Below are 55,507 nucleotides of genomic sequence, written 5' to 3'. Positions count from 1 at the left end.
CCGGCGAACATGACGTACATGCCGGCGAGCAGGGCCAGGTCGTACAGCGACGCCGTGCCCGCGTCCTCGCCGAAGTACGCGCTCTCACCCCACAGGTCGAGCAGCGGCCGGTACTGCTCGAACGCGGCCTGCGAGCCGCTGTAGAGGATGGACGAGCCGGGCTGCCCGATCATGTGCGGCACGGCCATGATGCCGCCGTCGAGGTAGACCACGCCGTGCGCCGCGGCCCACCCGGCGATCTCCCGCGACTGCTCCGGCGTGGTCGTGGTGACGTTGACCAGCGTCCGGCCGGTGAGCAGGTCGGCCACCGGGTCCAGCACCTGGTGGACGGAGGCGGCGTCGAGGAGGCAGGCGACCACGACGTCGGCCGCGGTCACGGCGTCGGCCGCGGAGTCGGCGGCCGTGGCGCCGAGCTCGACCAGGGCGTCGGCCTTGCCGGGTGAGCGGTTCCAGACGGTGGTGGGGTGCCCGGCCCGCACCAGGGCCGCGGCGAGGGCGGCGCCCATCGCGCCGAGCCCGAGGACGGTGACCTTCGTGTTCGTCATGCCTTGATCGTCACCCGAACCGGTACTGTCGTACCAGTACGGACTTTATTGTGCGGTACCCACCTTTTGGTAAGCACCCGGGAGGGTCGATGGCGGCTCGGCGTGGTCCCTACTTCTGCGGCATGGACGCCGCGATGGACGTGGTGTCGGGCAAGTGGAAGTCGCTGATCCTGTGGGAACTGGCCGAGCACGGCGTGCGGCGGTTCGCCCAGCTGCGCCGCGGCCTGCCGGGCGTGAGCGAGAAGATGCTCGTCCAGCAGTTGCGCGAGCTGGAGGAGGACGGCCTGGTGCACCGCGAGGTGTTCCCCGAGGTGCCGCCGCGGGTGGAGTACACGCTGACCGAGCACGGGGTGTCGCTGAACGAAGCGCTCGCCGCACTGGGCGAGTGGGGTGCCGAGCGGATGCGGCGCATCGGCGCGGAGAAGGTGGTCTACGCGTCCTGACCGGGCACCCGCCGGGCCGGCTCCGGCCGGCGGAACAGCGTGCCGAGCAGGCGCAGGGCGTCCCGGTCGCCCGAGGCCGCGGCCGCGCCGGACGTGATCTTGTCCGCCAGGCTCGACCGGCCGCCGGCCAGGTCGGCGAAGACGTCCTCGCTCGTCTCGACCACCGCGTCGGGGCGCGGGTCGGGACCGTGGCCCGCGTCGACCGTGCCGTCGTCCACCCGCACGTGGAACACCTCGTCGCCGACCCGGAACTCGTAGGTCGCCCGCACGCCCGCCGCGGCGCCCGGGTCGAAGAACGCCTCCATCGCCAGCACCGTCCAGCCCGGGTGGAACGCCTCGCCCTCCCGCCGTCCGTCCATGGCCCACTTGGCGCCCCACCGGGCCAGGGCGAGGACCGCGGGCCCGAGTTCCGACCGGCCCCGGTGAGGGCGTAGGCGGGGGGTGCGGGCGCCAGGAAGTACCACCGGGAGGTCCGGATCAGGCGTTCGCCCCCGGCTGCCAGAGCACGTCGCCGTCCGGGTTCGCCACCCTGGCCAGGATGAACAGCAGGTCGGACAGCCGGTTCAGGTACTTCGCGGTCAGCGTGTTCGTCCGCTCCGCCTCGACCTCGATCAACGCCCACGCCGACCGCTCCGCCCGTCGGGCGATGGTGCGGGCCTGGTGCAGCAACGCCGCGCCCGGTGTGCCACCGTTGAGGATGAACGACTCCAACTTGCCCAACCGGGAGTTGAACGCATCGCACCACGACTCCAGCCGGTCCACGTAGGCCTGGGTGACCCGCAGCGGCGGGTACTTGGGGTCGGGCACGACGGGCGCGCACAGATCCGCGCCGACGTCGAACAGGTCGTTCTGGACCTGCCGGACCACGTCGGCGACGTCGGTCTCCAGCGCGCCCAGCGCCAGGGCGACGCCCAGGGCGGCGTTGGTCTCGTCCACGTCGGCGTACGCCGTGATGCGGGGCGAGGTCTTGGGCACCCGGGAGAAGTCGCCGAGGCCGGTGGTCCCGTCGTCGCCGACGCGGGTGTAGATCTTCGTCAGGTGCACGGCCATGTCCAGCACTGTAGACACCGCAGTGGCCCACCACGGACGGGCTCGATTCAGACCGTACGTAGGATTGCCGCACAACGAGCAAGGAGTTCCTTACGTGAGTGAGCACTTCCGGGTTCAGGGCGGTGCGCGGCTCGTCGGCGAGGTCGCCGTCGTCGGCGCGAAGAACAGCGTGCTCAAGCTGATGGCGGCGGCACTGCTGGCCGAGGGCACTACCACCATCACCAACTGCCCGGAGATCCTGGACGTGCCGCTGATGGCGGACGTCCTGCGCAGCCTGGGCTGCGAGGTGGTGCTGGACGGCTCGGTCGTCACGATCACCACGCCGAAGGAGCTGAACCACCGCGCCGACTCCGAGGCGATGGGCAAGCTGCGCGCGTCCGTGTGCGTGCTCGGTCCGCTGGTGGGCCGGTGCAAGCGGGCCGTCGTCGCGCTGCCCGGTGGTGACGCGATCGGCAACCGGCCGCTGGACATGCACCAGAACGGGCTGCGCAAGCTCGGCGCGCACAGCGAGATCGAGCACGGCTGCGTGATCGCCGAGGCCGAGGGCCTGCACGGCGCCCAGATCTGGCTCGACTTCCCCAGCGTGGGCGCGACGGAGAACATCCTGATGGCGGCGGTGCTGGCCAACGGCACCACGGTCATCGACAACGCCGCCCGCGAGCCGGAGATCGTGGACATCTGCGTGATGCTCCAGCAGATGGGCGCGAAGATCGAGGGCGCGGGCACGTCCACGCTCACCGTGCACGGCGTGGAGTCGCTGCAGCCGACCGAGCACCGGGTGATCGGCGACCGGATCGTCGGCGCCACGTGGGCGTTCGCCGCGGCCATGACCCGCGGTGACATCACCGTGCGCGGCGTGGACCCGCACCACCTCGACCTGGTGCTGGAGAAGCTGCGGATGGCCGGTGCGGAGGTCAGCGTGCTGGAGGACGGGTTCCGCGTGGTGCAGACCGACCGGCCCCGGTCGGTGGACTTCGTGACGCTGCCCTACCCCGGTTTCGCCACCGACCTGCAGCCGTTCGCGATCGCGCTGTCGAGCGTGTCGGACGGTACGTCGATGATCACCGAGAACCTGTTCGAGGCGCGGTTCCGGTTCATCGAGGAGATGGTGCGGCTGGGTGCGGACGCGCGCACCGACGGCCACCACGCGGTGGTGCGCGGCGTGGAGCAGCTGTCCAGCGCGCCGGTGTGGGCGTCGGACATCCGGGCCGGTGCCGGGTTGGTGCTGGCCGGGTTGTGCGCGGACGGCGCGACCGAGGTGTACGAGATCTTCCACATCGAGCGCGGCTACCCGGGGTTCGTGGAGAACCTGCGCAAGCTCGGCGCGACGGTGGAGCGGGTCAGCGCCTGACGGTCAGGTGGTGCGCAGGAGGAGCTTGGCGTCCGGCGCGTCGGCGGGGAACACCATCAGCCGGTGCAGGCCGTCGCGCCGGACGACGGTGACCTTGATGCGTGCCGCCCGCAAGCGTTTGGCGAGCACGTCCGCGGCTTCGGGGGTGGGCACGGCGGTGACTTCGGTGAGCAGGCCGAAGTCGTCGCCGGTGTAGTCGGGCACGGCCCGTCGGTCGATGCCGAACGCCCAGAACAGCACGAGGGCCAGCACGCCGAAGACGATGACCAGCAGCAGGAACGTGGTGAGCGCGGTCACGCCGCCCATCCTCCCGCAGCTTCGATTCAGTGAGCAACGGCACGCGCGAGCCGTGTTACTGGTCAGTACGCTACCTCCAACGACGACGTAGGAGGTTGCCGCCGTGCCTTACCCGGCAGACCGAGAGCGCGACCGCCCCTGGGTGATGCGGACCTACGCCGGTCACTCCAGCGCCGCCGCCTCCAACGCGCTGTACCGCCGCAACCTGGCCAAGGGCCAGACGGGTCTTTCGGTCGCGTTCGACCTGCCCACGCAGACCGGCTACGACCCGGACGACGAGCTGGCCAGGGGTGAGGTCGGCAAGGTCGGCGTGCCGATCAGCCACATCGGCGACATGCGGCAGCTGTTCGACGGGATCCCGCTGGCCGAGGCGAACACGTCGATGACCATCAACGCGACGGCCATGTGGCTGCTCGCGCTGTACGTGAGCGTGGCCGAGGAGCAGGGTGCGGACCGCGCCACCCTCGCGGGCACCACGCAGAACGACATCATCAAGGAGTACCTGTCCCGCGGCACGTACGTGTTCCCGCCCGGACCCAGCCTGAGGCTGATCACCGACATGGTCGCGTGGACCGTGTCGAACGTGCCGAGGTGGAACCCGATCAACATCTGCTCGTACCACCTGCAGGAGGCGGGCGCGACGCCGGTGCAGGAGATCGCGTACTCGATGTCCACCGCGATCGCCGTGCTGGACTCGGTGTTCGACTCCGGCCAGGTGCCCGAGGAACGGCGGGGCGAGGTCGTCGCGCGCATGTCCTTCTTCGTCAACGCCGGTGTGCGGTTCGTCGAGGAGATGTGCAAGATGCGGGCGTTCGTCCGGCTGTGGGACGAGATCACCCGTGACCGGTACGGCATCGCGGACCCCAAGCACCGGCGGTTCCGGTACGGGGTGCAGGTGAACTCGCTCGGGCTGACCGAGGCGCAGCCGGAGAACAACGTGCAGCGGATCGTGCTGGAGATGCTGGCCGTGACGCTGTCGCGGGACGCGCGGGCGCGGGCGATCCAGCTGCCGGCGTGGAACGAGGCGCTGGGACTGCCCCGGCCGTGGGACCAGCAGTGGGCGCTGCGGATGCAGCAGGTGCTGGCCTACGAGACCGATCTGCTGGAGTACCAGGACATCTTCGACGGCTCGCACGTCGTCGCGGCCAAGGTGGACGAACTCGTCGAAGGCGCGCGGGCGGAGATCGACCGGGTGCAGGCGATGGGCGGCGCGGTCGCGGCGGTCGAGTCCGGGTACATGAAGTCGGCGCTGGTGTCGTCGTTGGCGGAACGGCGTCGGCGGGTCGAGTCCGGTGAGGACGTGGTGGTCGGCGTGAACAAGTTCGCCACCACCGAGCCGTCGCCGTTGCAGGCCGAGGGCGCGAACGCGATCGAGCAGATCGACCCGGTGGTGGAGGAGCGGGCGGTCGAGGCGATCAAGGCGTGGCGGGCCTCGCGGGACGACGCGCTGGTGAAGTCCACTGTGGATGACCTGCGGGCGGCGGCGAAGACCGGTGCCAACCTGGTCGAGGCGACGATCGCCTGTGCGCGGGCCGGTGTGACGACGGGTGAGTGGTCGCAGGCGTTGCGCGAGACGTTCGGCGAGTACCGCGCGCCGACCGGGGTCTCGGCGGCGTCGGCGTCCGGTGAGGCCGGTGCGGAGATCGGCCGCGTGCGCGAGCGGGTGCGGGCGACGGGCGAGGAGTTGGGGGAGCGGCTGCGGATCCTGGTCGGCAAGCCGGGGTTGGACGGGCACTCGAACGGCGCGGAGCAGGTGGCCGTGCGGGCGCGGGACGTCGGCTTCGAGGTCGTGTACCAGGGCATCCGGCTCACGCCCGCGCAGATCGTGGCTGCCGCCGTGCAGGAGGACGTGCACGTGGTGGGCCTGTCGATCCTGTCCGGCTCGCACCTGGAGGTCGTGCCCGCGGTGGTCGACGGCCTGCGCGCGGCGGGCGCGGGTGACGTGCCGGTCGTCGTCGGTGGGATCGTCCCGCCCGACGACGCCGACAAGCTGCGCGAACGCGGTGTGGCCCGGGTGTTCACGCCGAAGGACTACGAGCTGACGCAGATCATGGACGAGATCGTGACCGTGGTCCGCGAGGGGAACGGCCTCTAGAGCACGTCGTCGGTCGACACGATCTCGGCGAACCCGCCGCCGCGCAGGTTGGTGGCGGTGGCTCGGGAGAGCTGGTCGGCCGTCAGGTCCTCCAGGTCGAACGTGAACGTGGCGTCGAGCACGACCCGCACGCGGTAGCCGAGGTTGCCGCCGACGCGGGCGGTCGTCTCGACGCACATGTTCGTCTGCACGCCGGCGAGCACGACGTCCGTGATGCCGCGCGCCCTCAGCCACCCGTCCAGGTCGACCTCGCCGTGGAACGCGGAGTTGACGTTCTTCGCGAAGACGAGGTCGGGTTCGGCGCGGTCCAACTCGGGCTTGAACCGGTTGCCGTCCTGGCCGGGGCGCAGCGGCGAGCCGGGCGTGGTCGAGTCGTGGCGGACGAGCACCAGCGGGCCCGTCCAGGCGTCGAGGAGGCGGGCGATGTTGGCCTCCGCGTCGGGGTTGTTGCGCTTGCCCCAATAGGGGTCGTCGAAGCCGCGCTGCACGTCGATGAGGATCAAGGCGGTGTCGGTCATGGCACCGAGTCTGCGGTCGTCGATGAGGTCGGAGTGAGTGGCAGAACCGGCGCGTTGGGGTACTTTCCTGCCATGCGCACGGTGGGTGTCCTGGTGTTGCCGGGCAGTCGCATGTTCGACATCTCGATGGTGAGCGAGGTGTGGGGGGTGGACCGGCGGGACAGCGGGGTCGGGCCGTTCGCGCTGCGGCTGTGCGCTCCCGGGCGGGCGGCGACGTCCGTGCGGCCGGTGGGTGTCATCCCGGCGACGCACGGGCTGTCCGGCCTGCGCGACTGCGACCTGGTGGTGGTACCCGGTCGGGCGGATCCGCTGGCTCCGGTGCCCGAGGCGGCGGTGCGCGCGCTGCGGTCGTTCTCCGGGACGGTGGCGGCGTTGTGCTCGGGCGCGTTCACGCTGGCGGCGGCGGGGATGCTGGACGGGCGTGAGGCGACCACCCACTGGCGGCTGCTGGACGCGCTGGAGGCCGCCGCACCCCGGGTCCGCGTGGTGCGGGACGTGCTGTTCACCGATGGTGACGTTCTCACGTCGGCCGGTGTGGTCGGCGGGCTCGACCTGTGCCTGCACCTGGTGCGCCGGGCGCACGGCGCCGACGTGGCCGCCGCCCTGGCCCGCCGCCTGGTGATGCCACCGACCCGCGAAGGCGGCCAACGCCAGTACGTCGACCCGCCCTTGCCGCCACGTCCCGACCGCGCCGGTATCGCGTCCACAGTGGACTGGGCGGTGGGCCGCCTCGGTGAGCCCGTCGGTGTCGCCGAGATGGCCGCGCACGCCGGGATGAGCGAGCGCACCTTCCACCGCGCCTTCCTGGCGGCGACCGGCAACACCCCCGGGCGTTGGCTCCAGGTGCAACGGGTCCAGCTGGCCCAACGCCTGCTGGAGACCACGGACCTGCCGGTCCACCGGGTGGCCGAACGCGCGGGCCTGGGCACCGCACCCAACCTCCGCCGCCGGCTGCGCGCGGAAGTGGGCGTGACACCGGACGCCTACCGCCGCACGTTCCGCGTGCCCGACCTGGTCAGTGCGTTGTCACGGGGATGATGGTGCTGTCCTCCTCGAACACCACCACCCTGGCGCCCAACGGCTTGCTCAGCGTCACGGGGTAGTACTGGGACCGGTAGATCGCGGCACGCGCGCAGTTGCCGACGGTGCCGACCGTCCGCACGCCGATCACCACGGACGTCTCGGTCTCGGTCACGACGGGTTCCTTGGTGGAAGGCGGGTCACCCTGGCAGGGCGCGGGGGGCGCGCCCAGCTCCACTTCCAGCCGCACCCCGTCCGACGTCCGGGCGTGGTGGCTGCCGTTGATCTCCTCGCCCCGCTTCCAGAACGCGTCGGGCGTGACCGCGGGCCACGCGTACACGCTGCCGTACACGGACCGGAACCGCCACGCCGGCAGCTCCAGCCGGCCGCGGTCGGTGTTGAACTCCGCCGTGCCCAGCTCGGCGCTCACCAGCTCCAGCTCGCCGCCGGGCAGCCCGGCCACCGCGTCGCGCACGCTGATCAGCGGCAACGTCGCCGGGCCGTCGGGCAGCACCACCGACGCCGGGCCGGGCGTCGGCGGCTCCACGCCGGTGAACCGGTAGCCGGCGGCCAGCTTCTCCTCCTCCAGGCCCATCCACTCCACGGTCAGCAGCCTCGGCTGGAACAGCACGATCGGGCGGGGGACGGCGGTCACCGGGAAGTCCACGCCGGCGGGTGCGACCGCGGCCGGGAGGTCCGATCCGATCGCGAGGTCCGGTGACGTCGTCCGGTCGACACCTGCGCAGCCGGCAGCCACCAGGCCGAGGGCCACCGCTAACAGTGGGAGTCTCATGCACCCAGGACGGTGGTGGACCGGCAAGCGGTTGCACGGCCGGTTACCGTCGCAACATGGCCGAATACGAGCACATCCGCGTCGAACGCACGGCTGACCTCGTGCGGATCACCATGGACCGCGCCGCCCGGCGCAACTCGTTGTCCGCCGAGCACCTGGCGGAGCTGCTGACCGCGTTCCGCGAGGTGGCCGCGTCGGACGCGGTGGGCGTGGTGCTCGCGGGCGAGGGGCCGGTGTTCTCCGCCGGGCACGACTTCGCCGACGTTGCGGCCCGCGACCTGGAGGGCGTGCGCGACCTGCTCACGCTGTGCACGGACGTGATGCGCACGATCGAGTCCGTGCCGCAGGTCGTGATCGCGCGCGTGCACGGCCTGGCCACGGCGGCGGGCTGCCAGCTCGTGGCCTCGTGCGACCTGGCCGTGGCCGCCGAGGAGGCCGGGTTCGCCCTGCCCGGCGGCAAGGGCGGCTGGTTCTGCCACACCCCGGCGGTGCCCGTGGCCAGGGCGATCGGCCGCAAGCGGTTGATGGAGATGGCGTTGACCGGCGACACCGTGGACGCGCGCACCGCCGAGCAGTGGGGCCTGGTGAACCGGGTCGTGCCGCTCGCCGAGCTGGACGACGCCGTGGACGAGCTGATGCGCCGGGCCACCCGCGGCAGCCGGGCCAGCAAGGCGCTGGGCAAGCAGACGATCTACGCCCAGCTCGACCGGCCGGAGGCCGACGCCTACGCCATCGCGCTGGAGGTGATGGCGGCGGCGTCGCAGACGCCGGCGGCCAAGGAGGGCATGTCGTCGTTCCTGGAGAAGCGCCCGGCCGCCTGGACCGACTAACGCGCGAGCCCGAGCACGAGGGAAGCGGCGGCGAGGGCGAGGAACGCGCCGGGGAAGGCGATGTTGTGCCACACCCCGGCCCGCACGTGGGCGACGACCGCGCCCACGAAGAACGCCACCAGCCCGATCGCCGCCGCCACCCCGACGACGGGCACGCCGAGCAGGCCGAGCAGCAGCCCCACCGCGCCCGCGCCCTTCAACAGACCCAGCACGGGCAGCCAAGCCGGCGGCACGTGGACCTCGGCCGAGTTCGCCAGGACGAACTCGGCCTTCAGCAGGTCGGCGACGGCGATACCGGCGTTGGCCAGGATCGCGAGGACGGTGACGACGACGTGAGCGGTGGACATGAGCCCCTCCGTGAGCAGACAACCTGTCTGCCCACCCCGACGCGCGGGCGCCGCCGAAGGTGACCGGCTACCCCACCCGCTTGTAGAACAACGTCGTGGGCCGCAGCACGCCGCCCGGGTCGGCGGCGTAGTCCGGGATGACGCCGACCTCCGTCCACCCGGCCCGCCGGTAGAGCCGCTCGGCCGCCGACCCCGTCTGCGTGTCCAGCACGAGCAGCGTCGCGCCCCGCTCGGCGGCACCCCGCTCGGCCACGTCCAGCAGCGCACGCCCCAGCCCGGCACCACGCGCGTCGCGGTGCACGATCAGCTTGGTCACCTCGGCGCGGTGCGTGCCGTTGGCCGTGTCGGTGAACCGCACCTGCACGGTGCCCAGCACCCGCCCACCGTCGCGGGCCACCCACAGCGCCAGCACGCCGTCCGCCACCGCCGCGGCCCTGGCCCGCCACCACTCGCCCGCCCGCTCGCGCGACAGCGGCTCGACGAAGCCGACCGACGCGCCGCCCGCCACGGCGTCGACCAGCAGGTCGGCCAACCCGTCGGCGCACGCCGTCAGCTCGGCGGAGGTCAACTCCACGACCTCGGTGGTCACGGCTGCGCGTGCTCGTGCAGCAGGAGCAGGGTGTAGGCGGCGATCGACTGGGCGTCGGTGATGTCGCCGCGCGCGATCATCGCCTCGAACTCCGCGCGCGGAAACCACGCCGAGCGCATGTCCTGCTCCTCGTGCTCCCGCTCGTGGAACCCCTCGCGCAGCTCGGTGGCCAGGAACACCCGCCCGCGCTGGCTGGACATGCCCGGAGCCACGTCGAGCAGGCCCAGCTGCACCAGCTTGCCCGCCCGCAGCCCCGTCTCCTCCCGCAGCTCGCGCTCGGCCAGCACCAGCGGGTCCTCGTCCGCCCGTTCGGGCGCGGTGCCCTGCGGGAACTCCCAGCGTCGCATGCCGAGCGGGTAGCGGAACTGCTCGACCAGCCGCAGCCGCTCGCCGTCCATGGGGATCACCAGCGCGAAGTCCGGCTTGTCCACCACGCCGTAGATCCCGGTGGTCCCGTCCGCCCGCCCGATGGCGTCCTCCCGGACCACCATCCACTGGTTCGCGTACACCTCACGCGATCCGAGGGTTTCCACGATCACTCTCCCTGTGCCGAATGCCGGGCCAGTTCCGACCGGCGCCGCGGTGACACGTCGGCCGACGGTACCTGTCGGTGGATCGGGCCTCGCACCCCGTAGCCTGTCGGCCGTGCGCCTCGTCATCGCTCGCTGCCAGGTCGACTACGTCGGACGCCTCACCGCCCATCTGCCGATGGCCCAGCGGCTGCTGCTGATCAAGGCGGACGGCTCGGTGTCGATCCACTCCGACGACCGCGCGTACAAGCCGCTGAACTGGATGAGCCCGCCGTGCTGGCTGATCGAGGACCCGGACATGTGGGTCGTGCAGAACAAGGCCGGCGAGAAGCTGATCATCACCCTGGCAGAGGTGCTGCACGACTCCAAGCACGAGCTCGGCCCGGAGCCCGGCCTGGTCAAGGACGGCGTCGAAGCGGACCTGCAGAAGCTGCTGGCCGAGCACGTCATCACGCTCGGCGAGGGCTGGACCCTCGTCCGCCGCGAGTTCCCCACCCCGATCGGCCCGGTCGACCTGATGTGCCGCGACGCGTCGGGCGTCTCCGTGGCGGTCGAGATCAAGCGCCGCGGCGAGATCGACGGCGTCGAGCAGCTGACCCGCTACCTGGAACTGCTCAACCGCGACCCGCTGCTGGCACCGGTGAAGGGCGTGTTCGCCGCCCAGCAGATCAAACCGCAGGCCCGCACCCTCGCCGAGGACCGCGGCATCCGCTGCGTCGTGCTGGACTACGACGCGCTGCGCGGCATCGAGTCCGACGAGTTCCGCCTGTTCTGACCTCTCGAGTTGACCTTTCGTCGCATCCGGTTACGCTGATCGACGCATTCCCGGTGCGAAGTCCCGCGACGGTTGCCACTGCACGGCACAGCGGTACGTCTGGTCCTCGGGAGCCATCAACGTCACGTGCCTAAGGTACGGGAGACGGGTGCTTCGGCGTGCCTTCCGCCTCCTTCCCGCTCTCGGTCTCGGTCACGTAGGTGATGGTTCCGTCTCGACGAGAGGTTGAGCGTTGACCAGGCCGCCAGTCGATCCACATCCCTGTGACCACTGCGGGTCGGAAACCCGAAATCCGCGCTTCTGCAGCAACTCCTGTCACCTCAAGGGGACCCAGGAGGTGCGTTCGGCGCGCTTGCGCAAACCGCGTCCGCCTTGTCCTCAGTGTGGCATCGGCTCTGTTGTGCGAGGTGCGAAAACCTGTAGCCGGGCCTGCTCGGACGAAATGCGCCGACGCAAGCCTGATCCCTGTCGCCGCTGTGGATCGCAGGAGCGGTTCGGGCGTCGCAGGAACGGTCCCTACTGCACCTGGGAGTGTTTCAACGAGGACCGTTACGAACGGACCGGTTCGTTCGCCACATGGCTCGCTAAGTGGACATCCGGGTTGATCACCGGCACCGGCGAGGACGGACGGCCGGATCACCGGGTTCGTCAGGCCCTCGTCTTCCTGCGTGGTCAGCGGTGCGAGGAGTGCGGGTGGAACCAGGTGAACCCGGTCAGCGGTCGAGTTCCGCTGCACGTCGATCACATCACCGGGGACCGCAGCCGGAACCGGCCGGACGAGGTGCGTCTGCTCTGTCCGAACTGCCACTCTTTGACGCCCAACTACCAGCACCTCAACAACCCCGGTGTTGCGCCGATACGGTCACGGCCGAGCCGGAGGTACCGGGAGACATGGCTGAGCTCCGCACCGGAGGCGCGCCGAGTGGCGGTCGGGACCGGCACACGTTCGGAGGCCTCACCGACCAAGCTTTCCGGATGATCCCGCTGTTGGAGAGCGGTCGGGACGCCGGTTGGCCGTTCTAGTGCTCCGAAGGGCGCCGCTGGTCCGTGTTGTGCGGGCCGGCGGCGCCGCGGTCGACTCCGCAATTCCCGGGTGAGCGGTAAGCCGTTCGGGCGCGTGGCAGGTCGGATTTCGCGATATACGCTGACTTCCCCCGTCGACGGGCCTGGAGGCGCGTGGTGCGAAGACCTCGAAGACGAAGATCCGGTCCACTGGTCCCGTTGCTGTTCCTGGCGGTGGCGGGTTGCGCGCAGCAGGCGCCCGCGCCGCCGCCACCCGTGATCGCGGCGATGAGCTCCACCGCCGCACCCTCTCCCGCCGCGCACCTCGCGGCGCAGCCCGTCGCCGGTCAGGCCGGCGGCGAGGTCCGGCTCAGCGGCACCGGGTATCCCGCACACGGTCGGGTGGTGTTCACCTTCCACGGCCGGCGGGTCGGCGACACCACCGCGGACGCGGTCGGCCGGTTCGCCGAAGTCCCGGTGCGCGTGCCCGACTCGTTCGGCGATTCCGCACCCGGCACGCAGTTCACCATCGGCGCCACCTCCGGCCCCGTCTACGCCGAGACGCCGTTCGTCCTCACCCGCTGACGCGCCCACCTGAGGTTTAGCCCGGGGTAGTTCAAACCGGCGGAGCGCGCCGGGGTGCACTACCGTCGGCTTGATCGGCTGTGCGGTAGTGCGCGTTGGTGTTCGGGGTTGTTGGATCAGGGAGGTGGGCGGAGGTGCCCGTACTGGCCCAGGTGGATCTCCGGCTGGACGCCGGTCCGTTGGACTACGCCCTGCTGGCGGTCTACTTCGCGTTCGTCCTCGGCATCGGCTTCCTGGCTCGCAGATCGGTCTCGTCCAGCCTGGACTTCCTGCTCTCCGGCCGCTCGCTGCCCGCGTGGGTGACGGGTCTGGCGTTCATCTCCGCCAACCTCGGCGCGATCGAGCTGCTCGGCATGGCGGCCAACGGCGCGCAGTACGGCATGGCGACGGTGCACTACTACTGGATCGGCGCGATCCCGGCCATGGTGTTCCTCGGCCTGGTGATGATGCCGTTCTACTACGGCTCGAAGGTGCGCAGCGTCCCCGAGTTCCTGCGCCGCCGCTTCGGCAAGGGCGCGCACCTGGTCAACGCGATCAGCTTCGCCGTCGCCCAGGTGCTGATCGCGGGCGTGAACCTGTACGCGCTGGCGTTCCTGCTGAACCTGATGCTCGGCTGGCCGATCCCGCTGTCGGTGGTGATCGCGGCGGCGATCGTGCTCACGTACACGGCGCTGGGCGGGTTGTCGGCGGCCATCTACAACGAGGTGCTGCAGTTCTTCGTGATCGTCGCCGCGCTGCTGCCGCTGACGATCGTCGGCCTGCACAAGGTCGGCGGCTGGGACGGCCTGGTGGAGAAGGTCACCGGCGGTCCCGGCGGCGCCGAGCAGTTGTCGGCGTGGCCGGCGACCGAGCTGACCGGCATCCAGAACCCGGTGCTCAGCGTCATCGGCATCGTGTTCGGGCTCGGGTTCGTGCTGTCGTTCGGGTACTGGACGACGAACTTCGCCGAGGTGCAGCGCGCGTTGTCGGCCAAGAGCATGTCGGCCGCCCGGCGCACGCCGATCATCGGCGCGTACCCGAAGATGCTGATCCCGTTCGTGATCATCATCCCGGGCATCATCGCGGCGCTGGTCGTGCCGGAGATGGTCGCGCTCAAGGCCGGTGACGACAGCGGCGGCGTGGTCTACAACAACGCGCTGCCCGCGCTGATCGGCGAACTGCTGCCCAACGGCATGCTGGGCATCGCGATCACGGGTCTGCTGGCCTCGTTCATGGCGGGTGTGGCGGCGAACGTGTCGTCGTTCAACACGGTGTTCACGTACGACCTGTGGCAGGACTACGTGCGCAAGGACCGCCCGGACGAGTACTACCTGCGGGTCGGGCGGCTGGCCACGATCGGCGGCACGCTGGTCGCCATCGGGACGGCGTTCCTGGCGGCCGGCTACGGCAACATCATGGACTACATCCAGGCGCTGTTCTCGTTCTTCAACGCGCCGCTGTTCGCCACGTTCATCCTGGCCATGTTCTGGAAGCGGATGTCGGCGGCGGCGGGGTGGTCCGGTCTCGTGGCGGGCACGCTCGGCGCGGTGCTGGTGTTCGTGCTCGCCGAGACCGGGGTGCTGGACCTGCCCGGTCAGGGCGCGAGCTTCGTCGGCGCGGGCGTGGCGTTCGCGGTGGACATCGTGGTCAGCGTGGTGGTGACGGTGTTCACCCGGCCGGTGCCGCAGGAGCGGCTGGTCGGGCTGGTCTACAGCCTGACGCCCAAGGAGGACCGCAGGCACTCCACCACGGGTGACGACGCCGGGTGGTACCGGTCGCCGCTGCTGCTCGGCATCGGCGTGCTGGTGCTGACCGCCGTGCTCAACATCATCTTCGGCTGAGGGAGGTCGTCGTGGCGCGCAAGGCCGGTCTGTTCGACCTGCGACTGGTGATCGCGATGCTGTTCGCCATCTACGGCGTGGTGCTGTTGGTGGTCGGACTCGGCTTCACCGACGAGGCCGACCTGACCAAAGCGGACGGGTTGAACATCAACCTGTGGACCGGGATCGGCATGATCGCGCTGGCGGCGGTGTTCGTCACCTGGGCGACCCTGCGGCCGGTCATCGTGCCCGAGGACGGTGAGGGCACGGGTACCGCGCGCGGTGGCGGTCAGCGCCTCGGGTAGACCGGGTTGAACGCCTCGACCGTCCAGGTGTCGAGCCAGCGGACGGCGCGTCGGATGCGGCTGCGCATGCGATGGTCCTTTCGTTGGTTTCGGCTTGGTCACCAGGGTCAGCGCGTCGATCTTCTGAATCGTTCCCGAAGGCCGTCGTGAGGACGGACACAGGGTTCGTGCCACGAATGGCGGAGTCGGTCGCTACCGTGCACCACGTGCCCCGTCTCGTCGCCGTGTTGAGCTTGATCCTGCTGCTGGCCGGCTGTGCCGGGGCGGATCTGGCCAAGCAGAGGTTCCCGCGCACCACGATCCCGGCCGACGCCGAGAACGTCACCGACCCGACCGGGTCGAGCAGGCCGCCCGCACCGCCCGCGGACGGCGAGCCGGTCGACCCGGCGTTCGCGGCCGACGAGCTGCGCCTGACCGACCCGTGCGAGCTGCTGGACGAGGACGTGCTGAAGCGGTTCGGCACGCCCGGTGACCGGTCGCGCGGCGGGTTCAGCCGGTGCTCGAACTTCATGAAGGACAAGAACGGCAAGGACCTCGCGGTCACGGTCGAGATCGGCCAGACCATGACCACCGAGCTGAAGAAGGCGGACAAGCAGCTCGCCGGCCTGCGCAGCTACGAGCAGGTGCTGGAGAACAGCGCGTGCTTCGTCTCGGTCATCACGCAGGAGGAGCCGGGTCTCGGCATCACGGTGCAGATCGGGTACGAGGACGGCGACGCGTGCGCGCCCGGCCGCGAGATGGCCGAGTCGGTGGTGAGGCAGATCAAGGACCGCGCGGCGACCCGCACGGCCGCCAAGGGCTCGCTGATCACGCTCGACCCGTGCGCCCTGCCTGAGAAGGCCGCGGTCGAAGCGGGCGCGGGCGCCGGTCACCGTGTGTACCCGTACGGGCTGCACCACTGCTCCTGGGTCGGCGACGACCGCGAGCTGACGCTGGCGTTCCGCGAGACCTTCATCCCCGACGACCACGAGTTCGACGACAAGCAGACCGAGGTCGACCTGGGCGGCGGCGTGGTCGGCTACCAGCTGTCCAGCAGCACGGCGTTCCCGTCCTGCGAGGTCACGTGGGTGCAGCTGGAAGGCGCGGACAACGACGGCGAGGTCGTCGAGGTCAAGTCGGCGGGCCCGAAGGCGTCCGAGTTCGACCGTTGCGCGACCGCCGTGGCCTTCGCCAAGTCGATCGTCGGCAAGATCCCGAAGGGCTGAACGGGGGCTGACATCACCCCCAGTTACCCGTTACTGTCGAGTAACACCCGCGTTCGTGCTTGTGCTTGGAGGGCCCGATGACGCAGACCGCTCCCACCACTCCGGCGCGGGCCGACGACGGGCAGCGGCGGTTCGCGTCGCTCGACCCCCGCACGGGTGAGGTCATCGGCCACCACGTGGTGGCGTCCGAGGAGGACGTCCGCGAGGCCGTCCGGGTAGCGCGGGGCGCCGCGGTGTTCTGGGCGGAGCTCGGGTTCGACGGCAGGCGGGCGCGACTGGACGCGTGGCGCAAGCTGCTGCTCAAGCGGTTGGACGAGTTCCAGGTGTTGATCAGCGCCGAGACCGGCAAGTCGGCCGACGACGCGCGGACCGAGCTGGCGCTGGTCATCGACCACCTGCACTGGGCGGCCAAGCACGCGCCGAAGGTGCTGGGCAAGCGCAAGGTCGCGCCCGGGATGCTCATGTACAACCACGCGGCGACGTTGGAGTACCGGCCGCTGGGCGTGGTCGGCGTGATCGGGCCGTGGAACTACCCGGCGTTCACCCCGATGGGTTCCATCGCGTACGCGTTGGCGGCGGGCAACGCGGTGGTGTTCAAGCCGTCGGAGTTCACGCCGGGGGTCGGGGTGTTCCTGGCGGCCACGTTCGGCGAGGTGGTGCCGGAGTTCCCCGTGCTGCAGGTGGTGACCGGGTTCGGCGAGACCGGTGCGGCGCTGTGCACGTCCGGGGTGGACAAGCTGGCGTTCACCGGGTCGACGCCGACGGGAAAGAAGGTGATGGCCGCGTGCGCCGCGTCGTTGACGCCGGTGCTGGTGGAGTGCGGCGGCAAGGACCCGTTGATCGTGGCGGAGGACGCCGACGTGCGGGCTGCGGCGGACGGCGCGGTGTGGGGCGGGATCTTCAACTCCGGGCAGACGTGCGCCGGGGTGGAGCGGGTGTACGTGGCGGACGCGGTGTACGACGAGTTCGTCGCGCTGGTGGTGGAGAAGGCGAAGAAGCTGCGGCCGGGTGGTGAGGCGGACGCGCACTTCGGGCCGATCACGATGCCCAAGCAGGTCGACGTGATCCAGTCGCACGTCGCGGACGCGTTGGAGCGCGGTGGGCGGGCGGTGGTCGGTGGGCTGGAGTCGATCCGGCCGCCGTACGTCGAGCCGGTGGTGCTGGTGGACGTGCCGGACGAGTCGACGGCGGTGACCGAGGAGACGTTCGGGCCCACGCTGGTGGTGACGCGGGTGGCCGACGCGGACGAGGCGGTGCGGCGGGCGAACTCGTCGGCTTACGGGTTGGGCGCGACGGTGTACTCGCGGAACCGGGGTGAGGAGCTGGCGGACAAGCTGCGGTGCGGGATGGTGTCGATCAACTCCGTGCTCGCGTACGCGTCCGTGCCCGGGTTGCCGTTCGGCGGGGTCGGGGATTCGGGGTTCGGGCGGATCCACGGGGAGGACGGGTTGCGTGAGTTCGCCTATGCGCACGCGGTGACGCGGAAGCGGTTCGGGGCGCTGCTGAACCCGATGACGTACGACCGGGGGTCTCGGACGATCCGGCACGTGGTGCGCCTGGTCCGCGTCCTCTACGGCCGCTAACGCCGCGTGTCCTACGTTCAGAACGCGTGAGTCCAACGTTCAGAACGCGTGAGTCCAACGTTCGCGGCGTGTGAGTTCAACGCTCAGGGTCGAGGTGAAGGCCGCGAGTTCGGCTCGATTCGACATGGGACCTTTGCGGTTCTTGAGGGTGTAGTTCCGCTTTCGGGGCCGGGTGCGGTGGAGTAGTAATGGGGTGATCAGCGTCGATCGGGAGGTCCACCCGTGAAGAAGATCATCAACGATCCGGCGACCGTGGTGGTCGACGCGTTGCGCGGGATGGCGCTCGCGCACGCCGACCTGCTGGAGGTCCAGTACGACCCGGCGGTGGTGGTGCGGGCGGACGCGCCGGTGCCGCGGAAGGTGGCCGTCATCTCCGGTGGCGGGTCCGGGCACGAGCCGTTGCACGGTGGGTTCGTCGGGCGGGGGATGCTCGACGCGGCCTGTCCCGGTGCGGTGTTCACGTCGCCGACACCCGATCAGGTGGCAGCCGCCGTGGCGCGGACCGACGGTGGTGCGGGCGCGTTGTTGATCGTGAAGAACTACACGGGTGACGTGCTCAACTTCGAGACCGCGGGCGAGTTGGCGGCGGCTGACGGCGTGGACGTGCGGACGGTCGTCATCGATGACGACGTGGCGGTGAAGGACTCGTTGTTCACGGCGGGGCGGCGTGGTGTCGGCGGCACGGTGCTGCTGGAGAAGATCGTCGGCGCGGCTGCCGAACGTGGCGTCGACCTCGACGGGTGCGAGGCGTTGGCACGGCGGGTCGTGGCGCAGGTGCGGTCGATGGGGTTGGCGTTGACGGCGTGCACGGTGCCGCACGCGGGCGAGCCGTCGTTCACGTTGGCCGACGACGAGATGGAGTTGGGCATCGGCATCCACGGGGAGCCGGGGCGTCGGCGGGTGCCGGTCTCCTCCGCCGAGGAGATGGTGGCGGCGTTGCTCGACCCGGTGGTGGAGGACCTGCCGTTCGAGGAAGGTGACCGGGTCCTGCTGTTCACCAACTCGATGGGCGGGACGCCGTTGATCGAGTTGTACTTGGCGCACGGGATCGCGGAACGGTTGTTGGTGGAGCGGGGTGTGGTCGTGGAACGGCGGTTGGTCGGGCCGTACATCACCAGCCTGGAGATGCAGGGGATGAGCTTGACGTTGTTGAAGCTGGACGACGAGATGCTCGAGTTGTGGGACGCGCCCGTGCACACCCCGGCGCTGCGGTGGGGCGTCTGATGGCGTGCACGGCGGAGTCGGTCGCGGAGGCGTTGCGGGCGGTGGCGGCGGTCGTGGTCGAGCACCGCGAGGAGCTGATCCGGCTGGACCGCGAGATCGGTGACGGCGACCACGGCGAGAACATGGCGCGCGGCTTCACGGCGTTGGTGTCCAAGCTGGACGAAGTGCCGTCGTCACCCGGCGCGGTGTTGAGGTTGGCGGCCACGACGTTGATCTCGACGGTGGGTGGTGCGGCCGGGCCGCTGTACGGGACGGCGTTCCTGCGTGCGGCGACGTCGGTGGGTGACGTGGCGGAGTTGGACGGGCCGGCGGTGGCGGCGGCGTTGCGGGCGGCGTTGGAAGGGGTCGTGGCGCGGGGCAAGGCGGCTGTCGGCGACAAGACGATGGTGGACGCCTTGACGCCCGCGGTGGCGGCGGCGGAGTCGGTCGCGGTCACCGGTGGTGGGGTGGCGGAGGTGTTGGGCGCGGCGGCCGACGCGGCGGAGATGGGCGCCGACTCGACGGTGCCGATGGTGGCGCGGAAGGGGCGTGCGTCGTACCTGGGTGAGCGCAGCGAGGGGCACCTCGACCCCGGCGCGCGGTCGACGGCGTTGCTGCTGCGGACGTTGGCCGGGAGGGCGCGGTGATCGGGCTCGTGGTGGTGTCGCACAGCCGGCAGTTGGCCGCGGGGGTCGCGGAGCTGGCCGGGCAGATGGCGCCGTCGGTGGCGATCGTGCCGTCCGGTGGTGACGGCGAAGGCGGGCTGGGCACGGATTACGTGGCGGTCGGTGAGGCCATCACGCGGGCCGATTCCGGTGCGGGCGTGGTGGTCCTGTTCGACCTCGGCAGCGCGAAGATGGTGGCCGACATGGCTGCCGAGGAGGCCGAGGGGTCGGTGCTCGTGGTGGACGCGCCGCTGGTCGAGGGCGCGGTGGCGGCGGCGGTGCGGGCGCAGGGTGGGGCGGGGTTGGCGGAGGTGGCCGCGGCGGCGTCGTCGGCCGGGTCCGTTTCGCCTGCCCCGGCGGCGGCCGGGGAGGTGGTTCGGGCCGAGGTGGAGTTGACGAACTCGGTGGGGCTGCACGCCCGGCCGGCGGCGTTGGTGGTGCGGGCGTTGGACTCGTTGGACGCGTCGGTGGTCGTGCGGTACGGGGACGAGGCGGCGGACGCCAAGAGCGTGTTGGCGTTGATGGGACTCGGTGCGCCCGGTGGTGCGCGGGTCGAGGTGGAGGCATCGGGCGCGGACGCGGCGGAAGCCGTGCGGAGGGTGGAGGAGCTCGCCGCGCGGCGGTTCGACGAATGAGCTGTTGAGACGTCCCTGGACCGATTACTTGCTCGATACCGATGGTGAAGCTCACGCGAACGCCGCGTGACGGCCGTGGGATAGTCGCGTCAAGTTACCGTCCGGTAGCCACTCCGGTGAGTGGGAGGTAAACAGTGACGCGCCAGTTCAGCACGGTCGGAGTCGTCGGTCTCGGCACGATGGGCGCCGGTATCGCCGAAGTCCTCGCCCGGACCGGCATCACTGTGGTGGCGGTCGACGTGGACGAGGCGGGGCTGGCCCGCGGTCGCGGCCACCTGGACCACTCGACGGACCGCGCGGTGGCGGGCGGCAAGCTGTCGGCCGACGAGCGTGACGCCACGTTGGGCCGCATCTCGTACGCCACCTCGTTGGACGCGTTGGCGGACGTGGACCTGGTCATCGAGGCGGTGCCGGAGCGGATCGAGCTGAAGGCGGCGGTGTTCGCCGAACTGGACCGGATCTGCGGTCCGGACACGGTGTTCGCGTCGAACACGTCGTCGCTGTCGATCACCGAGATCGGTGTCCACACCGGACGGCCGGGCAAGGTCGTCGGAATGCACTTCTTCAACCCCGCGCCGGTGTTGAAGCTGGTCGAGGTGATCCGCACGGTTGTCACGGAACCGGACGTGGTGACCGACGTGGTGGCGTTCGCCGAGGGGGTGGGCAAGACGCCGGTCGTCATCGGCGACCGGGCCGGGTTCATCGCCAACGCGCTGCTGTTCGGGTACCTCAACCACGCGGTGCGGATGTACGAATCCCGTTATGCGACAAGGGAAGACCTCGACGCGGCCATGCGGTACGGGTGCGGCTACCCGATGGGCCCGTTGGCGGTGCTCGACCTCATCGGGTTGGACACCGCGTACGAGATCCTGGACACGATGTACCACCAGTCGCGCAACAGGCTGCACGCGCCGGCGCCGCTGTTGAAGCAGATGATCACGGCGGGGCTGCTGGGGCGCAAGAGCGGGCGCGGTTTCTACACCTACGACGGGCCGGACTCGCCGGTCGTCGTGCCGGACGTGCTGACGCCGGTCGCCTCGGCGGACGGTGAGGCGGCGCGCGAGGTGCAGCGGGTCGGCGTGATCGGCACCGGGACCATGGCCACGGGGATCGTGGAGGTGTTCGCCAAGCGCGGGTACGACGTGGTGCTGCGGGCGCGGTCGGAGGACAAGGCCGCCGCGGCGGTGGGCAAGGTGCGCAAGTCGTTGGAGAAGGCGGTCTCGCGCGGCAAGTTGTCGGAGGCGGACCGGGACGCCGCGCTGGCCCGGGTGTCGCCGGTGGTCGACTTCGCGGACCTGGCCGACTGCGACCTCGTGGTCGAGGCGGTGGCCGAGGAGCTGTCGATCAAGAAGGCGGTGTTCGAGGCGCTGGACGAGGTGTGCAAGCCGGGTGCCGTGCTGGCGACCACGACGTCCTCGCTGCCGGTGATCGAGTGCGCCGCCGCGACCTCGCGACCCGGTGACGTCGTCGGCCTGCACTTCTTCAACCCGGCGCAGGTGATGAAGCTGGTCGAGGTCGTGGGGACGATCTCGACGTCGGCCGACGTCGTCGCCACCGCCCGTCGGGTGTGCCTCGACCTGGGCAAGGTGCCGGTGCACTGCGGCGACCGCGCCGGGTTCATCGTCAACGCGCTGCTGTTCCCGTACCTGAACGACGCGGTGAAGATGCTGGAGGCGCACTACGCGTCGGCCGACGACATCGACAACGCGATGAAGGTCGGCTGCTCGTTGCCGATGGGGCCGTTCGAGCTGCTGGACGTGGTGGGGTTGGACGTGTCGCTGGCCATCGAGCGGACCCTGTACCTGGAGTTCCGCGAGGCGGGCTTCGCCCCCGCGCCGCTGCTGGAGCACCTGGTGAAGGCCGGTCGGTTGGGGCGCAAGACCGGCAAGGGGTTCCGCGACTACGCGGCCTGAGGGACGCGTTGTGCGGGCTGATGGCGTGGCGGGTTTCGGCGTTTGGCATCGTGGTCACCATGCGGCGTGTGGTGATCTCGCTCCTGGTGGCGGCGTTCGGTCTGACGAGCGCCTGCGCGTACACGGTCAACGGCACCCCGGTGGCGGAGCAGGTGCTCGACGTCGACCCGCCGTTCACGTCGGCCAAGCCCACGCCGACGGGCTCCGCGGACCCGTCCCGCGAGCCGACCGGGGACGTCGGTGACATCTGTGCGTTGATCGGGTGGAAGGACCTGCCCTACGACGTGCCGGACAAGGACGCCGAGCCGACCGAGACCGGCTACGACACGTCGTTCGACCAGTCGTGCAAGTGGCAGACGTCGGTCGGCTCGCTGGACGTGGGCGTGACCCTGCGGTTCCGCGAGGGGCGGGCGATCACGCTGGAGCAGAGCAACGGCGAGTTCGACCTGGGTGACCGGAAGGTGACCTACTTCGACCGGACCACGGACACGTCGGTGCAGCCGTCGTGCGTGCTGGTGATGGACTACGCCGGTGGCGGCATCGGGATCATCGTGATCGACGGCTCGGCCCGCTTCGGCGCCATCTGCGACCAGGGCAAGAAGGTGGCCCAGGTCCTGCTGGAGAAGGAACCGACCAGCTAACCCGCTCACCGCCGCGAACCGCCCCGACCCCTGCGGTTCCGCCGGCCGCATTCCTGTCAGCCGCGCTCCGGCCCACTCCGCGCAGGGCGGCGGTGCCGGGTGGTGGACGGCGGTGCCGGGTGGTGGACGACGGTGGCGGATGCTGGCGGTGCCGGGCAGCGGCGTTCAGCTCAGCGCCGAGCACCGCAGCCGCCCAGCTTCCGCCGCCCGGCCATACTTGCCCGGCTTCCGCCACCCAGTCGCCCGGCCGCCGAGCCGCAGCCGCCCAGCCGCCGCAGCCGCCCAGCCGCCGCAGCCGCCCAGCCGCCGCAGCCGCCCAGCCGCCGCAGCCGCCCAGCCGCAGCTGCTCAGCCTTGGCCCAGCCGCAGCCGCCGAGCCTCAGCCGCTCAGCCGCCGCAGCCGCTCAGCCGCAGCCGCTCAGCCTCGGCTCAGCCTCGGCTCAGCCTCGGCTCAGCCGCGGCCGCCCGGCTGTGGCCGCCAAGCCGCCCCGGTTGTAGCCGCCTGGGCGTAGTCGTCTGGTGGGGGCGTTGTGGGTCAGCTGCAGCAGCCGCCGCCGCAGCATCCGCCACCGCCGCCGGCGGGCGCGTTGGCTTTGCCGCTCAGGCCGGCCATGGAGAGCAGCTTGACGGTGTCGTCGTGGCCGTTCGGGCACGGCGCGGGCGCGGAGGCGTCGTCCATCGACCGCTTCACGTCGAAGGTCGAGCCGCACGCCTTGCAGCGGAATTCGTAGGTTGGCACGTCGCTCATTGTCCCCGGCGCGACGGTGCCAGCACCAGCAAGGGCACCCCAACTGCTGACACCGCGGCGAGCAACGTCAACAACGGCAGGCCGTGCACCCAGCCCAGACCGACGGCGGCCAGGTGGGTGCCGGTGAACGTGGCCACCCACATCCGCGAGCTGGGGCGCAACCACACCGGCGCCAACGCCGACAGGGCTGTGACCAGCATCAACATCGTCGTGCCGAGCAGCACGCCCTGCCGGAGCCCACGCGGCTGGCCGACCGGCACATCGGCCTCCTGAAGCTCCGGCCGCACCTCGCCACCGGGAACGACGTCCGGCGGCGACGGCTCGACCAGCAGCCCGCGCACCACCGGCACGAGCGTGACGGCCACCTCGGTCATCAGGAGAAGGGTCAATACGACCCGTTGCCACTTGCTCACCCAGTGGACCGTAGGCGATCACCCAGGGCGAGCCCGGATACCCTCGTTCCTCGTGCCACGCCGTAACCGCCCGCAACGCCCGGACGAGCCCTCACCCATCGGTGGGCACGGCTGGGCACGGGCCGAGAGCGCCCCGGACGGCGAGTGGCTGGTGCGCACCGTCTCCGGCAACGCCACCACCAAGACCTACCGCTGTCCGGGCTGCGACCACGAGATCCGCCCCGGCACCCCGCACGTCGTAGCCTGGCCCGCCGCCGACTACGGCTCGGTGGAAGACCGCCGCCACTGGCACCAGGGCTGCTGGTCGTCGAGAGGTCGACGCGGCCCCACCACCCGCCGCTGGTAACGCTCCGTACCGGCCGCCCGGAAGCCCACGACAGAGCCTCGCCGGTACCCAACCGGTTTGGTGGGAGGTCCGGCCCGTCCGCCGCCCGGCAAGCCGCCGAACGCCGGCAGGGTTCGGTCAAGGACGCCACCACCCGCGATGCCGGTGGTGCGGCTTGCCGCCCGTCCGGCCAGCGGGCCGCAGGGTGTGGGCCCGAGCTGCCGGCCCCAGTCGCCGAGCCATCGGCCCCAGTCGCCGAGTTGTCGGCCTCGAGTTGCTGGCCACGGGTCGGTGGGTGCTGTGGCGATGGGTGCGGTGGTCGGGTTGGGTGGTGGGACGATGTTGTTGTGGGTGGTGAGGTTTCGATCAAGGCCAACACCGTGCTGCCGGCGCGTCGGGAAGCCGTGACATTGCGGACGGCAGATGGGTTGGCGTTGGTCGGTGAGTTGGCGTTGCCGGTGGACCGGGAGCCGTTGGCCACCTTGGTGTTGTTGCACCCCTTGCCGACGCACGGCGGGATGATGGACTCCCACCTCTACCGCAAGGCCGCTTGGCGGTTGCCCGCGTTGGCCGGGCTGGCGGTGTTGCGGTTCAACACCCGGGGCACGGTCAGTGCGGCCGGGCGCAGCGAGGGGGCGTTCGACCACGCCGTGGGCGAGCGGCTGGATGTGGCCGCCGCCCTGGCGTTCACGGCCGAACGTGGGCTGCCCTCGGTGTGGCTCGTCGGCTGGTCCTTCGGCACGGACCTCGCCCTGATGCACGGGTGCGAGTCGATGGTCCGAGGCGCCGTGTTGATCTCACCTCCTCTTCGGTGGAGCAAGGCCGAGCACCTGCACGCGTGGGCACGTGCGGGCAAGCCGGTGGTGTGCCTGGTGCCCGAGTTCGACACCTACCTGCCACCGGCCGAGGCCAGGCGGCGGTTCGGCGAGAGCATCCCGACCGCGGACGTCATCGACTTCCCCGGCGCCAAGCACCTCATGGTCGGGCATGCCGAAGAGGTGCTGGACGCGATCGTGTCCGCGGCCGTGCCCGAGGTGCCCACGCCGTTGCCGCGCACCTGGTCCGGCCCCCACGAGCAGCATCAGGTGACCATCGTGACCTCCTGAGGCCGCCAGATCAGCACCGGACCCACGTCGGTCCTGCTCTCGCCCACGTGCGCGAAGCACAGCTTCTCCGCCACGCGCTGGGAGGGCGCGTTGTCGGGGTCGGTGCTGATCGTGACCGGGCGGTCCGGCCGGACGCGGCGTGCCCAGTCGACGGCCGCGCGTGCCATCTCCGGTGCGTAGCCGCGCCCCCAGCGCCGGGGGCGGAACCGGTAGAACAGGTTCAACGTCGCCTCGCCGTCCAGGTCGTGGTGGCGCAGGCCGCCGAAGCCGATGACCTCCCCGGTCTCCGGCAGCTCCACGGCCCAGTACCCGATGCCGTCACGCGCCCAGTGCAGCTGCCACTCGGCCAGCATCTTCGCCGCCTGCTCCGCCGACGGTGGCCCCGCCGGGTTGCAGCGGTTCGTCTCCGGATCGGACAGCACCGCGATCGCCGCGCGCACGTCACCCGGGCCGACGCGCCTGAGCAGGAGGCGGTCGGTGCGCAGCTCGTCCGGTTCCGGGGTGGAGGTCATGCGACGAAGCTAGCCGGGGGGTCCGACAATTCCGGGTGTGGAACCTGCTCCGATCGTCCTGCTGCACGCCTTCCCGTTCGACTCACGGATGTGGGACGGAGTCCGTGACCTGCTGAAACCGATCACGCCGGATCAGCGCGGCGCCGATCGTTCACCCGATCTGGTGGCTGTGGCGGACGACGTGCTGCGGTTGCTCGACGAGCGCGGGGTCGAGCGGGCGGTGCTCGGCGGGTGCTCCATGGGCGGGTACGTGGCGATGGCCGTGCTGCGGCGGGACCCGTCCAGGGTGGCCGGGCTCGTGCTGGCCGACACGCGTGCCGGTGCCGACACCGACGAGGCGCGGGCGAACCGGCTGGCGATGGCCGCACGGGTGGAGGCGGAAGGCCTCGGCTGGGTGCCGGACACCGTCGTGAGCGGGCTGCTCGGGCCCGCGGCGGACGAGGCCGTGATCGGGCGGGTGCGGGAGTTGATCCTCGACCAGGACCCGGCGGAGGTGGTGTGGGCGCAGCGGGCGATGGCCGCGCGGCGCGACTCGGCCGACGTGCTGGCGCAGGTCGACGTGCCGGCGTTGGTGCTGGTCGGGGAGCACGACACGCTCACACCGCCCGCGTTGGCCCGTGAGCTGGCCGGGATGTTGCGGCACGGCGAGTACGTCGAGCTGCCTGGCGTCGGCCACTTGACGCCGCTGGAGGCGCCGGACGCGTTCGCCGCCGCCGTGCTCGACTGGCGACGGCGTGCCGGGGTCTGACCGCCTGTCCTGAATGTTGAATTCAGGGGTCCTGAACGTACGACTCACGCGACGCGAACGTACGACTCACGCGACGCGAACGTAGGACACGCGCGTTCTGGAGGTAGGACACGCGGGTCAGCGCTTGGTGGTTTGGGGTTTCGGGCGGGCGATTTTCTGGGTCGGGCCGTCCGGGGAGGGCTTCGCCGAGGCCGCGGGGGCGGGTTCGGTGGAGCCCTGGTTGGGCGGTGACTGCGGCTTCGGGGAGGGCTTCGCGGCGGTGGCGCCCGAGGAGGCCGAGGTCGGGGAGGCCGGGGTCGGGGAGGCCGGGGTCGGGGAGGCCGGTGCTGGTGCGGGTTCCGCGGCGGCGGGGGCCGGAGGCTTCGGGCGTTCCTCCTCCAGCGGGTCCAGGAGGGGGGTCACGTCGTGCAAAGCGGAGCTGACGGCGTGCAGCTGCTGGGACAGGCGGTTGCGGAGCTGGCGGAGGGCGTCCACCTTCTGGCTCGCCTGGGTGACGCGGCGGTTCGCTTCCTCCGTCGCCTCGCGCACCCGGCGGTTCGCCTCGTCGGTCGCCTCCTGCACGCGCGCCGTCGCCTCGCTGATCGAGTCGTGCCGGCGGCGGTTGGCCTCCTCCGTCGCCTCGCGCACCAACCGCTGCGCCTCGGCGTTCGACGCGGCCTGCTCCTGCTGGATCTGGGCACGCACGCGCGCCGCTTCCTCCGCCGCCTCGCGCAACCGCCGCTCGGCTTCGGCCTTCGACGACGCCTCCTGCTCGGCCAGCGTCTTCATCGACTCGACCCGCCGGGCCGCCATCGCGATCTCGAAGTCCTCCTCGACCGTGGTGCGGCGCTGCAGCGACTCCTCGTCCAACCGCGCCGCCTCGGCCCGCGCCTCGCCCACGATCCGCTCGGCCTCGGCGCGCGCGGTCTCCAGCACGCCCCGGTGCTCGGCCTCCATCTCGGCGCGGCGCTGGTCCAGCTCGGCGATCAGCTTCTCGTACCGGGTGCGCAGCACCCCCGCGTCGGCCTCGGCCTTGGCGCGGATGTGCCCGCCCTCGGCCTCGGCCCGCGCCTTGATCTCGTTCGCCTCGTCCTGCGCGAGCCGCAGCATCCGCTGCAACCGCTCGCTCAGGCCCTCCAACGTGGTGGGCGGCAGCGACAGCCGTTCCACCTGGCCGCGCAGCTCGGCGATCTCCGACCGGGCCGCTTCGAGCTGCCGGGCCAGGTCGTTGGTCTGCGACACCGCCGCGTCCCGGTCGGCCGCGAGCAGGCGCAGGTCGGAGTCGAGGCGTTCCAGGTGGTCCTCGACCTGGGCGCGGTCGTACCCGCGCTTGACGATGTCGAAGCCGGATCCCAGGGGGACGAGGTCACGGTCGTCGGCGAGGCCCATGCCGCTCACGCTACCCGCTCCCGATGTGCGGCGGTCACCCGAGCGCCGCACATCGGGAGTGATTTCGCTTTAGACGCCCCGGAAACGGTTGATCTTGTCCAGGTGCGCGGCCCGCAGCTCGTGGTCGCGCACGCCGAGCCCTTCCTCGGGCGCCAGCGTCAGCACGCCGACCTTGCCCTGGTGGACGTTGCGGTGCACGTCGTGCGCGGCCTGCCCGGTGTCCTCCATCGAGTACACCTTGGACAGTGTCGGGTGGATCTTCCCCTTGGCGATCAACCGGTTGGCCTCCCACGCCTCCCGGTAGTTCGCGAAGTGCGAGCCGACGATCCGCTTGAGGTGCATCCACAGGTAGCGGTTGTCGTACTGGTGCATGTACCCGCTGGTGGACGCGCACGTCACGATCGTGCCGCCCTTGCGCGCCACGTACACCGACGCGCCGAACGTCTCCCGGCCCGGGTGCTCGAACACGATGTCCGGGTCGTCGCCGCCGGTCAGCTCGCGGATCTTCGCGCCGAGCCGCTTCCACTCGCGCACGTCCTGCTCGTGCTCGTCCTTCCAGAACTTGTAGCCCTCGGCGCTGCGGTCGATGATCAGCTCGGCGCCCATGCGCCGGCAGATCTCGGCCTTCTCCGGCGACGAGACGACGCAGATCGGGGTCGCGCCGCCGTTCAGCGCGAACTGGGTCGCGTAGGAGCCGAGGCCACCGGACGCACCCCAGATCAGCACGGTGTCGCCCTGCTTCATGTTCGCGCCGTTGGCCGACACGAGCTGCCGGTAGGCGGTCGAGTTCACCAGACCGGGTGACGCCGCCTCCTCCCACGTCAGGTGGGCGGGCATCGGCATCAGCTGGTTGGCCTTGACCAGCGCGATCTCGGCGAGACCGCCGTAGTTGGTCTCGAAGCCCCAGATCCGCTGCTCGGGGTCGAGCATGGTGTCGCTGTGCCCGTCCGGGTGCTCCAGCTGCACGTCGAGGCAGTGCGCGACGACCCGGTCGCCGGGCTTCCACGTGTTCACGCCGGGCCCGGTGCGCAGCACCACGCCCGCCAGGTCCGAGCCGACCACGTGGAACGGCTGGTCGTGTCGGCCGCCGTACTTCTTCAGGAACGCGAACGTCGGCAGCGGCTCGAAGATCGAGGTCCACACCGTGTTGTAGTTGATGGCGCTGGCCATCACGGCCACCAGTGCCTCGCCCGGGCCGAGCTCCGGCGTGGCGATCTCGTCCACGTGCAACGAATTGCGCGGGTCCTTGTCCTTGGTCGCGAGACCCTCGAACATCTTGACCTCGTCGGCGTGCACCGTCACGCCCCGGTAGCTCTCCGGTACGTCCAGCGATCCGATCGCGTCCAGTTCGTCCGCGAGGATCGCGTCGAGGATCTTCTGCACGGCGTTCCCTCCCAATGGGGGCTTGGGGGATGGTCGGTGTGGCGGGCTCTAGAGGTCCACGCAGGTGGCCGGAGGTTACCCACGGGTAACCGATTCAGAACCCGAGCTGTGAGCCACCGCACTGGGTTTTCGCCCGATCGGCGCACCTTGACCGGGCGGCCAACCAAGCGGACCATCGGAGACGTCCGATTGATGAGGACGGAGGTACGAGTCATGGCAAAGGCGTGGACCAGGTGGCAGGACTGGGCCGAGGTCGTCATCGGCGTCCTGGTGCTGCTCTCGCCCCTGGTGGTGGAGACGACCACCGGGGCCATGTGGACGATGATCGTGCTCGGCGCACTGATCGCCATCGACGGCCTCGCGTCGCTCGCGATGCCCGGGATGGTGTACGGCGAGTGGTTCCAGATGGTCCTGGGCGCGCTGCTGTTCATCTCCCCGTGGGTGATGGGCTACAGCGACCTGATGGCGGCGTCGTGGATCTCGTGGATCGGCGGCGTGCTGACCGTCGCGGCGGGCGCCATGGCGGTCCCGCTGGCGAACGCGGCCCACGGTCGCCGGGTGGCCGGCACCGCCTGAGAGTGACGGAACAACCGCGAGGTCGCGTCGTTCGCTCGCGACTCAATTGCCGGCGATCACGCTTTTCGATCGTCGGCAATTCAGGCGCGAGCGAACGACTTCCGGGCGACCGAGCCGCCGTCTGCGGAGCAGCGGCAATCCAACACGGGAGGCACGGGAATTGGCAGAGGACTCGTCGGCCCGGGAACGGATCCTGCAAGCGGCCGAGGAGTTGTTCGCCGAGTCGGGTTTCGACGCGACGCCGACCTCGCGCATCGCCGAACGGGCCGCCGTGCCCAAAGGGCTCGTGCACTACTACTTCCGCCGCAAGACCGACCTGCTGGCGGCCCTCGTGCAGCGCCTGCCGGACGGCAACGTCGACGCGCGCCGGGTCGTGGTCGTCGGCGACATCGCGGAGAGCCTGCGCAGGCTCGTCGCCGCGCTGGACGCCAGGCTCAACGCGTCACCGCTGCTCAGCCACCTGCTGTGGCGCGAGGCGGACACGCACAAGGCGGTCCGCGACGCGTTGCACGAGCGGTACGAGTCGGTGGTGCGGCAGATCCGCAACGTGATCATCGCCGCCGGTGGTGCGGCGGTGGCCGCGAAGGACGTGGACAGCGCCTCCGCGCTGCTCGCGCTCGCGGTAAGCTACCGGCACTCGGTGGCCAGGCACGCGCCGGGCGACGACCGGATGGACCTTGAACTGTCGTTCGTGGCCGCCGCCCTGGAGCGGCCTTAGCGAGGCTCCACCAGTTCCACCAGCACGCCGCCGGCGTCCTTCGGGTGCACGAAGTTGACCCGGCTGTCGGACGTGCCGCGCCGAGCCTGGTCGTACAGCATCCGCAAGCCCTTGGCGCGCAGCGCGTCCGCCGCCGCGTCCACATCGGACACCCGGTAGGCCAGCTGCTGCAGCCCCGGCCCGGACCGGCCGATGAACTTCGCGATGGTGGACTCCGGGGTCAGCGGCGCGAGCAGCTGCACGGCCGCGCCCGTGCCGTCGTCGCCGGGTGCGCGCAGCATCGCCTCGCGCACGCCCTGCTCCTCGTTGACCTCCTCGTGCGCGACCTCCAGCCCGAAGTGCTCGCGGTGGAACGCGATCGCGGCGTCCAGGTCGGGCACGGCGATGCCGACGTGGTCGATGGCGGTGACGAATCCGCGGAGTTCTTCCATGCCTCGCAGGCTAGTGGCCGAATCGGTGCAGGTCCCGCTGTGCGACGCCTCACACGGCTACTCTGCGGTAACCGTGGGTATCGTGGCGAGTTAACAACCGCTTACACCCGCTGTGGAGGCTGCTGTGTCCGGTTCCGTCATCGTCGCCGGGGCCCGTACCCCGATGGGGCGACTGCTCGGATCGTTGAAGGACTTCTCCGGCGCCCAGCTCGGTGGCGTCGCGATCAAGGCGGCCCTGGAGCGGGCCGGTGTCGCGCCCGAGCAGGTGCAGTACGTGATCATGGGCCAGGTGCTGACCGCCGGCGCGGGCCAGATCCCGGCGCGGCAAGCCGCGGTGAACGCGGGCATCCCCATGTCCGTGCCCGCGCTGACGATCAACAAGGTGTGCCTGTCCGGCATCGACGCGATCGCGCTGGCCGACCAGCTCATCCGCGCCGGCGAGTTCGACATCGTGGTGGCGGGTGGTCAGGAGTCGATGACCCAGGCGCCGCACCTGCTGCCGAAGTCGCGCGGCGGGTTCAAGTACGGCGACGTCTCGATGCTCGACCACATGGCCCACGACGGCCTGTTCTGCGCGTTCGACCAGGTGGCGATGGGTGCCTCCACGGAGAAGTTCAACGCCCGCTACGGCCTGACCCGCGAGGAGCAGGACGCGTTCTCCGCCCGGTCGCACCAGCTGGCCGCCAAGGCGGCGGAGAACGGGATCTTCGGCGAGGAGATCGCGCCCGTCGCCATCCCGCAGCGCAAGGGCGACCCGGTGCTGTTCGCCGAGGACGAGGGCGTGCGCGGCGACACCACCGTGGAGACGCTGGCCAAGCTGCGCCCGGCGTTCGCCTCCGACGGCACGATCACCGCGGGCTCGGCGTCGCAGATCTCCGACGGCGCGGCGGCCGTGGTCGTGATGAGCAAGGCCAAGGCCGAGGAGCTCGGCCTGACCTGGCTGGCCGAGATCGGCGCGCACGGCGTGGTCGCCGGTCCGGACGCCAGCCTGCACGAGCAGCCCGCGAACGCGATCAAGGCCGCGTGCGCCAAGGAGGGCATCGACCCGGCCGACCTGGACCTGGTCGAGATCAACGAGGCGTTCGCCGCGGTCGGCGTGGTCTCCACCCGTGAGCTGGGCATCGCCGAGGACAAGGTCAACGTCAACGGCGGCGCGATCGCGCTGGGCCACCCGATCGGCATGTCGGGCGCCCGGATCGCGCTGCACCTGGCGCTGGAGCTGAAGCGCCGCGGTGGCGGCGTCGGCGCGGCGGCCCTGTGCGGCGGCGGCGGTCAGGGCGACGCCCTGATCGTCCGCGTGCCTAAGGTCTAGAGGTGTGGCCCGCACCGTTGACGTAGCCGAACTGGTCGACCGCGCGCGAGAGGGACAGCCGCGCGCGGTCGCCAGGCTGATCTCGCTGGTCGAGGACGCCAGCCCGCAGCTGCGCGAGGTGGCGGGCGCGCTGGCCCCGTTCTGCGGGAACGCGCAGGTCATCGGCTTGACGGGTGCTCCGGGCGTCGGCAAGTCCACGTCCACGTCGGCGCTGGTCGCGGCCTACCGGCGGCGCGGCAAGCGGGTCGGGGTGCTGGCGGTGGACCCGTCGTCGCCGTTCTCCGGCGGCGCGCTGCTCGGCGACCGGGTGCGGATGGGCGAGCACGCCACCGACCCCGGTGTGTTCATCCGGTCCATGGCCACCCGCGGCCACCTGGGCGGGCTGTCCTGGGCCACGCCGCAGGCGCTGCGCGTGCTCGACGCGGCGGGCTGCGACGTGGTGCTGGTCGAGACGGTCGGCGTCGGCCAGTCCGAGGTCGAGGTGGTGTCGCTGGCCGACACCACCGTGGTGCTGCTCGCGCCCGGCATGGGCGACGGCATCCAGGCCGCCAAGGCGGGCATCCTGGAGATCGCCGACGTGTTCGTGGTCAACAAGGCCGACCGGGACGGCGCCGACCAGACCGCGCGCGACCTCAAGCACATGATCTCGCTGGGCCGCCGCGAACGGGAAGGCGGCCGGTGGCGGCCACCCGTGGTGAAGACGGTCGCGTCCCGCGCCGAAGGGCTGGACGAGGTCGTGGACGCGATCGACGCCCACCACGCGTGGCTCGCGGACCGCGGTGAGCTGGAACGACGCCGCGCCACCAGGGCGGCGGGCGAGATCGAGGCCATCGCGCTGGAACGGCTGCGTTCCCGGATCGGCGGCTTGCGCGGCGCGTCCGCGCTCGAAACCCTGGCCAAACGGGTCGTGGCGGGTGAGCTGGACCCCTACGCTGCGGCTGATCGACTGGTCGAGGGGGTGGGGGCATGACGACGCCGGTGGTGATCGACATCGGCAGGCGGGACACCCGTCGGGTGCTGATCGGGGGCACGGTGACCGGTGTGCTGGGGGTGGTGGCACTGGTGGGCGCCGTGACGGCGTACGCGGACGGTGAAGGGGTCGGCGGCACGATCGGGCTGGTCATCGGGTTGGCGTTCACGGGCATCGCGCTCGGCGCGGTCGTCAACTGGAAGAGGATCTCCCGGCCGCGCAAGCTCGTGCTGGAGATGCCCGGCGTGCGGTGGGACGACCCGGCCGGCACGCCGTGGGCGGTGGCCTGGCCCGAGTTGGGCGGGGTGCGGATCTCCCGGACCAGGGAACGGGTGTTCCACCCTTCCGACGCGGTGGTGCGCAAGACCATGGTGCGGCTGGACCTGCTGCCCGCCGACCCGTCGACCTTCCGGGCGCGACACGCCGACATGGCGCACCTGGCCCGCCAGGACGGCGTCTACCGGCTCCCGCTGGGTGATGCGGCCGCGTTGATCCCGGTGGTCGAGCGGGCCGTGCTTGGATTCGCACCGCACCTGTACCGCGGAGTGCAGGACGAGGGCTTCACGGTGGGGTTGGCATGAACGAGATCGAGATTCCCTTCGGCAACAGGACCGAGCGGCGGGTGGCCCTGGCCGTCCAGCTCGGCCTCACGCTCTTCGGCGTGCTGCTGATGTTCCTGTCCTACGCCGACGGCCACCTGGCGGCGATGTTCGTCGGACCGGTGGTGGCGCTGGGCGGCCTGGTCGGCGGCGGCGTGTGGCGGGCGAGCGCCCGGCCGCGCCGGCTCGTGGTGGAGCACCAGGGCCTGCGCTGGGACGACAAGGGCCTGTCGTGGGCGGTGCCGTGGTACGAGCTGGCCGGGGTCGCGCTGGCGCGCGGCGGTGAGAAGCAGGCGCTGTGGCTCACCCTGGTCCCGAACGACCCGCAGGCGTTCCAGGCCACCTACCGACGCATCCCGCACAACGTGCACGGCCACTGGATCAAGCTGTACGACGACATCGGCGCCGAGATGCTGGACCTGGCGCTGCGGCGGTACGCACCGCAGCTCTACCGGGGCTTCGTGCCGCACTTCGCCGGTTAGGTCGCCGCGCGGGCCAGGTGGGCCTCGTGCTGGGACACCGCCTTGCGCCACAACGGTTCCCGGTCGTGGGCGGCGACGACCAGCCCGAAGACGTCGGCCAAGGCGGCGAACCAGTCGGCCCGCTCGTCCAGCACGGTCTTGGTGGTCGTCGCCTCGACCCGGGCCAGGGTCAGCGCGCGCAGCACGTCCCAGCCACCGGCGTCGGTCCGCAGCACGCCGAACGTGCGCACGAACCCCGACTCGGGTGACGTGGACAGCTCCACGTGCGGGTCGACGAAGTGGTCCAGGCCCACCTCGTCGAACGTGAAGTGCATGGCGAAGAAGCTGCCGCGCACGTCGTGCCGCAGCCGCCACGCGCCGGGCGCGGCCGTCGACGGCCCCAGCTCGAACTCGAACGGACCCTGGCGGTGCACGCCCGCGCGCAGCGGCAACGGCGAGTGCAGGCCATCGCCCAGACCGGTGTCCACCAGCCAGATATCGTCGGAGTCAGGCAGATCACGGACGGTGAGCGCGAGGTGCTTGCGGCTGATGGTCGGCGCGGACTCCGGGGTCATCTGGACGCCGCCCGGGTGCCGCGTCACGTGGTAGCCGAGCGCGTGCAGCAACTCGGCGAACGCGCCGTTGAGGTGGAAGCAGTACCCGCCGCGGCCGGACAGCACGCGGGCCACCGAGTCACGCGGGTCCAGCGAGGTCACCCGGCCGAGCTGGATGTCGACCGACTCGTACGGCACCCGTTCCGCGAACGCCCGGTGCAGCCTGGTCAACGCCGCCACGCCGGGCGGTTCGGCGTCGGTCAGGCCGAGACGGCGCAGAAACGCCGTTACGTCCATTGGGTCCATCTGAAAATCCCCCATCCGGGTGGGACGCGTCGAAGCCGGGACTTCCGACTCTAGGCAAGGACGATCACAGCGCCGAACGTTTATGCCAGCGACCGGGTGACGAAGAGGTGCGATGTACGACTCCGCTGGACTTCAGGTCCTGTCCCGCGAGGAATGCCTGAAGCTGCTCGGCACGGCGGCCATCGGTCGCCTGGTCTACACCGACAGGGCGCTGCCGGTGGTGCACCCCGTCGTGTTCGTGCTCGACGGCGAGTGCGTCGTGCTGCGCGTGCCGGACGGCAGCGCCACCCTCGCGGCCCGTGACACGATCGTCGCCTTCCAGATCGACGACGTGGCGCCCGACCTGTCCCGCGGCTGGTCGGTGATGGCCGTCGGGCACGTCACCGAGGTCGAGGAGCAGGCGCGGCTGGTCAGGCTGCGGCAGTTGCCGCTGGCCTCGCGCGGGCACGGCCGAGGCGATCACTTCCTGGCGGTCGACCTGGAGGTCCTGTCGGGTCGTCGCATCCCCTAGGAGAAGGCGTTAACCTCGACACCTCCGACTCTTGAGGGTGGTCTGGGTGGCCGGAACCCCGGACGCGAACGCCGCGACGCGGCTGGACGGCCTGCTGCGCGAGCTGACCGACCGCACCACCGAGGTGGTCGTCTCGCAGGAGCGGCTGAGCAGGCTGCTGACCGCGGTGGTGTCGCTGGCCAGCGACCTGTCGCTGCCCGACGTGCTGCGCCGCATCGTGGAGTCCTCCTGCGGCCTGGTCGGCGCCCGGTACGGTGCGCTGGCCGTGGTCGGGCCGAACCGGCAGCTGCTGGAGTTCACCTACGACGACGGCCACCACAACACCGACTTCGAGAAGCACGGGGACGAGGCGACCGCGTTCGACCCGTCCGGGCCGGGGTTGCTGGGTGTGCCGGTGCACGTGCGCGGCGCGGTGTTCGGCAACCTCTACCTCAGCGACAAGGCCGACGGCTCCGAGTTCACCCGGGCCGACCGCGAGGTGGTGGTGGCGGTGGCCGCGGCGGCGGGCATCGCGATCGAGAACGCCCGGCTCTACGAGCAGTCGCGGCAGCGCGAGGTGTGGCTGCGCGCGTCCAACGAGGTGACGAACGCGCTGCTCACCGGCACCCCGGACCGGGACGCGCTGCGCCTGGTCGCGGTCCGCGCCCGGCTGGCCGCGGACGGCGTGAACGCGCTGCTGTCGCTGCCCGACCTGCAGGGCGAGCTGGCCGTGCGGGTGATGGACGGCGAGATGCGCGGGTTCGGCGAGGCGGGCCAGGGCGGTCCGGCGCACGAGGTGTTCGACACCGGCAAGGCGAAGGTGCTCGACGGGCTGCCCGGCCAGCCCAGGATCGGCCCGGTGGTGTTCGTGCCGCTGGCCGCGGGCGACCGGGTGCTGGGCGTGCTGATGGTGGCGCGGGCGCGCGGCCGGCGGGCGTTCGACGCCTCCGACGTGGCGCTGGTCGAGTCGTTCGCCCGGCAGGCCGCGCTGATCCTGGAGTTCACCAGGGCCACCGGTGCCGGACGGCGGCTGGCCGTGCTGGAGGACCGCGACCGGATCGCCCGCGACCTGCACGACCTGGTCGTGCAGCGGCTGTTCGGGCTCGGCCTGGGGTTGCAGAGCATGAACGGGCTGGTGGAGCAGCCGATGGTGGCGCAGCGGCTGGCGGACTTCGTGACCGAGGTCGACCAGACGATCCGCGAGATCCGCCGCACCATCTTCTCGCTGCAGGAACCGCCCGCGGGCGCCGCCGACCTGCGCGCGCAGCTGATGAAGGTGGTGCAGGAGTCGGCCAGGCTGCTCGGCTTCGAGCCCGCGCTGGCGATGGACGGCCCGATCGACTCGGTGGTGCCCGACCACGTGCGGCCGGACCTGCTGGCCACTCTGCGCGAGGCGCTGGCCAACGCCGCCCGGCACGCGTCGGCGAAGAACGTCGAGGTCGAGGTGGTGGTGGACCGGGCGGCGACGAACCTGCGGCTGGTCGTGCGCGACGACGGTGAAGGCCTGCCGTCCGGGCGCAACAGGCACACCGGCGGCCTGGTGAACATGGCGGCGCGGGCCGCGAGGTGGGACGGTTCGTGCCAGGTCGAGTCGGCCGGGGGCCGGGGTGTGACGCTGACGTGGTCCGTCCCGTTGGTATCGGTGTAGGGAGGGCCCATGTCCATCTCCGTGCTCTTGGTGGACGACCACGAGATCGTGCGGCGTGGTCTGCAGCAGTTGCTGGCGGTCGAGTCGGACATCGAGGTCGTCGGTGAGGCGGAGAGCGCCGCGGCCGCCGTGTCCGCCGCCGCGTTCCACCGGCCCGACGTGGCCGTGATCGACGTGCGGCTGCCCGACGGCGACGGCGTGACCGTGTGCCGGGAGATCCGCTCGACGGTCCAGCCGCCGCCCGCGTGCCTGATGCTGACCTCGTACTCCGACGACGAGGCGCTGTTCGGCGCGATCATGGCGGGTGCGGCCGGGTACCTGCTCAAGCAGGTGTCCGGCAACGACCTGGTGTCCGCGATCCGCACGCTGGCCGCGGGCGGTTCGCTGCTGCACTCCGGCGTGACGGCGACCGTGCTGCAACGGCTGCGCGGCGGACCGGTCGAGGACCCGCGCTACGCGTCGTTGAGCCCGCAGGAGCGGCGGATCCTCGACCTGATCGCCGAGGGCCTGACCAACCGGCAGATCGCGAACCGGCTGTACCTGGCCGAGAAGACGGTGAAGAACTACGTCTCCTCGCTGCTGCACAAGCTCGGTTTCGACCGCCGGACGGAGGCCGGCGTCTACGCCGCGCGCAGGCGGCAGGCCGGCGGGACGTTCTGAGCGGTCACAACGGCCACCCGACCAGTGGGCGCTCGCTCGCGGCGGTGGGCGCGGTCGAGTCGGGCAGGGGCGTTCCAGGGCAGGTCAGGTCACGTGGCGGCACCACGCCGTCCACGATGAACGCCTCCACCACCTCGTCCACGCACGGGTTGCCGAAACCGTAGACGCCGTGGTCGCCCTCGTCGGTCACGGTGAGCAGCCGTGACCCCTCGAAGTTGCGGTGGGCCCGCTGGGCGCCTTCCAGCGGGGTGGCCGGGTCGCGCTCCGACTGCACCATGAGCACCGGTGGCACGCCCTTGCCGGTCGGCTTCTTCAGCTCCAGCGGCGGCCGGTCCCAGAACGCGCACGGCGCCAGCCGCTGGTAGTAGCCGAACAGCGGGTACCGCTTGCCGAGCCGCTCGGCCTCCGCGGCCAGGGTGGCGCGGTTGTGCCGGAACCTCGTGTCGTTGCACGTGACGGCGTACAGCGCGGCGTTGGGCGCGTCCGGGAACACCGCCGACGCCGGTGCGGTCGCCGTGGGCTCGCGCAGGAACGCCAGCACCTCCGCCGCTTCCGGGAACGCCTGCTTGCTGTACTGCGCCCGGACCAGCGCGAGGTCCAGCCGGACACCGTCGACCACCGTGCCGTCCGGCAGCGTCAACGGGTCCGCGGCCAGCCGGGCGCGGGTCGTCTCGTAGACTCGGCGGACCTGCTCGGCGGTCGTGCCCAGGTGGTAGACGTGGTCGTACCGGGCCACCCAGGGCAGGAAGTCGGTGCGGAACCGGCGTTCGAAGGCGTAGCCGAAGTTGTCGAACACGTCCTGGAACGTCGAGGTGAAGTCGGCGTTGGAGTCGAGCACGAACCGGTCCACCCGGTCGGGGAAGTAGGTGGCGTAGTAGGCGCCCATCCACGTGCCGCCCGAGTAGCCGATCCAGTTGACCTTCTCCCGGCCCAGCAGGGTGCGCAGCAGGTCCAGGTCGCGGACGGTCTGCTCGGTGTTGACGACCTTCCCGAACTCGCCCGACCGGGTCTGGCACGCCGTGGCCTGCAGCTCGGCGCTGTCGTAGAGCAGGTCGGTGTTGGCGCGGCCGCGGTCGCGCGGGTCGGTGAGGCCGATCCAGTTGTACCCGCCGCAGGTGACGTTCGTGCTCGCCCCCGTGCCGCGCGGGTCGATGCCGATGACGTCCAGGTGCTCCACCAGCTTGGCGCGGCCGGTGTAGAGCAGCGGCAGCGACCGGCCGGGCGCCCCCGGACCGCCCGGGTTGGTCAGCACGACGCCCCTGGCCTGCCCGGAACGCGCCTTGAGCCTGCTGACCGCGATGGTGATCGTGCGGCCGTCGTCCGGTGTCCGCCAGTCGAACGGCGCCTGGAACGTGCCGCACTCCAGGCCTTCGTGATCGGCGCACGGCGACCAGGTGATGCCCTGTGCCGGTGCGGCCTCCGCGTACGTCGGCAGCGACGCGCCGACCAAGGCCGCGGCGACCACCGCGGCGACTGTCCCTCTCATGGATTCCCCCTCCGGTCGAGGCCTCCACCTCACCGCGCACGTACGCTGGGGGACAACCGCAGAAAGGCCCTGTTCGGCTCTACGAAAGACTTAAGCCACTCGGGCTCGGAGGAAAGTAAGGTCGCTGGAGTGGGGATTTTCCGGAGGAAGCGGCCTGCCGCGCTCGCCCGTGAAGTGGTGCGGGACCACACCTACGACGACGCGATCCTGGACATCGCGGCGGAGGAGATGGACGCGGGCCACCTGAGGGCGGCGACCACGGTGCTCGCGGAGTGCCGTGACGAGCCCGAGGTGCGGGCGTTGCGGGTCGAGGTGCTCGGCGAGCACGCCATCGGCCACGCCGACGAGCTGCTGGAGCTGGCGAAGAACAACACCGACCCGGACCTGTGGCTGCTGGCCGGCACGGCGTTCATCCGGGAGGCGTGGGCGATCCGCGGCTCGGGGCGGGCCGACAGCGTCGGCAAGGACCGGTTCAAGGTCTTCTTCGGCACCCTGCGCAAGGCCGTCGGCCCGTTGCACGAGGCCGCCAAGCTCCTGCCGCGGGACGCGGTGCCGTGGGCGCAGCTGCAGACCGCGGGCCTCGGGTTGCAGGTCGACCGGGACCAGAAGGACGAGGTGTGGCGGGAGATCGTGGCGCGGTGCGCGACGCTGTACCCGGCGCACTGGACCCGGTTGCAGATCCTGGCGTCGAAGTGGGGCGGGTCGGCCGAGGAGATGATGGCGTTCGCGCAGGGCAGCGTCGACGCCGCGCCGCCGGGTGACCCTGTGGTGGCCATGCTGCCGCTCGCGCACTTCGAGATCTTCCTGGAGCAGTTCGAGGACGCCGTGCAGGCGCGGTCGGCGTTGAAGATCGCGACGCTGAAGATGCGGTACTTCACCCGGCACCGGGAGGAGATCGCCGCGGCGGCGGACAAGTGGGACTCGACCCCGACCAAGCCGCACCCGCGCGCGTTGCAGGCGCACAACCTGTTCGCGGCGGCGTTCGCCCTGGCCGACGACGCGCCGCGGGCCAAGCGCCACCTGCTCGGCATGCGCGACCACGTGCACGAGGTGCCGTGGGCCTACGTCGCCTATCTGGCCGACGACCTGGAGAAGGAGTACTCCGAACTGGCCAACAAGTACCTCTGACCGCGAGAGTCCAACGCTCACAGCGCGAGAGTCCAACGCTCAGCGCACCTGAATTCCACGCTCAGGTGCCTCGCGGGACGCGTGAGGGGGCGCCTCGCAGGACGCCTGAGCGTGGAATTCAGGGTCCGCGAACGTTGGACTCTCGCGCGCTGAGCGTTGGACTCTCGCGGTGGGCTTTCAGCTCCGGAGCGTCGGCACCGAGGGCGGACGGCACCGGATGGCGACGACGTCGCCGGTCACCACGACCTCGCCCGCCGCGTGCGGCACGACCACCGTGCTGCCCCGGTGCACCGCGACCGGACCCAGCGTGCCGGCGCCCTCCAGCACCACGAACACGCCGAACGAGGGCTCCAGCGCCGCCGTGCCGGACACGTGCAGCCGGTCGGCGCGGAAGAACGGGTCGGCCTGGGCGTCGAACAGGTCCACCGACCGGCCGGTGAGCGCCCGCGTGCGGCGCACGAGGTCGTCCGGCGACTGGGCGCGGCGCTCCAGGCAGTCCAACGCCTTGTCGTAGCCCAGACCGAGGTGCCCGGCCTCGGCGTCGGCCAGGAAACCCTTCCACTCCAACGTCACCGAGAAGTCGGTCGGCTGCTGGAGCTCCACGATGAACACGCCCTCGCCGATCGCGTGCGGCACACCCGCGGGCACGAACACCGTGTCACCGGGCGAGACCTTGACCGGGTTCAGCGCGGCCAGCATGGCGGCCGAGTCCTGAGTGGACACCCACTCGGCGGCGACCGCGGCGGGCACGTCCTCGCGGAACCCGAGGTACACCGTCGGGTCGGGCCCGGACGTGCCGATCACGATCCACGCCTCGGTCTTGCCGTGCCGGCAGCCGAGGTGCGTCGCCGCGAACGCGTCGGACGGGTGGCAGTGCACCGGCAGCCGCTGCCCGGCGTCGAGCAGCTTCACCAGCAGCGCGGTGTCCGCGCCGAACTCCGCCGCGTGCTCCGCGCCCAGCCACGACTCCGGATCGGCCGCCACCGCGTCGCGCAGCCACCGCCCGTCCGGCAGCCGCGTCAACCCCGCCTCGTCCTTGCCGAACTGCGTGGTGGTCGACGCGACCCAGTCCTCTGGCCCGGCGTCGGCGGAGTCCCGGCTCCGGAACGCCGCGATGGCCGCACCGCCCCGGTAGAACTGCCGCGGCTGGTTGGCCTCCAGCGCGACGGGCTGGTTGTCGGAACTCATGCGCGCATCTCTCCTGATCCACGGGGCACCAACCGGACCGGCAGGACGACGCGGCGCGGTGGGGAGCCGTCGCCGTCCAGTCGGGCGAACAGCAGGTCCGCCGCTGCCTTGCCGAGCGCGCTCGCGTCGTGCGCGATCACGGTCACCGGCGGCGACAGCAGGTCGGCCAGCTCGAAGTCGTCGAAGCCCACCAGGGCGGGCCGTACGGCACTGCCCGCCAACGCGCGCACAGCGTGCACGGTGATCCGGTTGTTGCCGGTCACCACCGCGGTCGCCGGGTCGGCGGCGTTCCGCAGGCCCTGCAACGCCTTGCGCACCGACTCCTCGTCGTGCGGCCCCATGACCACCAGGGACTCGTGGTACCCGATACCGGCGCGCACGCAGCCCTCGCGGTAGCCGCGCAGCCGTTCGTTGGCGGTGAAGATGTCCGGCGCGTCGCCGAGGAACGCGATCCGCCGGTGCCCGAACGACGCCAGGTGCGCCACCGCCGCCGCGGTGCCGCCGATGTTGTCCACCAGCACGGTGTCGGCCACGACGTCACCGGCCGGCCGGTCCAGGAACACGACCGGCGTGCCCGCGCGCATCTCCGGCACCAGGTACCCGTGCTGCAACCCGGCGGGCACGACCAGCAGCCCGTCCACCCGCCGCGAGCAGAACTCCAGCGACAGCTCGCGCTCCCGCGCCGGGTCCTCGTCGGACGAGCCGGTGATCACCTGGCGGCCGCGCAGCCGCGCGATCTCCTCGACCGCACGCGTGACGCCGGAGTAGAACGGGTTGCCGACGTCCTCCAGCACCAGGCCGATGGTGCCGGTGGACGAGCCGCGGCGCAGGTTGCGGGCGCTGAGGTTGCGCCGGAAGCCGAGCTGGTCGATCGCGGCCAGCACCCGTTCGGCGGTGGCCGGGTGCACGCCCGCCTCGTCGTTCACCACGCGCGAGACGGTCTTGATGCTGACGCCCGCCAGCCGCGCCACGTCGTTCATCGTGGCACGCCGCACTTTGCGGACGCCTGCCGCGCCGTTCGGGGACAACGTTGTCATAGTGCGCGAATCACACACCCCGCTGTCACGTCTGTCAACGTCCTGGCTGTCTCGAACCGGACAAACCCCGGACACCGGGGTTGACGGCACCCCCGCACTCTCCGCGAGTATGCGATTACGGATCGTTGGTGGACAGCGTTGTCACTGGAGGCGGCTCGTGCGCACGACTCTCGGACTCGCGGCGGTGGTAGGTCTCTCGGCGGCACTCGCAGTGGTCCACCCGGTGGCAGGGGAGGCGCAGGTGGACGACCTCGCCAGGTGGGTGAACCCGTTCGTCGGCACCCAGCCGGGTGGCCCGGACCACGGCACGGGCGGTGGCGCGGGCAACAACTTCCCCGGCGCGGACGTGCCGTTCGGCATGGTGCAGTGGAGCCCGGACACGGTGACCCGCCAACACGGCGGTTACGCGTATGAAGATGACCGGATCAGGGGTTTCAGCCTCACCCACCTGTCCGGCGCCGGCTGCTCGACGTACCAGGACATCCCGATCATGCCGTTCACCGGCGAGGTGACGACCTCGCCCGCGACCGATCCTGACCGGTACGTCTCGACGTTCTCGCACAGCAACGAGACCGCGTCCCCGGGCTACTACGGGGTGACCCTCGACAGCGGGACCAAGGTCGAGTTGACGGTCACGCAGCGCACCGGCACCGGCCGGTTCTCCTACCCGGGCGGGTCGACGTCGACGTTGCTGGTCAACACGTCCGGCTCCATCTCGGGCACGGACGACGCCGAGGTCACCCTCGGCACGGACACCATCAGCGGCTGGGCCACCAGCGGCCGGTTCTGCGGCGCGGACCACCGCTACCGGGTGTACTTCCACGCACAGTTCGACCAGCCGTTCGCCTCTGTCGGCACCTGGCGCAACGGCACCGTCACGCCCGGCCGGTCCTCCGAACGCGGCGGCTCCGGCGTCCGCGATGGGCTCGGCGACGCGCCGAAAACCCTTGAAGCACAGGGCGAGCGCGAGGTCGAAGCCGAGGACACCACCGTGTCGGGTCCGGGTTCGGGCGGCTGGGTGACGTTCGCCGACCCGGACGTGACCATGCGCGTCGGACTGTCGTTCGTCTCGATCGACGGCGCGAAGAAGAACCTGAAGGCGGAGAACACGGGCAAGTCCTTCGACGCCGTGCACGCCGCCGCCCGGCGGGCGTGGAACGACCGGCTCAACCAGGTGAAGGTCACCGGCGGCACGGACGCGCAGCGCACCACGTTCTACACGGCGCTCTACCACTCCCTGTTGCAGCCCAACGTCTTCTCCGACACCGACGGCCGCTACCCGGGCTTCGACGGCCGAATCCACACCGCCGAGCGCGGTCACGCCGTCTACACCAACTTCTCCGGCTGGGACGTCTACCGCTCGGAGATGCAGCTGCTGTCGTTGCTCGCGCCGGAGGAAGCCTCGGACATGGTCCGCTCCATGGTGGCGTTCGCCGAGCAGGGCGGCGCGTGGGACCGCTGGACGGTGGCCAACGGCTACACCGGCGTCATGGTCGGCGACCCGTACCACGTGATGGTGGCGAGCGCGTACGCCTTCGGCGCCAAGGACTTCGACGCGCGCAAGGCACTGCTGCTGATGCTGCGCGGAGCGACGCAGCCGACCCAGGGCTACGAGGAACGGCCGGGTCTCACGGAGTACATGGACCTCGGGTACGTGCCGGTGGGCGCCCGCGGGGTGTGGGGAGCGCCTGCGACCACCCTGGAGTACACGACGGCGGACTTCGCCATCGCCGACCTCGCCCGCCGGCTGGGTGACGGCGCGACCTGGCAGACGTTCATGGCACGCGCCCAGTACTGGCAGAACGTGTTCAACCCGGCCACCGGCTACACCCAGCCGCGCAACCGCGATGGCTCGTACGTGGAGCCGTTCAAGCCGGGCAGCCCGGACAACTGGGTCGAGGGCAACGCCGCCCAGTACACGTGGATGGTGCCGTACAACGTGCGCGGCCTGTTCACCGCGATGGGCGGTGACGCGGAGGTCCGCGACCGGCTCGACGCGTTCTTCACCAAGCTGAACGCCGGCCCGGAGGAGCCGTACGCGTTCCTCGGCAACGAGCCGATCATGCACTCGCTGTGGCTGTACAACTGGGCGGGCGCGCCCGCGAAGACCGCGGAGGTGACGCGGCGCGCGGTGACCGAGCTGTTCGGCCCCGGCCCGGACGGCCTGATGGGCAACGACGACCTGGGCCAGATGTCGTCCTGGTACGTGTGGGCGGCGCTGGGCGTGTACCCGGTGATCCCCGGCCGGGCCGAGCTGGTGGTCAACAGCCCGTTGTTCAGCGAGGTCACGATCACCCGGCCGAACGGCGCGCCGATCGTGATCAAGGCGTCCGGGACGGGCGCGTACGTGTCGAACCTCAAGCTCAACGGGCGTGCCCAGACCCGCACGTGGCTGCCAGAGTCGCTGGTCACCGCAGGTGGCACGGTGGAGTTCGGGCTGTCCGCGACCCCGACCACCTGGGGCACGGGCCCGGCCGACGCGCCGCCGTCGTTCCGGGACGGCGAGGTGGGGCAGCAGGCGTTCGTGCAACCGGGACGGCTGGTGCTGCCCGCGGGCGGCAGCGGCACCGTGACCATCGGCGCGCAGGACTTCTCCGGTGACGGCGGCAAGGTGTCGTGGACCGCGCAGCCGCCGGCCGGGATCACGCTCACCCCGTCGTCCGGCGCGGTGACGATCCCGGCGGGGGAGAAGGTGGGCACCGAGGTCACCGTCGCGGTCGCGGCGGACGCGGCCGAGCAGACCCACCGCGTGCCGCTGACGTTCTCCAACGGCCAGCGGTCCACCGTCTCGGTGCTGGTGGCCGAGCCGGGGAGCCTGCGGGCGGCGTTCGACAACGTCGGCACGTCACCGGACGCCGACCAGGCCGTCGGCAACTTCGACGGCGGAGGCTGGAGCTACTCGCGCGACGCGCTGGCCGAGGCGGGCGTGACGCCCGGTGGCACGCTCGCCTCCGACGGCCTCACCTACACCTGGCCGGCGTCACCGGCCGGTGAGGCGGACAACGTGAACGCCTCCGGCGAGACGGTGACGCTCAGCGCGCCGGCGGGTGCGACGAAGCTCGGGCTGCTCGGCGCCGCGGGCAACGGCAAGGCCTCCGGCACGCTCACCGTCACCTACACCGACGGCAGCACGCAGACCGCCGAGGTGGGGTTCTCCGACTGGGCGCTGGGCGGTGCGGCGAACCTGCCGCCGTCGTTCGACAACCGGGTCGTCGTCACCACGCCGTACCGCAACAACGCCGGCGGCGAGCCGCAGCAGCTCAAGGTGCACGTGTTCGCGACCGCGCCGATCGCGTTGCGGGCCGACAAGCAGGTCCGTTCGGTTACTTTGCCGCCGTCGGTGACCGGTGGGACGTTCCACGTGTTCGCCATCGCGGTGGGCTGACCCTATGGTGGATCGGTGACGGCTGACCCCGTGGAATCCGTGAACACGTTCATCGGCACGAAGGACGACGGGAACACGTTCCCGGGCGCCTCGATGCCGTTCGGGATGGCCCATTCGAGCCCGATCGGCTCGCACTACGCCGGTTACCGCTACGACGACCCGCTGATCCGCGGGTTCGGGCACTTCTTCCTGTCCGGCGCGGGGTGCTCGGAGCAGGGCGGGCTGGTGTCGATCCTGCCGACGACCGGCTTGCCGCGCACCTTCGACCACCGCGAGTACGGATCGAAGTACACGCACGAGGGCGAGGTCGGCAAGCCCGGCTACTACCGCGTGCGGCTGGCGTCCGGCATCACGGTGGAGTCGACGGCGACCACGCGTGCCGGGGTGGAGCGGTTCACGTTCCCGCCGGGGGTGACGCCGCACGTGCTGGTGAACGTGGGTCAGGCGAACGACGGCGAGCCGGTGTCCGGGAGCAGCGTGCGGGTGGTGGACGACCGCACGGTGGCCGGAACCGTGGTGGCGCAGGCGTTCTGCGGCGGCAAGCCGTACACGACGTACTTCACCACGACGTTCGACCGGCCCTTCGCCAAGACCGGCAACTGGGGTGGCGCCGAGGGCGGTGCGGGGCTGCGCGGGCAGTGGGTGACGTTCACGGAAGGCCCGGTCACGGCGGCCACCGCCCTCTCGCACGTGGACGCGGACGGTGCGGCGAAGAACCTCGGTGAGGCGCGCGGGAGGTCGTTCGACTCGTTGCGCGCGGAAGCCCAGGAGGCGTGGCGGCGGGAGCTGTCGAGCGTCGAGGTCTCCGCGGAGGGCACCGACCGCACCGTCTTCTACACCGCGCTCTACCACGTGCTGTTGCAACCGTTGACGGGCAACGACGTGGACGGCCGGTACCGCGGGTTCGACGGACGGGTGCACACGGCCGACGGCTGGACCTACTACGAGTACTTCTCGCTCTGGGACACCTACCGGGCGCAGAACCAGCTGCTGGCGCTGCTGCGGCCCGAACGGGCGAAGGACATCGCGCGGTCGTTGCTGGCGATTCACAAGCAGGGCGGGTGGCTGCCCCGCTGGGCGTACGCCAACCAGGAGACCAACACGATGACCGGCGACCCGGTCACGCCGTTCCTGGTCGACCTGTGGCGGTTCGGCGCGTTGGAAGGGGTGGAGGAGCGCGCCTACGAGGCGTTGTGGCAGAACGCGAACGGCGTGCCGCCCGCGTCGTCGCCGTTCGAGGGCAGGGCGGGCAACCCGTCCTACCTCACGCACGGTTTCGTCCAGTACGACAAGGGTTTTCGCAAGAAGGGGCAGGACGTCGACCCCCACCACGGCGCCTCGGCGACGTTGGAGTACGCGCTGGCGGACTCCTCGCTGGCGATCATGGCCGCTGCGTTGGGGCGCCACGACGACGCGGAGGTCCTGCGCGGGCGCGGGCTGAACTACCGGGTGCTGTGGGACGCTTCGGTGTCCGACCGCGGGTTCACCGGCTTCCCGCGGCCGAGGCTGGGCGACGGCCGGTGGCTGGCACCGTTCAGCCCCCAGGGCCCGGACGGCTTCCACGAGGGCACGGCGTGGCAGTACCAGTGGCTCGTGCAGCAGGACGTGCCCGGGTTGGTGTGGCTGCTCGGCGGCCGTGACGCGGCGGTGGCCCGGCTGGACGACTTCTTCGCCTACCCGGACCTGGTCGCGGACCCGGCGCGGACCGTGCGCGACAAGTGGGTCGTCGGGCCGTACGAGTACTACAACCAGTTCCGCTACAACCCGAACAACGAGCCGGACCTGCACGTCCCGTGGATGTACGCGCTGATGGGGCAGCCGTGGAAGACGTCGGCCGTGGTGCGGGCGGCGCAGACGTTGTTCGTGGACGCGCCGAACGGCGTGACGGGCAACGACGACCTCGGGCAGATGTCGGCCTGGTACGTGTGCAGCGCCTTGGGGCTGTACCCGGTGACGCCGGGCACCGGTGACTTCGTGCTGAACGCGCCGAGGTTCGACCGGGTGGTCGTGCACCTGGAGAACGGGCGTGACATCACCGTCACGGCGGACGGCGCGGACCCGTCGGAGCTGCAGTACGTGCGGTCGCTGGACGTCGACTCGCAGCCGTGGGACCGGGCCTACCTGAACGTCTCCCGGCTCGACGGCGCGCACCTGGCCTACCGCCTCACCACCGACCCGGCGGAGGCGACGTGGGCGACCGGCCCGTCGTCCGCACCGGCCTCGCCCTGCACAGGTGAGCACGTCTCGTAATCGTCCGCGCGCGGGCTGCTACCAGCGGGTCCGTCAAAAGTCTCGATCCTCGTCCACTTCCGTCGCGAACGGACCGAAGTGGCACCACCGGCGGCCGGCGCGGCTTACCGTCCAGCCATGACAGGGGCACGCATACCGGCCGTCGTGGTTGCCGACATCAGAAAGAGCTACGGCGAGCTGAAGGCGGTGGACGGTGTCTCGTTCACCGTCGCCGAGGGGGAGTTCTTCGGCATCCTGGGGCCGAACGGCGCGGGCAAGACCACCACGCTGGAGATCGTCGAGGGCCTGCGCAAGCCCGATGGCGGCCAGGTGACGCTGCTCGGCGAGCAGCCGTGGCCGCGCAACCCGAAGCTGCTGCCGCGCATCGGCGTGCAGCTGCAGGCGTCGAGCTTCTTCGAGAAGCTGACCGCCCGGGAGCAGTTGCAGACGTTCGGCTCGCTGTACGGCGTGAGCCCGCGCAAGGCCGACGAGATGCTGGAGCTGGTCGGCCTGTCCGACAAGGCGGACGTGCAGGAGAACAAGCTCTCCGGCGGCCAGCGGCAGCGCCTGTCGATCGCGTGCGCCCTCGTGCACGACCCGGACCTGGTCTTCCTGGACGAGCCGACCGCCGCGCTGGACCCGCAGGCCCGGCGCAACCTGTGGGACGTGCTGCGCGCGATCCAGGCCAGGGGCAAGACCATCGTGTACACGACGCACTACCTCGACGAGGCCGAGATCCTGTGCGACCGGGTGGCGATCATGGACCGCGGCCGGATCCTCGCGATGGACGCGCCCGCGACGCTGGTGCGCGGTCTCGACGCGCCCACGCACGTGGTGCTGCAGAAGGGGTTGATGACGCGGGAGGCGGCGCGGGGAATCACCGGGGTCGAGGACGCGCACGAGGACGAGGTGTCGTTGACCATCTCCACCCGCAAGCCCGCGCCGGTGCTGTCGGCGTTGGCCGAACGCGGCACGTTGGACGGCCTGCAGGTGCGCACGGCCACGTTGGAGGACGTCTTCCTCGACCTGACCGGACGGGAGTACCGCGCATGACCGCGTTCCGGAGCCTGTCGGCGGCCATGGTGAAGGGCTTCCTGCGGGACAAGATGACGTTGTTCTTCGTCTTCCTGTTCCCGCTGATGTTCCTGGTCGTGTTCGGCCTGCTGCTCGGTGACTCGGGCAGCGACAAGACGAAGATCGCGGCGGTGGGCGAGGGGCCCGTGCTGTCGACGTTGGAGCAGACCGGCGCGATCGAGCTGGAGAAGCACCCGGACGCGGCGTCGGCGCGGCAGAAGGTGGACGACGGTGACCTGCCCGCCGCCGTGGTCGTTTCCGGCGATCGGGTGGAGCTGATCTACGCGGCCAGCGACCAGGTCGCGGCGGGCACCGTGACGGGCATCGTGTCGGGAGTGGTCGACAAGATCAACCTGGGTGCGGCGAACGTGACGCCGCGGTTCACGCTGGAGATTAAGTCGGTCGAGGACGCGTCGCTCAAGCCGATCCAGTACCTGACGCCCGGCATCCTGTCGTGGGCGATCTCGATCTCGGGCGTGTTCGGCTCGGCGTTGACCATGGTGTCGTGGCGCAAGAAGCAGGTGCTGCGGCGGATCCGGCTGGCGCCGGTGAGCACGACGACCGTCCTGACGTCGCGGGTGCTGGTGAGCATCGGCACGGCGGTGGCGCAGGGCGTGGTGTTCGTGGCGGTGGCGCTGCTGCCGGTGTTCGGGCTGAAGCTGACCGGTCAGTGGTACCTGGCGCTGCCGTTGCTGGTGCTGGGCACGACGGCGTTCTTCGCGATCGGGATGCTGGTGGGCGCGTTCTGCAAGACGGAGGAGGCGGCGTCCGGTGCGGCGAACATCGTGATCATGCCGATGGCGTTCCTGTCGGGCACGTTCTTCCCGGTGGAGAACGCGCCCGGGTGGCTGCAGACGGTGTCGTACGCCTTCCCGTTGCGCCACATGAACGACGGCATGCTGGACGTCCTGGTCCGCGGCAAGGGCGTCGAAGCCCTGCTGCTGCCCTCCGCCGTCCTCATCGCGTTCACCCTGGTCGTGGGCTTCATCGCCGCCCGCATCTTCCGCTGGGAGGACTAATCGCGAGAGTCGTACCTCCACACCCGCGTGTCCTACGTTCGGAACGCGCGTGTCCTACGTTCAGGACACCCGAGTTCAACACTCGGAACAGTCGATCTTGTTCTGAGTGTTCAACTCGGGGTGCGCGAACGTAGGACACGCGCGTTCCGAACGTAGGACACACGCGGGCTGGAGGTACGACTCGCGTGGGGGTGGGGGGTGGGTGAGGGCGGTCACGAAGCACAATGGGGGCATGCTTAGCAGCGCTGTTGGTCGGTTTCGCCTGCTCGCCCTGGCCGAGGCGGTGTCGTGGGCCGGTCTGTTGATCGGCATGTTCTTCAAGTACGTCGTGGTGGAGAACGAGATCGGCGTGAAGGTCTTCGGGCCGGTCCACGGCGTGATCTTCGTCGGGTACGTGCTGGTGACGTTGATGCTGGCGGACCGCTGGGACCGCAAGACGCTCATCCTCGGCCTGGTCGCGAGCATCCCGCCGTTCGGCACCGTGGTGTTCGAGCGGTGGGCCAACCGGACCGGTCGTCTGGACGACGCTCAGACCGCGAAGGACTGAGCGCGTTCCAACTCCGCCTCGGGGTCACCGAGGTGGTAGACGCGCTCACTCGGCTCGATGTTGTCCAGGAACTCCTGGTACACCACCGCGCCGACGAGGTGTGACGCCGGTCGGGCGTGCCGCAGCGCGCTCGCCGGGTCGCTCGACGGGTAGTGGCGCAACCACGCGTCCACCCACGCGCGTTCGATCGCGGGCCGGAACTCCGGCGCGACGAACCCGATGAGCCGCGCCGCGTCCAACGCCGGGTGGCCCCAGTGCGCGTCACCCCAGTCGAGCACCACCCCGCCGGAACGCCAGTTGCCCGGGTGGAAGTCGCCGTGCAGCAGCGTCTGCGGCAACCCGAAGTCCGGCACCCTCACCCCGCGCACCCGCAACGGCGGCTCACCCGAACCGGCCAACGCCGCCTGCACCGCCACCCACCGCGGCACGATCCGTTCGACGACCTCGGGCCCCGGCTGCCAGCAGTCCACCCCGGGAGCCTCCGCCAGCAGCACCCGACCGGGCTCCGCCGCGATCAACCCCGGTGCCAACGACGGGTCCACGGACGCCACCAGCCGGATCACCTCGCCCTCGTCCGCCATGAACGGCGGCGTGGCCTTCGCCCAGACGTTCCCGCCCGCGGTCGGCAGCCGGTACAGGCACGACAGGTTCCACGTCTTCACCTGCACGGGCGGCCCGGTCACCTCGACGTGCCGCCGAGCCCACGCCACCAACGCCGCCGGACCGCCCGGACGCGCCCACGGCAGCCGCAGCGGGTGATCGGGGAACTCGTGCGGCGGCGAGTCGGCCGACAGCCCCCGGTCCGGCACCCGGTCGGCCTCCACCTGGTAGGTCACCACGCCGTCGCGCATCGCCGGCGTGGTGGTCCCCACCAGCCGCAACACGCTCGTCGTCACGCCGAGAACCCGGTCCAGGTGCGCGGTGACGGGCTCGACGTCGTTCCACCACGGGCTGTCGACGGTGAACGGCTCGGCCGCGCCCACGAACCGGCCGCCGACCGTCACCAGAGCCCTGATCTCCCGCACGACGTGCAAGGTGGCCGGGCGGCGACGGTCTGTCGACCGAATTCAGCGCTCGGAGTCCAGCCCCGCCGGGTTCAGTCCTCGAAGTCGCCGACCGCGCGGCGGACCTTGGCCAGCAGGTCGGTCAGCTGCTCGGTCTGCCGGTCGGTCAGCCCGCGCAACCCGAACTCGACGCTGGTCACGGCTTCGGTGGCGGCCTCGCGCCGGGCGTGCCCGGCCTCGGTGATCTCCACCAGGGTGGTGCGCCGGTCGGTGGGGTGGGGGTTGCGGCGCACGAGTCCGTCGGCTTCCAACCGGTCCACGATGTTCGTGACGCTGGTCGGGTGCAGTTGGAGGCGTTCGCCCATGACCCGCATCGGCAGGCTGCCCGTGCGGGCGAACGTCAACAGCACCAGCGCCTCGAACCGCGCGAACGTCAGCCCTTGCGGTTTGAGGGCGGCGTCCACGGCGGACTGGATGATCTGCTGTACTCGCATGACGCTGGTGACCGCCGCCATCGCCGTCGACGGTCCGATCCGCTTCTCCCACAGCTCGGCGGCGCGCGCGATGGGGTCGAACGGCAGCGGCTGGGACGTCATGCGCCGAAGCTACCAGTGGGTACCCCGACCAGGAGGCAGAAGTGCTCGTCGCGTTCAGTGTCAGCCCGCTCGGCGGGGAGTCCGACGGGGTGGCGGAGGCCGTCGCCCAGGCCGTGCGGGTGGTCCGCGAGTCCGGTCTGCCCAACGAGACCAACGCCATGTTCACGCTGGTCGAGGGCGAGTGGGACGAGGTGATGGCGGTGGTGAAGAAGGCGACGGAGGTCGTGCAGGCCACCGCGCCGCGGGTCAGCCTGGTGCTCAAGGCGGACATCCGGCCGGGGTGGACGGGTCAGCTCACGGCCAAGGTGGAGCGGCTCGAACAACACCTCGCTACTGACGAATAGTCGGACGTCCAACTAAAGTCGGTGCGCATGGAACCGAGGGATCTGTGGGTCCGCTTCGAGACCTATCACGACGTCACGTACTTCTCGCCCGAGTCTCGGGCGGTGACCGACGCGCTGGGCTGCAAGGGCGGCTGGATGGGCTACTTCGGTCAGCGCGCGGCACCGCTGGGCGCGGTGTCGCCGGAGGTCGTGACCGCCGCGTTCTTCAGCTTCCACCCGCGCATGGTGGCCCGTGCGCTGCCCGACGCGTGGGACGTGGCCAGCCCCGCCCGGTTCCTGGAAGCCCGGCTTGAGGGCGTCGACCGGGCCCTGCGGCGGATGCTGGAGAGCCTGGACGTCGCCGAGGCCGCCGACCTGGCCGGTCAGGCCGCCGAGGCGGTGCCGTTGGCGGGACGCGTGCTGGGCGCGGCGAACTGCGTGCTGCCCGTGCCGGACGAGCCGCACCTGGCGTTGTGGCAGGCGTGCACGACGTTGCGTGAGTCGCGTGGTGACGGCCACATCGCCGCGCTGGTGGCTGCCGACCTGGGGCCGTGCGAGACGTTGGTGCTGTTCAGCGCCGACAAGGGCCTCGACTCGGCCTACATGCGTGCCGCGCGTGGCTGGTCGGAGGAGGAGTGGCGGGAAGCCGAAGCGGCGCTCACCGAGCGCGGGTTGCTCGACGGCGGCCTCACCCCGGCCGGTCGGGCGCTGCGCGAGGACGTCGAACGCCGCACCGACGAGGCCGCCACCCGTCCGTGGGACGTCCTGGGTGCGGCGGGCACCGCCCGCTTCGCCGAGTTGACGACCCCGATCGCGCTTCGCCTGGGACGCCTCAACGAGGCCATGCGGATCAACCCGATGGCGATCGACCCGGTCGCGCAACTCCCCGGCTAGCCGCGCGTGGCCGGCGGTCGGACTCGTGCCAGGATGGGAGGCGTGACAAGGCCAGACCCCCGAAAGACCGCCGCACTGTCCGCCGCGCTGTCCGGGGCGGTCGACCTCGGCGCGCTGAAGGCCCGGGCCGACGCCGCGAGGCAGCGTGCCGCCACCCCATCCCCGTCGTCCGGTGCCGGTCCCGGCCCGGTCGGCGGCGGTTCGGACGCCGGTCCGAGCCCGTGGGTGCTGGACGTCACCGAGGCGACGTTCCAGTCGGTCGTCGAGCGCTCCCTGGACGTTCCGGTCGTCGTCGAGCTGACCGCGTCGTGGAGCCCCGAGGCGGGCCAGCTCTCACCGGTGCTGGAACGTGCCGCCAGGGCGTCCGGCGGCACCTGGCTGCTGGCCAGGGTCGACCTGGACGCCAGCCCGCGCATCGGCCAGGTGTTCGGCGTGCAGTCGGTGCCGACCGTGGTGGCGATCGCCGGCGGCCAGCCCATCGACGCCTTCGCCGGTCCGCTGCCGGAGGCCGAGTTCGGCCAGTGGATCACCCGCCTGCTGGACGCCCTGCGCGACCGCCTGCCGGGCATCAAGGCGGCCGAGGCCAACCGCGCCGCCCAGCCCGGCGACGAGCCCGCGGCCGAACCGGAAGACCTTCGCTTCACCGCCGCCGAGGAGGCTTTCGAGCAGGGCGACTTCGCCGCCGCCGAGGCCGCTTACGAGGCGATCCTGGCCGCTGAGCCCGCCAACGCCGAGGCGAAGGCCGCCCTGGCGCAGGTGAGGTTCACGGCTCGGGCCGAGGCGGTGCCCGCGGACGCCATCACCAAGGCCGACGCCGACCCGGAGAACGTCGACGCCCAGCTGGCGGCGGCCGACCTGGAGTTGACGACGAACGACGTGGAGCAGGCGTTCAAGCGCTTGGTCGACACGGTCCGCCGCGTCTACGGCGACGAGCGCGACCGGGTTCGGGAACACCTGGTGGGCCTGTTCGAACTCTTCCCGCCGGACGACGACCGCGTCGCCAAGGCCCGTCGCAACCTGGCCAGCGCCTTGTTCTGACCTAATCGCTCACATCGCTCCCGGCACCCGGCAGGGGTCCTGTTCGCAGGGCCCCTGTTCTGGTGTGAGGGAGTTCGAGTTCGAGTTCGAGTTCGGAAAGATTAAAAGATCAAAAGCGTCCTCGCCGGACGGGCAGATCAGCAGGATGACCCCAACTGCCTCCGGTATCTCCTGTTGCGTCGTGGGCCGGGCTCCGTGTCATCCCACCGACCTCCCTCCGGGCTACCACACGCGTCAAGGGGGCCCCGAAGTTGGAGTATGAGGCAACGCTGGCACGAGGCCCCCTTGACACGTGCGGTAGGGCTACGCCAGGTCGGCGGGATGACACGAACCCCTCCCATGTGAAAGCGGAAGCAACGCCGCCGCACACGCCCCGGGCCCGCTCGACCCCGCGCTCGTCGGCGACCCCCGCGCGCTGTGCCACGAGCACGTTCTTCTCCCTCATAGGAGGGCTTCGTGTCATCCCGCCGACCTGGCTTTGCCCTACCGCACGTGTCAAGGGCGGCGCTTCCA

58 protein-coding genes and 1 pseudogene (1 of these 59 cut by a window edge) are annotated in these 55,507 nt (G+C 71.1%); 38 read left to right on the top strand and 21 right to left on the bottom strand.

Going from position 1 to position 55,507, the window contains the following annotated elements; translation table 11 throughout:
• Window positions 1-545, bottom strand: the 5' portion of a protein-coding gene (locus A6A25_RS07505) for an NAD(P)-dependent oxidoreductase (RefSeq protein WP_073887154.1). It extends 322 nt beyond the left edge of the window; only the first 545 of its 867 coding nucleotides appear in the window; the start codon lies at window positions 543-545; its stop codon lies beyond the left edge, outside the window.
• A gap of 89 nt (window positions 546-634) precedes the next feature.
• On the opposite strand from A6A25_RS07505, the gene A6A25_RS07500 reads away from it, so the two are divergent.
• Entirely contained in the window at window positions 635-988 is a 354-nt protein-coding gene (locus A6A25_RS07500) for a winged helix-turn-helix transcriptional regulator (protein ID WP_073887153.1), read from the top strand.
• Here A6A25_RS07500 and A6A25_RS07495 read toward each other — a convergent pair.
• Complete coding sequence (locus A6A25_RS07495; RefSeq protein WP_073887152.1) at window positions 976-1,347, bottom strand: SCP2 sterol-binding domain-containing protein; 372 nt, start codon at window positions 1,345-1,347, stop codon at window positions 976-978. The two genes, A6A25_RS07500 and A6A25_RS07495, sit on opposite strands and share 13 nt — an antisense overlap.
• A gap of 118 nt (window positions 1,348-1,465) precedes the next feature.
• Window positions 1,466-2,038: a cob(I)yrinic acid a,c-diamide adenosyltransferase gene (locus A6A25_RS07490; protein WP_073887316.1), complete on the bottom strand. Its 573-nt coding sequence runs from the start codon at window positions 2,036-2,038 to the stop codon at window positions 1,466-1,468.
• A gap of 94 nt (window positions 2,039-2,132) precedes the next feature.
• Between A6A25_RS07490 and murA the strand changes: the two genes are divergently transcribed.
• Window positions 2,133-3,389: a UDP-N-acetylglucosamine 1-carboxyvinyltransferase gene (gene murA, locus A6A25_RS07485; RefSeq protein ID WP_073887151.1), complete on the top strand. Its 1,257-nt coding sequence runs from the start codon at window positions 2,133-2,135 to the stop codon at window positions 3,387-3,389.
• Between the two features lie 3 nt (window positions 3,390-3,392).
• Here murA and A6A25_RS07480 read toward each other — a convergent pair whose 3' ends face one another.
• Complete coding sequence (locus A6A25_RS07480; protein ID WP_073887150.1) at window positions 3,393-3,695, bottom strand: hypothetical protein; 303 nt, start codon at window positions 3,693-3,695, stop codon at window positions 3,393-3,395.
• Window positions 3,696-3,789: 94 nt separating this feature from the next.
• Here A6A25_RS07480 and A6A25_RS07475 point away from each other — a divergent pair, with 94 nt between their 5' ends.
• The gene (locus A6A25_RS07475; RefSeq protein WP_073887149.1) at window positions 3,790-5,781 is read left to right on the top strand and encodes a protein meaA; all 1,992 of its coding nucleotides are present in this window, start codon (window positions 3,790-3,792) and stop codon (window positions 5,779-5,781) included.
• On the opposite strand, the gene A6A25_RS07470 is transcribed toward A6A25_RS07475, so the two are convergent.
• Window positions 5,778-6,299, bottom strand: coding sequence for a cysteine hydrolase family protein (locus A6A25_RS07470; RefSeq protein ID WP_073887148.1), 522 nt, complete (start codon window positions 6,297-6,299; stop codon window positions 5,778-5,780). The two genes, A6A25_RS07475 and A6A25_RS07470, sit on opposite strands and share 4 nt — an antisense overlap.
• 72 nt (window positions 6,300-6,371) lie before the next feature.
• On the opposite strand from A6A25_RS07470, the gene A6A25_RS07465 reads away from it, so the two are divergent.
• Window positions 6,372-7,337, top strand: coding sequence for a GlxA family transcriptional regulator (locus A6A25_RS07465; RefSeq protein ID WP_073887147.1), 966 nt, complete (start codon window positions 6,372-6,374; stop codon window positions 7,335-7,337).
• On the opposite strand, the gene A6A25_RS07460 is transcribed toward A6A25_RS07465, so the two are convergent.
• Window positions 7,315-8,112, bottom strand: coding sequence for a hypothetical protein (locus A6A25_RS07460; protein WP_073887146.1), 798 nt, complete (start codon window positions 8,110-8,112; stop codon window positions 7,315-7,317). The two genes, A6A25_RS07465 and A6A25_RS07460, sit on opposite strands and share 23 nt — an antisense overlap.
• A gap of 56 nt (window positions 8,113-8,168) precedes the next feature.
• Between A6A25_RS07460 and A6A25_RS07455 the strand changes: the two genes are divergently transcribed.
• Window positions 8,169-8,942, top strand: coding sequence for an enoyl-CoA hydratase-related protein (locus A6A25_RS07455; protein ID WP_073887145.1), 774 nt, complete (start codon window positions 8,169-8,171; stop codon window positions 8,940-8,942).
• Here A6A25_RS07455 and A6A25_RS07450 read toward each other — a convergent pair.
• The 3 genes from A6A25_RS07450 to A6A25_RS07440 all read right to left on the bottom strand — a co-directional run bounded on the left by A6A25_RS07450 (window position 8,939) and on the right by A6A25_RS07440 (window position 10,411).
• Window positions 8,939-9,289 carry a DoxX family protein gene (locus A6A25_RS07450; protein WP_073887143.1) on the bottom strand — a complete coding sequence of 117 codons (351 nt, stop codon included), beginning with the start codon at window positions 9,287-9,289 and terminating at the stop codon, window positions 8,939-8,941. The two genes, A6A25_RS07455 and A6A25_RS07450, sit on opposite strands and share 4 nt — an antisense overlap.
• 67 nt (window positions 9,290-9,356) lie before the next feature.
• Window positions 9,357-9,878, bottom strand: coding sequence for a GNAT family N-acetyltransferase (locus tag A6A25_RS07445; RefSeq protein WP_073887141.1), 522 nt, complete (start codon window positions 9,876-9,878; stop codon window positions 9,357-9,359).
• Entirely contained in the window at window positions 9,875-10,411 is a 537-nt protein-coding gene (locus tag A6A25_RS07440) for an NUDIX domain-containing protein (RefSeq protein ID WP_073887314.1), read from the bottom strand. Before A6A25_RS07440 ends, A6A25_RS07445 begins: the two co-directional genes overlap by 4 nt.
• Window positions 10,412-10,523: 112 nt before the next feature.
• Between A6A25_RS07440 and nucS the strand changes: the two genes are divergently transcribed.
• From nucS to A6A25_RS07380, 12 genes and pseudogenes are all read left to right on the top strand, one after another.
• Window positions 10,524-11,183, top strand: a complete 660-nt coding sequence (nucS, locus tag A6A25_RS07435; protein WP_073887139.1) for an endonuclease NucS — start codon at window positions 10,524-10,526, stop codon at window positions 11,181-11,183.
• Between the two features lie 442 nt (window positions 11,184-11,625).
• Window positions 11,626-11,982 (top strand): annotated as a pseudogene (locus A6A25_RS46765) (hypothetical protein); the annotation flags it as partial.
• A gap of 422 nt (window positions 11,983-12,404) precedes the next feature.
• Entirely contained in the window at window positions 12,405-12,770 is a 366-nt protein-coding gene (locus tag A6A25_RS07425; protein WP_073887135.1) for a hypothetical protein, read from the top strand.
• 134 nt (window positions 12,771-12,904) lie between these two features.
• Window positions 12,905-14,590: a sodium:solute symporter family protein gene (locus A6A25_RS07420; RefSeq protein ID WP_073887133.1), complete on the top strand. Its 1,686-nt coding sequence runs from the start codon at window positions 12,905-12,907 to the stop codon at window positions 14,588-14,590.
• An 11-nt stretch (window positions 14,591-14,601) separates the two neighbouring features.
• Complete coding sequence (locus A6A25_RS07415) at window positions 14,602-14,874, top strand: hypothetical protein (protein WP_073887131.1); 273 nt, start codon at window positions 14,602-14,604, stop codon at window positions 14,872-14,874.
• A gap of 206 nt (window positions 14,875-15,080) precedes the next feature.
• On the top strand, window positions 15,081-16,079 hold the full coding sequence (locus tag A6A25_RS07410) for a hypothetical protein (protein WP_143193005.1): 999 nt from the start codon (window positions 15,081-15,083) through the stop codon (window positions 16,077-16,079).
• Window positions 16,080-16,156: 77 nt separating this feature from the next.
• The gene (locus A6A25_RS07405; protein WP_073887127.1) at window positions 16,157-17,662 is read left to right on the top strand and encodes an aldehyde dehydrogenase family protein; all 1,506 of its coding nucleotides are present in this window, start codon (window positions 16,157-16,159) and stop codon (window positions 17,660-17,662) included.
• 222 nt (window positions 17,663-17,884) lie between these two features.
• Window positions 17,885-18,886, top strand: coding sequence for a dihydroxyacetone kinase subunit DhaK (gene dhaK, locus A6A25_RS07400; protein ID WP_073887126.1), 1,002 nt, complete (start codon window positions 17,885-17,887; stop codon window positions 18,884-18,886).
• A complete protein-coding gene (gene dhaL, locus A6A25_RS07395; protein WP_073887124.1) occupies window positions 18,886-19,512 on the top strand; it encodes a dihydroxyacetone kinase subunit DhaL in 627 nt (208 codons plus the stop codon). Before dhaK ends, dhaL begins: the two co-directional genes overlap by 1 nt.
• Window positions 19,509-20,165 carry a dihydroxyacetone kinase phosphoryl donor subunit DhaM gene (dhaM, locus tag A6A25_RS07390; RefSeq protein ID WP_073887122.1) on the top strand — a complete coding sequence of 219 codons (657 nt, stop codon included), beginning with the start codon at window positions 19,509-19,511 and terminating at the stop codon, window positions 20,163-20,165. Before dhaL ends, dhaM begins: the two co-directional genes overlap by 4 nt.
• 134 nt (window positions 20,166-20,299) lie before the next feature.
• Complete coding sequence (locus A6A25_RS07385; protein ID WP_073887120.1) at window positions 20,300-22,078, top strand: 3-hydroxyacyl-CoA dehydrogenase family protein; 1,779 nt, start codon at window positions 20,300-20,302, stop codon at window positions 22,076-22,078.
• A 59-nt stretch (window positions 22,079-22,137) separates the two neighbouring features.
• Window positions 22,138-22,719, top strand: coding sequence for a DUF3558 family protein (locus A6A25_RS07380; protein ID WP_073887312.1), 582 nt, complete (start codon window positions 22,138-22,140; stop codon window positions 22,717-22,719).
• Between the two features lie 534 nt (window positions 22,720-23,253).
• On the opposite strand, the gene A6A25_RS07375 is transcribed toward A6A25_RS07380, so the two are convergent.
• Together A6A25_RS07375 and A6A25_RS07370 are read right to left on the bottom strand one after the other, a co-directional pair.
• Window positions 23,254-23,457, bottom strand: coding sequence for an FmdB family zinc ribbon protein (locus A6A25_RS07375; RefSeq protein WP_143193004.1), 204 nt, complete (start codon window positions 23,455-23,457; stop codon window positions 23,254-23,256).
• A gap of 5 nt (window positions 23,458-23,462) precedes the next feature.
• Window positions 23,463-23,840: a hypothetical protein gene (locus A6A25_RS07370; protein ID WP_073887116.1), complete on the bottom strand. Its 378-nt coding sequence runs from the start codon at window positions 23,838-23,840 to the stop codon at window positions 23,463-23,465.
• A gap of 91 nt (window positions 23,841-23,931) precedes the next feature.
• On the opposite strand from A6A25_RS07370, the gene A6A25_RS07365 reads away from it, so the two are divergent.
• Window positions 23,932-24,225, top strand: coding sequence for a hypothetical protein (locus A6A25_RS07365; RefSeq protein ID WP_073887113.1), 294 nt, complete (start codon window positions 23,932-23,934; stop codon window positions 24,223-24,225).
• Between the two features lie 326 nt (window positions 24,226-24,551).
• Entirely contained in the window at window positions 24,552-25,310 is a 759-nt protein-coding gene (locus A6A25_RS07360) for an alpha/beta hydrolase (RefSeq protein ID WP_241828539.1), read from the top strand.
• Here A6A25_RS07360 and A6A25_RS07355 read toward each other — a convergent pair.
• Window positions 25,286-25,822: a GNAT family N-acetyltransferase gene (locus tag A6A25_RS07355; protein ID WP_073887111.1), complete on the bottom strand. Its 537-nt coding sequence runs from the start codon at window positions 25,820-25,822 to the stop codon at window positions 25,286-25,288. The two genes, A6A25_RS07360 and A6A25_RS07355, sit on opposite strands and share 25 nt — an antisense overlap.
• 37 nt (window positions 25,823-25,859) lie before the next feature.
• Between A6A25_RS07355 and A6A25_RS07350 the strand changes: the two genes are divergently transcribed.
• Complete coding sequence (locus tag A6A25_RS07350; protein ID WP_073887109.1) at window positions 25,860-26,570, top strand: alpha/beta fold hydrolase; 711 nt, start codon at window positions 25,860-25,862, stop codon at window positions 26,568-26,570.
• Between the two features lie 117 nt (window positions 26,571-26,687).
• Here A6A25_RS07350 and A6A25_RS07345 read toward each other — a convergent pair whose 3' ends face one another.
• On the bottom strand, window positions 26,688-27,938 hold the full coding sequence (locus A6A25_RS07345) for a chromosome segregation protein (protein WP_073887107.1): 1,251 nt from the start codon (window positions 27,936-27,938) through the stop codon (window positions 26,688-26,690).
• A 69-nt stretch (window positions 27,939-28,007) separates the two neighbouring features.
• Window positions 28,008-29,321 (bottom strand): crotonyl-CoA carboxylase/reductase, encoded by a 1,314-nt coding sequence (gene ccrA / locus A6A25_RS07340; RefSeq protein ID WP_073887105.1) that lies wholly within the window; start codon window positions 29,319-29,321, stop codon window positions 28,008-28,010.
• Between the two features lie 213 nt (window positions 29,322-29,534).
• Here ccrA and A6A25_RS07335 point away from each other — a divergent pair, with 213 nt between their 5' ends.
• Window positions 29,535-29,897 carry an SPW repeat protein gene (locus A6A25_RS07335; RefSeq protein WP_073887103.1) on the top strand — a complete coding sequence of 121 codons (363 nt, stop codon included), beginning with the start codon at window positions 29,535-29,537 and terminating at the stop codon, window positions 29,895-29,897.
• 160 nt (window positions 29,898-30,057) lie between these two features.
• Window positions 30,058-30,615, top strand: a complete 558-nt coding sequence (locus A6A25_RS07330) for a TetR/AcrR family transcriptional regulator (protein ID WP_073887101.1) — start codon at window positions 30,058-30,060, stop codon at window positions 30,613-30,615.
• Here A6A25_RS07330 and mce read toward each other — a convergent pair.
• The gene (gene mce, locus A6A25_RS07325; protein WP_073887099.1) at window positions 30,612-31,046 is read right to left on the bottom strand and encodes a methylmalonyl-CoA epimerase; all 435 of its coding nucleotides are present in this window, start codon (window positions 31,044-31,046) and stop codon (window positions 30,612-30,614) included. The two genes, A6A25_RS07330 and mce, sit on opposite strands and share 4 nt — an antisense overlap.
• A 124-nt stretch (window positions 31,047-31,170) precedes the next feature.
• Here mce and A6A25_RS07320 point away from each other — a divergent pair, with 124 nt between their 5' ends.
• From A6A25_RS07320 to A6A25_RS07305, 4 genes are read left to right on the top strand one after another with little or no spacing between them, the layout of a single operon-like run.
• Window positions 31,171-32,358, top strand: coding sequence for an acetyl-CoA C-acetyltransferase (locus A6A25_RS07320; RefSeq protein WP_073887097.1), 1,188 nt, complete (start codon window positions 31,171-31,173; stop codon window positions 32,356-32,358).
• 4 nt (window positions 32,359-32,362) lie between these two features.
• Window positions 32,363-33,328, top strand: a complete 966-nt coding sequence (meaB, locus tag A6A25_RS07315; RefSeq protein ID WP_073887095.1) for a methylmalonyl Co-A mutase-associated GTPase MeaB — start codon at window positions 32,363-32,365, stop codon at window positions 33,326-33,328.
• Window positions 33,325-33,909, top strand: coding sequence for a hypothetical protein (locus A6A25_RS07310; RefSeq protein WP_073887093.1), 585 nt, complete (start codon window positions 33,325-33,327; stop codon window positions 33,907-33,909). Before meaB ends, A6A25_RS07310 begins: the two co-directional genes overlap by 4 nt.
• Window positions 33,906-34,409, top strand: coding sequence for a hypothetical protein (locus tag A6A25_RS07305; protein ID WP_073887091.1), 504 nt, complete (start codon window positions 33,906-33,908; stop codon window positions 34,407-34,409). Before A6A25_RS07310 ends, A6A25_RS07305 begins: the two co-directional genes overlap by 4 nt.
• Here A6A25_RS07305 and A6A25_RS07300 read toward each other — a convergent pair.
• Window positions 34,406-35,248 carry an arylamine N-acetyltransferase family protein gene (locus tag A6A25_RS07300; protein ID WP_241828538.1) on the bottom strand — a complete coding sequence of 281 codons (843 nt, stop codon included), beginning with the start codon at window positions 35,246-35,248 and terminating at the stop codon, window positions 34,406-34,408. The two genes, A6A25_RS07305 and A6A25_RS07300, sit on opposite strands and share 4 nt — an antisense overlap.
• Window positions 35,249-35,360: 112 nt before the next feature.
• Here A6A25_RS07300 and A6A25_RS07295 point away from each other — a divergent pair, with 112 nt between their 5' ends.
• The 3 genes from A6A25_RS07295 to A6A25_RS07285 are packed head-to-tail and all read left to right on the top strand — an operon-like array spanning window position 35,361 to window position 38,046.
• A complete protein-coding gene (locus A6A25_RS07295; RefSeq protein ID WP_073887089.1) occupies window positions 35,361-35,759 on the top strand; it encodes a pyridoxamine 5'-phosphate oxidase family protein in 399 nt (132 codons plus the stop codon).
• A gap of 46 nt (window positions 35,760-35,805) precedes the next feature.
• Complete coding sequence (locus tag A6A25_RS07290; RefSeq protein WP_083668109.1) at window positions 35,806-37,386, top strand: sensor histidine kinase; 1,581 nt, start codon at window positions 35,806-35,808, stop codon at window positions 37,384-37,386.
• Between the two features lie 9 nt (window positions 37,387-37,395).
• Window positions 37,396-38,046, top strand: coding sequence for a response regulator (locus tag A6A25_RS07285; protein WP_073887088.1), 651 nt, complete (start codon window positions 37,396-37,398; stop codon window positions 38,044-38,046).
• A 4-nt stretch (window positions 38,047-38,050) separates the two neighbouring features.
• Here A6A25_RS07285 and A6A25_RS07280 read toward each other — a convergent pair whose 3' ends face one another.
• Window positions 38,051-39,532, bottom strand: coding sequence for an alpha/beta hydrolase (locus A6A25_RS07280; protein ID WP_073887087.1), 1,482 nt, complete (start codon window positions 39,530-39,532; stop codon window positions 38,051-38,053).
• 129 nt (window positions 39,533-39,661) lie between these two features.
• On the opposite strand from A6A25_RS07280, the gene A6A25_RS07275 reads away from it, so the two are divergent.
• Window positions 39,662-40,660, top strand: a complete 999-nt coding sequence (locus tag A6A25_RS07275; RefSeq protein WP_241828537.1) for a hypothetical protein — start codon at window positions 39,662-39,664, stop codon at window positions 40,658-40,660.
• A gap of 177 nt (window positions 40,661-40,837) precedes the next feature.
• Here the strand turns inward: A6A25_RS07275 and A6A25_RS07270 are convergent, their stop codons facing one another.
• The gene (locus A6A25_RS07270) at window positions 40,838-41,848 is read right to left on the bottom strand and encodes a class I mannose-6-phosphate isomerase (RefSeq protein ID WP_073887085.1); all 1,011 of its coding nucleotides are present in this window, start codon (window positions 41,846-41,848) and stop codon (window positions 40,838-40,840) included.
• Window positions 41,845-42,828 carry a LacI family DNA-binding transcriptional regulator gene (locus A6A25_RS07265; RefSeq protein ID WP_073887306.1) on the bottom strand — a complete coding sequence of 328 codons (984 nt, stop codon included), beginning with the start codon at window positions 42,826-42,828 and terminating at the stop codon, window positions 41,845-41,847. Before A6A25_RS07265 ends, A6A25_RS07270 begins: the two co-directional genes overlap by 4 nt.
• A gap of 166 nt (window positions 42,829-42,994) precedes the next feature.
• Here A6A25_RS07265 and A6A25_RS07260 point away from each other — a divergent pair, with 166 nt between their 5' ends.
• The 5 genes from A6A25_RS07260 (at window position 42,995) to A6A25_RS07240 (ending at window position 51,139) form a co-directional block, all read left to right on the top strand.
• Window positions 42,995-46,270, top strand: coding sequence for a GH92 family glycosyl hydrolase (locus A6A25_RS07260; protein WP_083668075.1), 3,276 nt, complete (start codon window positions 42,995-42,997; stop codon window positions 46,268-46,270).
• A 15-nt stretch (window positions 46,271-46,285) separates the two neighbouring features.
• A complete protein-coding gene (locus A6A25_RS07255) occupies window positions 46,286-48,520 on the top strand; it encodes a GH92 family glycosyl hydrolase (RefSeq protein ID WP_083668073.1) in 2,235 nt (744 codons plus the stop codon).
• A 117-nt stretch (window positions 48,521-48,637) separates the two neighbouring features.
• On the top strand, window positions 48,638-49,552 hold the full coding sequence (locus A6A25_RS07250) for an ABC transporter ATP-binding protein (RefSeq protein WP_073887083.1): 915 nt from the start codon (window positions 48,638-48,640) through the stop codon (window positions 49,550-49,552).
• Window positions 49,549-50,592: an ABC transporter permease gene (locus A6A25_RS07245; RefSeq protein ID WP_073887082.1), complete on the top strand. Its 1,044-nt coding sequence runs from the start codon at window positions 49,549-49,551 to the stop codon at window positions 50,590-50,592. The genes A6A25_RS07250 and A6A25_RS07245 overlap by 4 nt, the downstream gene beginning before the upstream one ends.
• Before the next feature lie 232 nt (window positions 50,593-50,824).
• On the top strand, window positions 50,825-51,139 hold the full coding sequence (locus A6A25_RS07240) for a DUF3817 domain-containing protein (protein WP_073887081.1): 315 nt from the start codon (window positions 50,825-50,827) through the stop codon (window positions 51,137-51,139).
• On the opposite strand, the gene A6A25_RS07235 is transcribed toward A6A25_RS07240, so the two are convergent.
• Both A6A25_RS07235 and A6A25_RS07230 read right to left on the bottom strand, forming a co-directional pair.
• The gene (locus A6A25_RS07235; protein WP_198932598.1) at window positions 51,121-52,164 is read right to left on the bottom strand and encodes an aminoglycoside phosphotransferase family protein; all 1,044 of its coding nucleotides are present in this window, start codon (window positions 52,162-52,164) and stop codon (window positions 51,121-51,123) included. The two genes, A6A25_RS07240 and A6A25_RS07235, sit on opposite strands and share 19 nt — an antisense overlap.
• 71 nt (window positions 52,165-52,235) lie before the next feature.
• Window positions 52,236-52,739 carry a MarR family winged helix-turn-helix transcriptional regulator gene (locus A6A25_RS07230; protein WP_073887080.1) on the bottom strand — a complete coding sequence of 168 codons (504 nt, stop codon included), beginning with the start codon at window positions 52,737-52,739 and terminating at the stop codon, window positions 52,236-52,238.
• Between the two features lie 41 nt (window positions 52,740-52,780).
• On the opposite strand from A6A25_RS07230, the gene A6A25_RS07225 reads away from it, so the two are divergent.
• Genes A6A25_RS07225 through A6A25_RS07215 form a run of 3 tightly spaced genes read left to right on the top strand, consistent with a single transcriptional unit; the run spans window position 52,781 to window position 54,994 of the window.
• On the top strand, window positions 52,781-53,083 hold the full coding sequence (locus A6A25_RS07225) for an MTH1187 family thiamine-binding protein (protein ID WP_073887079.1): 303 nt from the start codon (window positions 52,781-52,783) through the stop codon (window positions 53,081-53,083).
• Window positions 53,084-53,110: 27 nt separating this feature from the next.
• Window positions 53,111-53,956, top strand: a complete 846-nt coding sequence (locus A6A25_RS07220; protein WP_073887078.1) for an SCO6745 family protein — start codon at window positions 53,111-53,113, stop codon at window positions 53,954-53,956.
• Window positions 53,957-53,998: 42 nt separating this feature from the next.
• A complete protein-coding gene (locus tag A6A25_RS07215) occupies window positions 53,999-54,994 on the top strand; it encodes a tetratricopeptide repeat protein (RefSeq protein ID WP_073887077.1) in 996 nt (331 codons plus the stop codon).
• Window positions 54,995-55,507: the final 513 nt, after the last annotated feature.

This window comes from Saccharothrix sp. CB00851, from assembly GCF_001905065.1.
Lineage (GTDB): Bacteria > Actinomycetota > Actinomycetes > Mycobacteriales > Pseudonocardiaceae > Actinosynnema.
The sequence above is the reverse complement of the archived record's forward strand: the minus strand, read 5'-3'. Positions and strand labels throughout refer to the sequence as shown.

Excerpts from the sequence above, each read along its gene's own strand:
- A6A25_RS07500 (WP_073887153.1), top strand. The coding sequence starts at position 635 with ATGGCGGCTCGGCGTGGTCCCTACTTCTGCGGCATGGACGCCGCGATG.
- A6A25_RS07495 (WP_073887152.1), bottom strand. The coding sequence starts at position 1,347 with ATGGACGGACGGCGGGAGGGCGAGGCGTTCCACCCGGGCTGGACGGTG.
- A6A25_RS07490 (WP_073887316.1), bottom strand. The coding sequence starts at position 2,038 with ATGGCCGTGCACCTGACGAAGATCTACACCCGCGTCGGCGACGACGGG.
- A6A25_RS07480 (WP_073887150.1), bottom strand. The coding sequence starts at position 3,695 with ATGGGCGGCGTGACCGCGCTCACCACGTTCCTGCTGCTGGTCATCGTC.
- A6A25_RS07470 (WP_073887148.1), bottom strand. The coding sequence starts at position 6,299 with ATGACCGACACCGCCTTGATCCTCATCGACGTGCAGCGCGGCTTCGAC.
- A6A25_RS07465 (WP_073887147.1), top strand. The coding sequence starts at position 6,372 with ATGCGCACGGTGGGTGTCCTGGTGTTGCCGGGCAGTCGCATGTTCGAC.
- A6A25_RS07460 (WP_073887146.1), bottom strand. The coding sequence starts at position 8,112 with ATGAGACTCCCACTGTTAGCGGTGGCCCTCGGCCTGGTGGCTGCCGGC.
- A6A25_RS07455 (WP_073887145.1), top strand. The coding sequence starts at position 8,169 with ATGGCCGAATACGAGCACATCCGCGTCGAACGCACGGCTGACCTCGTG.
- A6A25_RS07450 (WP_073887143.1), bottom strand. The coding sequence starts at position 9,289 with ATGTCCACCGCTCACGTCGTCGTCACCGTCCTCGCGATCCTGGCCAAC.
- A6A25_RS07405 (WP_073887127.1), top strand. The coding sequence starts at position 16,157 with ATGACGCAGACCGCTCCCACCACTCCGGCGCGGGCCGACGACGGGCAG.
- dhaL (WP_073887124.1), top strand. The coding sequence starts at position 18,886 with ATGGCGTGCACGGCGGAGTCGGTCGCGGAGGCGTTGCGGGCGGTGGCG.
- A6A25_RS07380 (WP_073887312.1), top strand. The coding sequence starts at position 22,138 with ATGCGGCGTGTGGTGATCTCGCTCCTGGTGGCGGCGTTCGGTCTGACG.
- A6A25_RS07370 (WP_073887116.1), bottom strand. The coding sequence starts at position 23,840 with ATGACCGAGGTGGCCGTCACGCTCGTGCCGGTGGTGCGCGGGCTGCTG.
- A6A25_RS07355 (WP_073887111.1), bottom strand. The coding sequence starts at position 25,822 with ATGACCTCCACCCCGGAACCGGACGAGCTGCGCACCGACCGCCTCCTG.
- A6A25_RS07345 (WP_073887107.1), bottom strand. The coding sequence starts at position 27,938 with ATGGGCCTCGCCGACGACCGTGACCTCGTCCCCCTGGGATCCGGCTTC.
- A6A25_RS07335 (WP_073887103.1), top strand. The coding sequence starts at position 29,535 with ATGGCAAAGGCGTGGACCAGGTGGCAGGACTGGGCCGAGGTCGTCATC.
- mce (WP_073887099.1), bottom strand. The coding sequence starts at position 31,046 with ATGGAAGAACTCCGCGGATTCGTCACCGCCATCGACCACGTCGGCATC.
- A6A25_RS07310 (WP_073887093.1), top strand. The coding sequence starts at position 33,325 with ATGACGACGCCGGTGGTGATCGACATCGGCAGGCGGGACACCCGTCGG.
- A6A25_RS07305 (WP_073887091.1), top strand. The coding sequence starts at position 33,906 with ATGAACGAGATCGAGATTCCCTTCGGCAACAGGACCGAGCGGCGGGTG.
- A6A25_RS07300 (WP_241828538.1), bottom strand. The coding sequence starts at position 35,248 with ATGGACCCAATGGACGTAACGGCGTTTCTGCGCCGTCTCGGCCTGACC.
- A6A25_RS07295 (WP_073887089.1), top strand. The coding sequence starts at position 35,361 with ATGTACGACTCCGCTGGACTTCAGGTCCTGTCCCGCGAGGAATGCCTG.
- A6A25_RS07285 (WP_073887088.1), top strand. The coding sequence starts at position 37,396 with ATGTCCATCTCCGTGCTCTTGGTGGACGACCACGAGATCGTGCGGCGT.
- A6A25_RS07280 (WP_073887087.1), bottom strand. The coding sequence starts at position 39,532 with ATGAGAGGGACAGTCGCCGCGGTGGTCGCCGCGGCCTTGGTCGGCGCG.
- A6A25_RS07270 (WP_073887085.1), bottom strand. The coding sequence starts at position 41,848 with ATGAGTTCCGACAACCAGCCCGTCGCGCTGGAGGCCAACCAGCCGCGG.
- A6A25_RS07265 (WP_073887306.1), bottom strand. The coding sequence starts at position 42,828 with ATGAACGACGTGGCGCGGCTGGCGGGCGTCAGCATCAAGACCGTCTCG.
- A6A25_RS07260 (WP_083668075.1), top strand. The coding sequence starts at position 42,995 with ATGCGATTACGGATCGTTGGTGGACAGCGTTGTCACTGGAGGCGGCTC.
- A6A25_RS07250 (WP_073887083.1), top strand. The coding sequence starts at position 48,638 with ATGACAGGGGCACGCATACCGGCCGTCGTGGTTGCCGACATCAGAAAG.
- A6A25_RS07245 (WP_073887082.1), top strand. The coding sequence starts at position 49,549 with ATGACCGCGTTCCGGAGCCTGTCGGCGGCCATGGTGAAGGGCTTCCTG.
- A6A25_RS07240 (WP_073887081.1), top strand. The coding sequence starts at position 50,825 with ATGCTTAGCAGCGCTGTTGGTCGGTTTCGCCTGCTCGCCCTGGCCGAG.
- A6A25_RS07230 (WP_073887080.1), bottom strand. The coding sequence starts at position 52,739 with ATGACGTCCCAGCCGCTGCCGTTCGACCCCATCGCGCGCGCCGCCGAG.
- A6A25_RS07220 (WP_073887078.1), top strand. The coding sequence starts at position 53,111 with ATGGAACCGAGGGATCTGTGGGTCCGCTTCGAGACCTATCACGACGTC.